We start from the raw sequence: 57123 nt of genomic DNA on the forward strand, positions 1-57123 counted from the left end.
GGACGGAGGAACTCCCACTCCTCATCGGACAGTTCATGTCGACGTATCACCCGACCATGATCCACTACTCAAGATCAATTGAAGACACGACCTAGGGGTGCGAGGAACGGCGCGGGTAACCGAACGGGACCCGCACACGGCACTTCACGCGGGCCCCACCCCCCCCGGCACGGGACCCGCGTGGGCAGCTCAAGACCGGCCCCGCGTCGCGGACCACGCCAGCCCCCGCTCGCTCAGGGGCGCGGGGAACTGCGCGGGCAACCCGCTGCGACCCGCACCCGGCAGCTCACCCACGCCACCCCCCCGCCCGCCGCCACCCCCACCAACTAACCCCCGCCCAACCCCATTTGGGCTAATCGTGTCGGCGGCTCGTGGAGCGTGGTGTGCTATTGACTTGACCATGGACTGTCATAAGCCTGGCATCTGTTCGCCGCAGTGGCGAACTACTGCAAGGGGGGCTCATGAGACGAAGAGCGAGATCGATCCTCGCTGCCGGCGCACTCCTGCTCGGTGGAGTGGCCGTCGCACCCATGGCGCAGGCGGAACCAGGCGCCGCGGCCGACCCGGGCGCGGACGAGGTCAAGGTGTTCCGCGCGGACGTCACGAAGGAGCAGGTACCCCTGCTCCTCGCGGCGGGCCAGGACGGCCACGAGCTGAGTGAACGCGTACCGCAGAAGGGCACGGCCGACGTCGAGGTCTACCTCACCGACAAGCAGGCCGACCAGCTGGAGGACCAGGGCGTCGACCTCGCCGAGCACAAGCTCTCGGCCAAGGCACGCGCACGCGTGGCCGCCGCGGGGGACGGCGTCTTCCGGCCGTACAGCGGCTCCGGCAACCTCAAGGAGGAGATCGTCAGGACGGGACAGCAGAACCCGAACCTGACGAAGGTCGTCTCCATCGGCAAGACCCTCCAGGGGCAGGACATCCTGGCCGTCAAGCTCTCCAAGGGCGCCAAGAAGACCAAGGACGGCGCCAAGCCCTCCGTGCTGTACATGTCCAACCAGCACGCCCGTGAGTGGATCACGCCCGAGATGACCCGGCGCCTGCTCCACCACTACCTGGACAACTACGGCAAGGACCGGCGCATCACCAAGCTCGTGGACTCCACCGAGCTGTGGTTCGTCCTGTCCGCCAACCCGGACGGTTACGACTGGACGTTCGAGGCGGAGGGCGACCGGCAGTGGCGTAAGAACGTGCGGGACGTCAATGGCGACGGGGCCCTGACCGTCGGCGACGGCGTCGACCTCAACCGCAACTTCGCCTACAAGTGGGGATACGACGACGAGGGGTCTTCGCCGTATCCGACCAGTCAGACCTACCGCGGCGCGAGCCCCGGCTCCGAGCCCGAGACCAAGGCGATCGACGCCTTCGAGAGGCGCATCGGCTTCGAGTACGGCATCAACTACCACTCCGCCGCCGAACTGCTCCTCTACGGAGTCGGCTGGCAGGTGGCGACCCCGAGCCCCGACGACGTGCTCTACAAGTCCCTCGCCGGGACCCCCGAGAACTCGGCGATCCCCGGCTACCACCCGCAGGTCTCCTCCGAGCTCTACACGACCAACGGCGAAGCCGACGGACACGCGTCCAACGTCAACGGCACGGCGATGTTCACCCCTGAGATGTCGACCTGCCAGACCGTGTCGAACCTCTACCCGGACGATCCCTGGAACGCCGCGGACTGCGCGTCGGTCTTCACCTTCCCGGACGACGAGAAGCTGATCCAGGACGAGTTCGTCAAGAACATTCCGTTCGCGCTCTCCGTCGCCGAGGCGGCGGCCAAGCCCGACCGGCCGAAGTCCTCGGTCGGCATCGACGCCCCCGACTTCACCCCGGCACCCTTCGCCACCTCGTACTCCCGCGGCGCCGACCAGGAAGTCTCCGTGGTCGCCCGCAGGTCCGTACGCGACAAGGAACTGAGGTACCGCGTCAACAACGGCCGTACCAAGGACCAGGACCTCAGGGCCTGGAAGGGCGGCGAGACCTACGGCGGCGAGGACAACCTCTACTTCGACGAGTACCGCGCGAAGGTCCGGGACGGGGCTCCTGGCGACAAGGTCGAGGTCTGGTTCACCGGCAAGACACGGAGTGGAAAGCCCACCTCCAGCACGCACTTCACGTACACCGTCGCCGAACGGCCGCGCGCCGACACGCTGGTGATCGCCGAAGAGGGGGCGGCCACCACCAAGGCGCAGACCTACGTCGACGCCCTGAAGGCCAACGGCCGCAAGGCCGTCGTCTGGGACGTCAGCACCCAGGGCGCGCCCGACGCGCTCGGGATCCTCGGCCACTTCGGGACCGTCGTCCACCACACCGGCGCCGACCGGCCCGGGTACACCACCCAGCTGCAGCTGCGCGCCTACCTCAACGAGGGCGGCAAGCTCATCGAGGCGGGCGAGCAGGCGGGCGGCCAGGTAGCACTGCCGGGCGCCCTGACCAACGACTTCAGCCAGTACTACCTGGGCGCCTACTCCCGTACGACGACTCCGGACGCCGGCGCCTTCACCGGCTCGGGGAAGCTCGCGGGCGCCGGGGGACCGCTCGGCGACACGCCCGGCAACCCGCTGAACGCGGCGGGCGCCTACAGCGTCACCTCGGACACCCTGCCGGCCGACCGGTACCCGCAGTTCGCCAGCGCGGGCGCCGGGGCCTACCCGGGCACCGTCAACCCGTACGGCCCCTACGAGGGCGCTTCCATGGCGGCCGTCACGCACACCGACTACGCCTGGAACCGGCTCACCCGCACCATCGACCTCACCGGGGTGAGCGCGGCCGACGCGCCCGCCCTGCGCACCCAGCTCCTGTGGGACACCGAGGAGGGCTACGACCACGCGGTGCTTGAGGCGCACACGGCCGGGGCCGACGACTGGACCACGCTCCCCGACAAGGGCGGCGCCACCAGCACCGCCGTACCCGCCGAGTGCGAGGCCGGGTTCTTCATGCAGGGGCACCCCGCCCTCGCGCGTTATCTGACCCGCGGCGCGACCGCGTGCACCCCGTCCGGTACGAGCGGCTCCTGGAACAGCTTCACCGGCGCTTCCGCGGGCTGGCAGCAGGTCGAGTTCGACCTGTCCGCGTACGCCGGGAGGACGGTGGAGGTGTCGATCAGCTACATCACCGACCCGGGCTCCGGCGGACACGGGGTCCTCGCCGACAACGCCTCCGTGGTGACCGGCGGCACGGCCGGTGCGACCGAGGGCTTCGAGACGTCCCTCGGCGCCTGGAAGGTCTCCGGGCCGCCCGCGGGCAGCCCCGCGGTCGTCCAGGACTGGGGCCTGTCCGGCGAGCTCTTCAAGACGTACGGCGCGATCACCACCCGTGACACCGTGCTGCTCGGCTTCGGCCTGGAGCACGTCACCGCGGCGGCCGACCGCACGGCCCTGCTGGGCAAGGCACTGGCCGCGCTGCGCGGCTGACCCGTCCCGCGAGGGCACCGATCCCGGGGGCGATTCCATGAGCCGTCCCCGGCGCGGTTCCCAGGGCGGTTCCTGGGGCGGTCCGTACCCCTACTGGCGGGTACGGACCGCCCTGCCGTGTATGGGGCATCTCGATGTCACTCCGGGAGCCTCGGAGAGGTAGGGTCGTAGGCGGTCGGGGACATCCCATACAACTCGCCGGCGTCAACAGCCGGCGTACCTAACGAGGAGATCGGTTCGTGACGATCCGCGTAGGCATCAACGGCTTTGGCCGCATCGGTCGTAACTACTTCCGCGCGCTGCTGGAGCAGGGTGCAGACATCGAGATCGTGGCTGTCAACGACCTGGGTGACACCGCGACCACCGCGCATCTGCTCAAGTACGACACCATTCTGGGCCGTCTCAAGGCCGAGGTGTCGCACACCGCCGACACGATCACCGTCGACGGCCACACCATCAAGGTGCTGTCGGAGCGCAACCCCGCCGACATCCCGTGGGGCGACCTCGGCGTCGACATCGTCATCGAGTCGACGGGCATCTTCACCAAGAAGGCCGACGCCGAGAAGCACATCGCGGGCGGCGCCAAGAAGGTCCTCATCTCGGCTCCGGCCAAGGACGAGGACATCACCATCGTGATGGGCGTCAACCAGGACAAGTACGACGCGGCCAACCACCACGTCATCTCGAACGCCTCCTGCACCACCAACTGTGTGGCGCCGATGGCCAAGGTCCTCGACGAGAACTTCGGCATCGTCAAGGGTCTGATGACGACGGTCCACGCGTACACGAACGACCAGCGGATCCTGGACTTCCCGCACTCGGACCTGCGCCGCGCCCGCGCCGCCGCCGAGAACATCATCCCGACCACCACGGGTGCCGCCAAGGCCACCGCGCTGGTCCTCCCGCAGCTCAAGGGCAAGCTCGACGGCATCGCGATGCGCGTCCCGGTCCCGACCGGCTCCGCGACCGACCTGGTTGTGACGCTGCAGCGCGAGGTCACCAAGGACGAGGTCAACGCCGCGTTCAAGAAGGCCTCCGACGACGGTGACCTCAAGGGCTACCTGACCTACACCGAGGACCCGATCGTCTCCTCGGACATCGTCGGCGACCCGGCCTCCTGCACCTTCGACTCCTCCCTGACCATGGTCCAGGACGGCACGTCGGTGAAGATCCTCGGCTGGTACGACAACGAGTGGGGCTACTCCAACCGCCTCGTCGACCTCACGGTCTTCGTCGGCGAACAGCTCTAGGTCCAAGAAGCAAGGCACCTCGTGTGAGCACAGGGCCCGGGCAGCGCAGAGCCGCGCACCCCGGGCCCTGTGGCACGTGCTGAGCGATCAGCCCTCTCTCGGACAAAAGAGCTTCCCTAGGAGTCCACTCATGAAGACGATCGACGAACTTCTCTCCGAAGGGGTCGACGGCAAGCGGGTCTTCGTGCGCGCCGACCTGAACGTGCCGCTGGCCGACGGTCTCATCACCGACGACGGCCGCATCCGCGCCGTCCTGCCGACCGTCAAGGCCCTCGCCGAGGCCGGTGCCAAGGTGATCGTCGCCTCGCACCTGGGCCGCCCCAAGGGCACCCCGGACCCCGCCTTCTCGCTGCTGCCCGCCGCCGAGCGGCTCGGTGAGCTCCTCGGCGCGCCCGTCGCGTTCGCCCAGGACACCGTCGGCCCCGCCGCCCACGACGCTGTGAACGGGCTGCAGCCCGGCCAGGTGGCGGTCGTCGAGAACCTGCGCTTCAACGCCGGCGAGACGTCCAAGGACGACACCGAGCGCGGCGAGTTCGCCGACCGGCTGGCGGCCCTGGCCGAGGTCTACGTGGGCGACGGTTTCGGTGCCGTGCACCGCAAGCACGCCTCGGTCTTCGACCTCCCGGCACGGCTGCCGCACTACGCCGGCTACCTCATCGCCACCGAGGTCGGCGTCCTGAAGAAGCTCACGGAGGACGTCCGGCGTCCCTACGTGGTCGCCCTCGGCGGCTCCAAGGTCTCCGACAAGCTCGCCGTCATCGACGAGCTGCTGGGCAAGGCCGACCGGCTCCTCATCGGCGGCGGCATGGCCTTCACCTTCCTCAAGGCCAAGGGGTACGAGATCGGTGCCTCCCTGGTCCAGGACGACCAGCTGCCCACCGTCAAGGAGTACGTCGAGCGCGCCGAGAAGAACGGCGTCGAGCTGGTCGTCCCCGTCGACGTCGTGGTCGCGGCCGGCTTCCCCGACCTGAAGACCAAGGAGCCGTCCGACCCCACCACCGTCGCCGCGGACGCCATCCCGGCCGACCGGATGGGCCTGGACATCGGTCCCGAGACAGGTGCCCTGTACGCCTCGAAGCTCGCCGACGCGGCCACCGTGTTCTGGAACGGTCCGATGGGCGTCTTCGAGCACCCCGACTACGCCGAGGGCACCAAGGCGGTCGCCCAGGCCCTGCTCGACTCCCAGGCCTTCACGGTCGTCGGCGGCGGCGACTCCGCCGCGGCCGTCCGCATCCTGGGCTTCGACGAGAACGCATTCGGCCACATCTCCACCGGTGGCGGCGCCTCCCTCGAATATCTTGAGGGCAAGACGCTCCCCGGTCTCGCCGCACTGGAGGACTGACCCCGTATGACCACTCGCACGCCGCTGATGGCGGGCAACTGGAAGATGAACCTCAACCACCTTGAGGCCATCGCCCATGTCCAGAAGCTCGCCTTCGCCCTGGCCGACAAGGACTACGACGCCTGTGAGGTCGCGGTCCTGCCGCCCTTCACGGACCTGCGCTCGGTACAGACCCTGGTCGACGGCGACAAGCTCAAGATCAAGTACGGCGCCCAGGACATCTCGGCGCACGACTCCGGTGCCTACACCGGCGAGATCTCCGGCTCGATGCTGGCCAAGCTCAAGTGCACGTACGTGGCGATCGGCCACTCCGAGCGCCGCCAGTACCACGCCGAGACCGACGAGATCGTCAACGCCAAGGTGAAGGCCGCGTACAAGCACGGCCTCACCCCGATCCTGTGCGTCGGCGAGGAACTGGACGTCCGCGAGGCGGGCAACCACGTCACGCACACGCTCAGCCAGGTCGAGGGCGGTCTCAAGGACCTCCCCGCCGAGCAGGCCGAGTCGATCGTCATCGCGTACGAGCCCGTCTGGGCCATCGGCACCGGCAAGGTCTGCGGCGCCGACGACGCCCAGGAGGTCTGCGCGGCGATCCGCGGCCAGCTCGCCGAGCTGTACTCGCAGGAAGTGGCCGACGCCGTCCGGATCCAGTACGGCGGCTCGGTGAAGTCCGGGAACGTCGCGGAGATCATGGCGAAGCCCGACATCGACGGTGCGCTGGTCGGTGGCGCGGCGCTGGACGCCGACGACTTCGTCAAGATCGTCCGGTTCCGCGACCAGTAGAGCGTGCTCCGGATGTGAAGCGCCGAGCTGCGAGTATGCGGTAGCGGTGTTACGTCGTACCCTTGCGGGGGCCGGGCGGCTTCGTACCCGAAGCACCGGCCCCCGTCGTCCGTCCAAGAGTCGTCCGTCCAAGTCCGAGGAAGTTGGTCCAGCCGTGGTTATGGGGTTCTCGATCGCCCTGATCGTCTTCAGCCTGTTGCTGATGCTGCTGGTGCTGATGCACAAGGGGAAGGGCGGCGGCCTGTCCGACATGTTCGGCGGCGGCATGCAGTCGTCCGTCGGCGGTTCCTCGGTCGCCGAGCGCAACCTCGACCGCATCACCCTCGTGGTCGGCCTGCTGTGGTTCGCCTCCATCGTGGTGCTGGGCATCCTGATGAAGGTCAACAACTGACCACCGGCCGACGCCGGCACCGCAGCACGAACGCACATTACGCAAGCACATTCCGCACGTAAGGCCCCATGTCCGGTACGCGCCCGCAGGCGCGGCCTATCATGGGGCTTGCGTCTGTGCGCGGGGGTGTAACTCCTATCACTGGACGCGCGTTGGGCCTTACGTAGACTGAGGCGCCCGCAGCGAAGCGTCACGCCGACTCGCTTCGCGGCACCATCACGCAGGGAGTTACGACCGTGGCAAGTGGCAACGCGATCCGAGGAAGCCGGGTCGGGGCGGGGCCGATGGGCGAGGCCGAGCGCGGCGAGTCCGCGCCCCGGCTGCGCATCTCCTTCTGGTGCTCCAACGGGCACGAGACGCAGCCCAGCTTCGCCAGCGACGCGCAGGTCCCCGACACCTGGGACTGCCCCCGCTGTGGCTTTCCCGCCGGACAGGACCGGGACAATCCGCCCGCCCCGCCGCGCACCGAGCCGTACAAGACGCACCTCGCGTACGTACGGGAGCGGCGCAGCGACGCGGACGGCGAGGCGATCCTCGCCGAGGCGCTCGCCAAACTGCGGGGCGAGATCTAGGAGCGACGCGCACCCCAGGAGCGGCGCGAGATCCAGGAGTTGCGAGCCGGCCGGACACCGAAAGGTGTCCGGCCGGTCGTGTCTCGTGCCGGACGCTCTTTTTTCGCGGCGTATTTTCCGTACGCCCGAGGTTGTTCGGCTTCTCCCTCGCCGTGCTGACACCTGCGGGTGAACCGCACGTATCTGTTGTTGAGCCGGACGACGGCGGGACGACAACTCGCGTCACCCTGCTCCATTAGGTTGGGACCGTTAGCGGGGCAAGGCACGCGGCACTGGCAGGAAAGAGGCGGAAGTCCGAGATGAACGCAGAAAGCCGTACGAGGCTCAACCAGACGCCCGAGTGGACCGCTCTGGCGGAGCACCGGGAGGAACTCGCCGAGGCGCACCTGCGCGAGCTGTTCGAGCGGAACCCGGGACGCGGCGCCGCATACACGCTCCAGGTGGGCGATCTGCACGTCGACTACTCCAAGCACCTGGTCACCGACGAGACGCTGCGGCTGCTGCGTGAGCTGGCCGCGGCGACGGACGTGTCCGGTCTGCGGGACGCGATGTTCCGCGGTGAGCGGATCAACACGACCGAGGACCGGGCGGTCCTGCACACCGCGCTGCGCGCTCCGCGTGACGCGGTCGTCGAGGTCGACGGCGAGAACGTCGTACCGAAGGTGCACGCGGTCCTCGACAAGATGTCCGGCTTCTCCGAGCGCGTCCGCTCGGGCGAGTGGACCGGGCACACCGGCAGCCGCATCAAGAACGTGGTCAACATCGGCATCGGCGGCTCCGACCTGGGCCCGGCGATGGCGTACGACGCGCTGCGCGCCTTCACCGACCGGGGTCTGACGGTCCGGTTCGTGTCGAACGTCGACGGGGCCGACCTGCACGAGGCCGTACGGGACCTGGACCCGGCCGAGACCCTCTTCATCATCGCCTCGAAGACCTTCACCACCATCGAGACGATCACCAACGCGACCTCGGCGCGCGACTGGCTGCTGACCGAGCTGAAGGCCGGTCAGGAAGCCGTCGCCAAGCACTTCGTGGCGCTGTCGACGAACGCGGAGAAGGTCGCGGACTTCGGCATCGACACGGCCAACATGTTCGAGTTCTGGGACTGGGTCGGCGGACGCTACTCGTTCGACTCCGCGATCGGCCTGTCCCTGATGATCGCGATCGGCCCGGACCGCTTCCGGGAGCTGCTCGACGGCTTCCACCTGGTCGACGAGCACTTCCGCACCGCGCCCGCCGAGTCCAACGTGCCTTTGCTGCTCGGACTGTTGGGCGTCTGGTACGGCAACTTCTTCGACGCGCAGTCGCACGCGGTGCTGCCGTACTCGCACTACCTCTCCAAGTTCACGGCCTACCTCCAGCAGTTGGACATGGAGTCCAACGGCAAGTCCGTGGACCGCGACGGACACCCCGTCGAGTGGCAGACGGGGCCGGTGGTGTGGGGCACGCCGGGTACCAACGGGCAGCACGCGTACTACCAGTTGATCCACCAGGGCACGAAGGTCATCCCTGCGGACTTCATCGGCTTCGCCGAGCCGGTCGCCGAGCTGAGCGACGGGCTCAAGGCCCAGCACGATCTGCTGATGGCCAACTTCTTCGCGCAGACGCAGGCGCTGGCCTTCGGCAAGACGCCGCAGGAGGTGCGGGCGGAGGGCGTGGCCGAGGAGCTGGTGGCGCACAAGACGTTCGCGGGCAACCACCCGACGACGACGATCCTCGCGCGCGAGCTGACTCCGTCGGTTCTCGGTCAGCTGATCGCGCTGTACGAGCACAAGGTGTTCGTGCAGGGCGCGATCTGGCACATCGACTCCTTCGACCAGTGGGGGGTCGAGCTGGGCAAAGTTCTCGCCAAGCGGGTTGAGCCGGCGCTCACGGAGGGGGCTGACGTTCCTGGCTTGGACGAGTCCACGAAGGCGCTCGTGAGCCGGTACCGGGCGCTGCGCGGGCGCGGCTAGCGCCGGGGGTGGAGGCGGGGCCGGCATTTCACCTGCGGCTCGGTGGGGGCTTGTCGCGCAGTTCCCCGCGCCCCTCAAAAGCGGGGCTGCGCCCCGGCTTTTGCCCTTCAGGGGCGCGGGGAACTGCGCGGCCAACCCCCACCGGCCCGCACTACACGTCCGGCCCAAGCCCCGCAGGGGGGCGCGGGGAACTGCGCGACAAGCCCCCACCGGCCCGCACGATTCGCATCGGTCCGAACCTCCCCGCTCAGGCCACCGCGCTCAGCGTGTCCGCGAGGCGGCGGTGGGCCGCGCGGGACGCCGGCAGCGCGGCGAGCGCGGCGGCGCCCAGGACGGCGGCCGTCGCGAAGAGCGCGAGGAGCGCGGGCGACGGCCCCTGCGCGATCCCGGCGCCGATGCCGCTCGACCTGCCCTGCGCGTCGATCAGCCAGTGCGCGAGCGGCACCCCCAGCGCCGTGCCGACGACGACCGCGGCCAGCGCCGTGCACCCCGTGGCCGTCACCGTGATCGCGGTGATCTGCCGCGGGGTCAGCCCGATCGCCTTCAGCGCCAGCAGATCCCGCTCCCCCTCGCGGACCGTCCCGCCGATCGCGGTGAGCAGTTCGATGAGACCGATCAGGGCCAGCACGGCGATGAGGCCCACGACGACCCCGCGCAGCGGCGAGAGCCCGTCGGCCGGGTTCGGCACGGCGTGCGCGCTGAGACCGCCGTGCGCGGCCTCGGTCAGCTCGGCCCCCACCCGGTGCGGGTCGGCGCCGGGACGCAACTGGAGCTGGTAGAGCGCCGCTTCGAGCCCCGGGTCGTTCTCCCGGAGGGTGTCGAGCGAGGTGGAGATGACCCGGCCGCCGTTCTCCGGCTCGATGCTGCGCCCCACGATGTGCAGGACCTGCGGCTGCGCGCCGACCGTCATCCGCACCCAGTCCCCGACCCGTACGTCCAGCAGGTCGAGCAGCCCCTGACCGGCCACCGCCTCGTCGGGGCCGCGCGCGGGGCGGCCCTCGGCCAGCGCGAACGGATAGGGGTCCTCGCGGGTGCCGAGCCCGCGCAGCGCGATCGTGCCCGTCTGGCCCGGGACCAGCGCGGCCACCTCGACGCCCGGATGGACCGCGGCGACCTCGGGATCGCGGGCCAGCAGGGCCCGTACGTCCGGATCGGTCAGGGAGTCGTCGGCCCGTACGGTGAGCGCCGCCGCGAGGCCGATCCGGTCCGGGCTGTGCTGGAAGCGGTCGATGGTGGTCCAGGCGCTCATGGCCACGACGATCAGCAGCAGCGGCAGCGCGAGCCGGGCCACCGCGGCGAGCGAGCGCGGCCGGCGCGTGAACGCCTTGTGCCAGCCCAGGACCAGCGCCGACGGCAGCCGCAGTCCGAGCGCCCCGCGCGACAGCCCGGACAGCCCGCCGCCGAGTGGTGCCGCGGCCCGCAGCCCCGGCACCGGAGGCACCTGTCCGGCGCGCCAGGCGGCGAGTCCGGTGGTCGCGGCGATGAACAGCACCGCCGCCAGGGGTACGCCGAGGAGCGCGGGCGTGTGCCCCGGCAGGCCCTGCCACACGCCGACCGCGTCCCCGAGACGCCCCGGTGTCCGGCTGCCCAGGGCCTGGATGAGGGCCGCGGCGAGCACGGCCCCGAGGAGCGCGAACGCCACATGCTGGAGCAGGAAGATCCGTACCACCTGGGCCGGGGTGAAACCGATCGCCTTCAGCACCGAGATGTCCCGCAGGTGACCGCGGATCCGGGTGCCGATCGCCCCGTGCACGGCCAGCGCGGCGGCCAGCAGGGCCGCCAGGCCGAACAGGCCGAGGACCTGGCCGAGCAGCCGGTTGCCGCCCTGCGCCTCGGCACGGGCCTGCTGCCAGTGGGAGACGTCGGTGACGGCCTTGGCGCCGAGGAGGGTGACGGCGCGCTGCACGGCGTAGTCCGTGTCGTCGGGGTCGGTCAGCCGCAGTCCGGTCACCTGGCCGCCGCGCCCGTCGGCGCTCCGCACGACGGCGGGGAGCGCCCAGACGAGGCCCGGCCGCTCGCCGGGGCGGTAGCGGGGCTCGGCGCTGTCCGCGATGCCCAGGACGGTCAGGGTCCGGGTGGCGCCGGGCACGGTGAGCGTGTCCCCCGGCTCGGCCCACAGCGTCCGCGCGAGGCCGCTCTCCAGCACCACACCGTCCGGGACACCGGAGTCGAGCCAGCGGCCCGAGGTGAGCAGCGGACGGCCGGTCGCAGGGCGGTCGACGGTGCCGCGCAGCTCGACGGAGGCGCGGGTGCCGCGCGAGGCGAGGGTCGCGGCGGCGGTGGGATACGGGCCCGCGACGGACGCGACACCGTCCAGCTCGGTGAGTCCGGCCGCGTCGGCGGAGGGGCCGGTGTGGATCCACACGTGCGCGCCCTGCGACTGGGTGAAGACCCGCTGCCAGGGGTTGGTCGCGTAGCCGAACAGCGCCGTGGCCAGCAGCAGCGAGGCGACGATCCCGGCGGTGGCGAGCACGATGAACAGTGCCTCGCCGCGATGCGAGCGCAGATCGGCGTGCGCCCAGCGCAGAGTGGCCCGCACGCCGCTCAGTCCCTCAGTTCCAGCACGCCGGATATCCCGGTGCCGCGGGCGGGCGCGGTGTCGAGGACCGCGTCGTCGGCGATCCGGCCGTCGAAGAAGCTGATCACCCGGTCCGCGGCGCTCGCGAGCCGCGCGTCATGCGTGACCAGCACGATCGTCTGGCCCCGCTGGTGGAACCGCGACAGCAGCCGGGTCACCTCGCGGGTGCCCTTGCTGTCGAGGCTGCCCGCGGGCTCGTCGGCCAGCAGCAGCCGCGGATGGTTGACCAGGGCGCGGGCCAGCGCGACCCGCTGCTGCTCGCCGCCGGACAGCTCGCCCGGCATGCTGCGCTCCTTGCCCGCGAGGCCCAGCTCGTCGAGGAGCAGCGCACGCTCGGCGCGCGCCTGCCGAGGGGAGAGGCCGGCGAGCAGGGCGGGCAGCTCGACGTTGTCGGCGACCGACAGGTTCGAGACCAGGTTGAAGAACTGGAAGACGATGCCGATCCGGCGCCGGCGCTCGACCGCCCAGCGCGCCTCGCTGTACGCGTCCGTGCACTCGCCGTCCAGCCAGAGGCTGCCGGAGCCCGGCCGCTGCAGCCCGCCGAGCAGATGCAGCAGCGTCGACTTCCCGGCGCCCGAGGGGCCCGTGACGGCCACGAACTCGCCCTGCCGTACGGAGAGGTCCACGCCCCGTACGGCGTGCGCGGGCGCGCCCTCGCCGTAGTGGGTCTTGACCAGGCCCTCGGCCCGCAGGAGCGGGGTGTCCCCGGCGCGCGGCGAAGGAACGGCGTCACGGGGAGTGGCGTCACGGGCAGCGGCGCCACGGCGAGAGGCGCCACGGGGAGAGGCGCCACGGGGAGAGGCGCCACGGGGAGAGGCGCCACGGGGAGAGGCGCGGTTCATTCCAGCTCCTCCAGTTCCTCCTGGCAGCGTTCCAGCCAGTCGAGGTCGGCCTGCAGATGCAGCATGGCGCCCTCGATGAGCAGCTGGGAGATGCGGTTGTCCCGGCTCTCGGCCGCGGCGAGCTTCGACAGATTGCGCATGGTGTTCAGGTACTCGCGCCGTTGTTTGTTGATCAGGGCGATCTGGTCGGCCAGTCCGGTCCGCGGTGCCAGGGCGAGTTTCATGAAGAACTCGTCCCGTACGCGCGGCTCGTCCGCCGTCTCCTCGTACCAGGCGCGCAGTGCTTCGCGTCCGGCGTCGGTGAGGTGGTAGATCTTCTTGTTGGGCCGGCTCGACTGCTCGACTTCCTCGCCCTCGATCAGTCCCGACTTCTCAAGGCGGCCGAGGGTCACATAGATCTGGCCGACGTTCGGCTGAGGGTACGCGGAGCCCAGCAGTTGCTCAAGGTCCTGCTTGAGCTCGTAGCCGTGGGCCGGGCCGCGCGCCAGCAGGGCCAGGAGGGGCAGCCGCACTCGTGCTCTCCCCTTCCTCCGCCGTAGGTCCTTGTGAGGTGCCGCGGGCCCGCGCGTCAGGGGCCGATGTGCCGCGGGCCCTAGTATCGCCCATACCTAACGGGTATACATGGCCTCTGACTCCGGGCGAAGGTGCCCGGCAGCCGGGTGCACCAGGGAGGAACCTATGCGGTGGATACATGCCGCCGGTAGGGGGCTCCTGGTCGCGGTGGTGGTTCTGACCGGTTACGTCGCCTCGGGCGCCCAGGCCGACGGGGCGCGCGGCGGCGGTCGGGGCCCGCTCACACTGGCCACCGCCGGGGATCTCACCGGCTATCTGGGGCCGCTGCTCGACGGCTGGAACCGCGCCCACCCCGGCGAGCGGGTCACCCTCGTCGAACTCCCGGACTCCGCCGACGAGACCCACGCGCAGATGGCCACCGACCTGCGCGGCGGCGGCCGGGGCCGTTTCGACGTCCTGAACATCGATGTCGCCTGGACCTCGGAGTTCGCCGCCGCGGGCTGGATCTCCCCGCTGCCCGCGGGGCGTTTCCCGCTCGACGGCTTCCTGCCGCCGGTCGTGGACACCGCGACCTACGACGGACGGCTGTACGCCGTCCCCTACGTCACCAACGCGGGACTGCTCCTCTACCGCAAGGACCTCCTCGGCAAGGAGGGCGTCGCTCCGCCGCGCACCTGGGCCGAGCTGGAGAAACAGGCGAAAGGCATCGCTCCGAAGTACGGACTCGACGGCTACGCCGGCCAGTTCCTGCCCTACGAGGGGCTCACGGTGAACGCGGCCGAGGCGGTCTACTCGGCGGGCGGCACCATCCTCGGGGACGAGGGCGAACGCGTCACCGTCAACTCGGCGGCGGCGCGCGAGGGCATCGGTTTCCTGGCCCGCGGCGTACGCGACGGCTGGATCCCGGAGAAGGCGCTGACGTACAAGGAGGAGGAGTCCAAGAAGGCCTTCCAGGACGGCCGCCTCCTCTTCCTGCGCAACTGGCCGTACGCCTACGTCGGCGCCTCCGCCGAGGGCTCGCCGGTCGCCGGGAAGATCGGCGCGGTGCCGCTGCCCGGACCCGACGGACCGGGCGCGAGCGTGCTCGGCGGCTCGAACCTCGCGGTCGGCGCCCACGCCCGGCACCCCGACTCCGCCGCCCGGCTCATCGCCTACCTCACGAGCGAGCGGACCCAGCGTCAGGTGCTCACCGAGGGAGCGCTGCCGCCCGTGCGGGCCGCGCTGTACGAGGACCCGGAGCTGATCCGGCGGTTCCCCTATCTGCCGACGCTCCGCGCGAGCGTCCTCGCGGCGGCGCCGCGCCCCAAGAGTCCGCGCTACGACCAGGTCAGCCTGGCCGTGCAGGCCGTGGTGCACGACGCGATGACCGGGCATCAGACGCCCGAGGCCGCGGTGCGGCGGCTGGCGCGCGAGTTGGCGGACATCTCGCGGCGAGGCTGAGCCCCCAGGGCCCGCTCACTCCCGCTTCGGTCAGATCATAGTTTCATGTTAGGTAACGCGCCCGTCTCATCTGCCATTTCGCGTGCGGAAATGCAGGGACATAAGTACCCAAGCTTTGATGCGGCCCCGGTCTGCTCGTTGACACTCACACGACATGCCTACTTAACATGCATGTATAACCGGAGCACGCACAGACGGGTCAACGGGTGACGATCGACATGCACCGCTGGTGGCGCGACGCAGTGATCTACCAGGTCTACGTCCGCAGTTTCCTCGACAGCACCGGGGACGGCATCGGCGATCTCGCCGGGGTACGCGCCGGACTGCCGTACCTGAAGAAGCTCGGGGTCGACGGGATCTGGCTGAGCCCCTTCTACCCCTCGCCGCAACAGGACCACGGCTACGACGTGGCCGACTACTGCGACGTCGACCCGCTCTTCGGCGACCTCGGCGAGTTCGACCTGCTGATGACGGACGCCCGGCGGCTCGGCATCAAGGTGCTCCTCGACATAGTCCCCAACCACTGCTCCAGCGAGCACCCCTGGTTCCGGCAGGCCCTCGCCGAGGCACCGGGCGGCGAGGCCCGCGCCCGCTTCCACTTCGCCGACGGCCGCGGCCCCGGCGGGGCGGAGCCGCCCAACAACTGGCACGCCATGTTCGGCGGCCCCGCCTGGAGCCGGGTCATCGAGCGGGACGGCACGCCCGGCCAGTGGTACCTGCACATGTTCACGCCCGAACAGCCCGACCTGAACTGGCGCAACCCCGAGGTCGGCACCCACTTCGACCACGTACTGCGCTTCTGGCTCGACCGGGGCGTGGACGGCTTCCGCGTCGACGTCGCCGCCGGCCTCTACAAGCACCCCGACCTGCCCGACTCGCCCGACCCCATGGCCGACGCCCGCACCCGGGACTCGGTCAACCCGCTCGCCTGGAACCAGCCCGAGGTGCACGGTGTCTGGCGGCACTGGCGTTCGGTGTGCGAGGAGTACACCGTCCGCGACGGCCGGGAGCGGCTGCTCGTCGGCGAGGTCTCCGTGCCCTCCGCCCGTGAACACGCCCACTACGTACGCCACGACGAGCTGCACCAGGCCTTCTTCTTCGACCTGCTCAGCGCGTCCTGGAACGCCGACGCCTTCCGCAAGGTCATCTCGGAGGCCATGCAGGACATCGCGGGCACCGGCTCGACGGTCACCTGGGTCCTCAACAACCACGACCAGGTCCGCACGGTCACCCGCTACGGCGAACTGGGTGCCGGGGGCAGCGGTCTGGGCGCCGCCCGCGCCCGCGCCGCCGCGCTGCTGATGCTGGCGCTGCCCGGCGCCGCGTACATCTACCAGGGGGAGGAGCTGGGGCTGCCCGAGGTGGTCGATCTGCCGGACGACGTGCTCACCGACCCGATCTACCGCCGTACCGGCAGCCGGGCCCGGGTCCGTGACGGCTGCCGGGTGCCGCTGCCGTGGTCGGGGCACGCCTCGCCGTTCGGCTTCACCACCGGCACCGAGAGCGCCAAACCGTGGCTGCCGCAGCCCGCCTACTTCGCGGAGTACGCCACCGACCGCGCCCTCGCCGACACCCGCTCCTTCTGGCACCTCTATCGCGACGGACTCCAACTGCGGGCCGGAATGCCCCAGTTGGGTGAAGGACCGCTGCGCTGGCTGGACACCCCGCCCGGCGTCCTCGGCTTCGTCCGCGGCGACGGCCTGGTGTGCGCCGTCAACTTCGGTACGGCGCCGACGCCCGCGCCGGTCGCCGGCACCCCCCTGCTGTCCAGCGGCCCCTGCGCGCCCGGCGTCCTGCCCGGCTCGACGGCCGCCTGGTGGATCAGCGACTGCACCAACCCCTGAACCGGACACACCTGCTGACCATCCGTCACATACCGTTCTCACGAAGGAACATCAACGATGATGCGACGACGTACCACCCTGCTCGCGAGCTGCACAGCCCTCGTCCTGTCCCTCGGTGCCACCGCGTGCGGAGGCGGCGATCCTGTCTCGGCGGGCGGCGGCGACAAGCCGCTCAGCGGCCAGACGATCAACGTGGCCGGTGTCTGGTCCGGCAGCGAGCAGAAGAACTTCCAGAAGGTCCTGGACGCGTTCACCGAGAAGACCGGCGCCAAGACCCAGTTCACCTCCACCGGCGACAACGTCTCCACGGTCGTCGGCAGCAAGATCGAGGGCGGCAACGCGCCCGACGTGGTGATGGTCCCGCAGGTCGGCGTCCTCCAGCAGTTCGCCGAGGAGGGCTGGCTCAAGCCGCTCTCCAGGACGGCCCAGAATTCCGTCGACGCCAACTACGCGGACGTCTGGAAGAACTACGGCAGCGTCGACGGAAGCCTGTACGGCCTCTACTTCAAGGCCGCCCACAAGTCGACGGTCTGGTACAGCCCGGACGCCCTCGACGAGGCGGGCGTCGAGGCGCCGAAGGCGTACGACGCGATGCTGGAGGCCGGGCGGACCGTCTCCGAGTCGGGCCTCGCGGCCTTCTCCGTCGCCGGACAGGACGGCTGGACCCTCACCGACTGGTTCGAGAACGTCTACCTCTCGCAGGCGGGCCCCGAGAAGTACGACGCCCTCGCCGCCCACGAGATCAAGTGGACCGACCCGACCGTGGTCGACGCCCTCACCACCCTCGGCAAGCTCTTCAAGGACAAGGAGCTGATAGCCGGCGGCCAGAAGGGCGCCCTGAACACCGACTTCCCCGGCTCGGTCGAGAAGGTCTTCGGACCCGAACCCGCCGCGGGCATGGTGTACGAGGGAGACTTCGTGGCCGGTGTCGCCAAGGACCAGTTCGGCAGGAAGATCGGCGAGGACGCGGACTTCTTCCCCTTCCCCGCCGTCGGCGACGGCAAGGCGCCCGTGGTCAGTGGCGGCGACGCGGCGGTCGTCCTGAAGGACGGCAGGAGCCCGAAGGCCGCCATGGCGTTCCTGGAGTACCTCGCGACCCCCGAGGCGTCCGCGGTCTGGGCCGAGGTCGGCGGTTTCCTCTCCCCGAACAAGAAGCTCGACCTCGCCTCCTACGGCGACGACATCACCCGCGAGACCGCCAAGTCCCTGGTCGACGCCGGTGATTCGGTCCGCTTCGACATGTCGGACCAGGCCCCGGCCGCGTTCGGCGGTACCAAGGGCGCGGGCGAGTGGAAGCTCCTCCAGGACTTCCTGCGCGACCCGTCCGACCCGAAGGCGACCGCCGCCGCGCTGGAGAAGGCCGCCGCCAAGGCGTACCAGGACTGATCGCCATGACCGCCACAGACCTGAGAGACCTGAAGGACCCGAAAGGCCCGAAGAGCCCGAAAGGGGCGGGTCCACCGTCCGCCGCGCGGGCCGACCGCGACCGCAGACGGCGCGCCCGGCGCCGGGCCCGGGTCGTCGCCGTCGTCTTCGTCCTCCCCGCGCTGCTCCTGCTCGGCGCGCTCGTCGTCTACCCCGTGCTGTTCTCCATGGGCCGCAGCTTCTTCGACGCCTCCGGCGACCGGTTCGTCGGCGGCGACAACTACTCCGAGATGTTCCACGACCCCGCCACGGTCAAGGCCGTCCGGAACACCGCCATCTGGGTCGTCATCGCGCCCACCCTGCTCACCGGACTCGGCCTCGTCCTCGCCGTGCTGGTCGAGAAGGTGCGCTGGGCGACGGCGTTCAAGCTCCTGCTCTTCATGCCGATGGCCGTCTCCTTCCTCGCGGCGGGCATCATCTTCCGGCTCGCGTACGACGAGGACCCCGAGAAGGGCGTCCTGAACGCGGCCGTCGTCTCCGTGCACGACGTGTTCAAGGGCGAGTCGTCCTACCCGACCGCCCGCGCCCGCGAGGGCCAGGGCCTGACCAAGGGCGCCGACGGCTCGTACGGTACGACCGCCGGTGTGTCCCCGGGGGAGACCGTCGGGCTCGGTCTGGTCGGCGTGCGCGCCGACGACCTGCCCGGGGACGCGCGGCCCGCGTACCCGGCGGCGGCACGAAAGGCGGCGGCCGACGAACTGCGCGGTGTCGTCTACCTGGACTTCACCCGCGGCGGGGGAGGGAAGCAGGGCGAGGTCGACACGGCCGAGAGCGGGCTGCCGGGGATGGGCGTCGAGGCGGTGCGCGACGGGAGGACCGTCGCGAGCGCCACCACCGCGGCCGACGGTTCCTTCCGCTTCGAGGGCCTCGACCCGGGCTCGTACACCGTGCGGCTGCCCGGCGCGAACTTCGCCCCGCCGTACGAGGGGATCTCCTGGCTGGGACCCGCGCTCGTCACGCCCGCCATCATCGGCGCGTACCTGTGGATCTGGACCGGCTTCGCCATGGTGCTGATCGGGGCCGGGCTCGCCGCGCTGCCGCGTGACGCGCTGGAGGCGGCCCGGATGGACGGCGCGAACGAGTGGCAGATCTTCCGCAGGATCACCGTGCCGCTGCTCGCGCCCGTCCTCACCGTGGTCTTCGTGACCCTGGTGATCAACGTGATGAAGGTCTTCGACCTCGTCTACATCATCGCGCCGGGGCCCGTGCAGGAGGACGCCACCGTGCTCGCCACCCAGATGTGGCTGGTGTCCTTCGGAGGCGGCAACAACCAGGGGCTCGGCAGTGCGCTGGGTGTACTGCTCCTGCTCCTGGTGATCCCCGCCATGGTCTTCAACGTCCGCCGCTTCCGAGGGAGTCAACGATGAACGCGCTCAGGCGGGGGCTCGGCAACAGCCTGGTCCAGGCGTTCCTGGTGGTGATCGGCCTGGTCTGGCTCACCCCGCTCGCCGGCCTTTTCCTGTCGTCGCTGCGGTCCGCCCAGGAGACGGCGACGGGCGGCTGGTGGACCGTGCTGACCAGTCCCCGGCAGCTGTCCTTCGACAACTACTCGGCGCTGCTGGGCAACGCGGGGATGACGCGGGCGTTCTGGAACACCGTGCTGATCTCGGTGCCGGCCACGTTCCTCGTCGTCGTCATCGCCGCGCTCGCGGGGTACGCGTTCGCGTGGCTGGACTTCCCCGGTCGGGACACCGTCTTCCTGGTCGTGGTCGCGCTGCTGGTGGTGCCCGTGCAGATCGGGCTGCTCCCCGTGGCCAAACTCTTCGGGCAGCTGGGGCTGTTCGGCACGATTCCCGGGGTCATCCTTTTCCACGTGTCGTACGGGCTGCCGTTCGCGATCTTCCTTCTTCGGAACTATTTCGCGGAGATGCCGAAGGAGATGCTGGAGGCCGCGCGGATGGACGGTGGCGGGGAGTGGCGGATCTTCACTCGGCTCGTGCTGCCGGTGGGGCGGCCGGCGCTGGCCAGTCTTGCCATCTTCCAGTTCCTCTGGGTCTGGAACGACATGCTGGTCGCGCTGCTCTTCGCGGATAGTTCCGCGCAGCCGTTGACGGTTGAACTGCAGTCGCAGATACGGCAGTTCGGGAGCAATATCGATGTGCTCGCGCCGGGGGCGTTTCTTTCGCTGGTGGTGCCGGTGGTTGTCTTCTTCGCTTTCCAGCGGCACTTCGTGCAGGGGGTTATGGCGGGGTCGGTGAAGTAACGGGCTTTTCGCGCCCCCGCCGCCCCTACCCGTTCCCGTCCACGCATGGGGGCTGCGCCCCCTCGCCCCCCTTTGCGCAGTTCCCCGCGCCCCTGAAAACCCCCTGCGTCGGTGACGGGAACGGGAAGGGGGCGGCGGGGGCGAAAGAAAGCCCCTGCCGCCCCCTTCCCCGTCCGTCAGGGTGAAGCCGGCGGATACAGCGCGCGCGGCAGCTGGGTCGCCGCCGCCGCGTCCAGCAGCCACAGCGTGCGGGCCCGGCCCTGCGCGCCCGCCGCCGGCGCCTGGATCTCACCCGCGCCCGAGAGCGCGATCGCCGCCGCCTCCGCCTTGTCCTCGCCCGCGGCGAGCAGCCACACCTCCCGCGCGGCCCGGATCGCGGGCAGCGTGAGCGTGACCCGGACGGGCGGCGGCTTCGGTGCGCCTCGCACACCCACCACCGTCCGCTCCGTCTCACGGACGGCGGGCAGTTCCGGGAACAGCGACGCCACGTGCGTGTCCGGCCCGACGCCCAGCATCAGCACGTCGAAGGACGGGACAGGAGCGTGGTTCTCCGGCCCGGCGGCCGACGCGAGTTCGGCCGCGTAGGCCTCCGCCGCCGCGTCCACGTCCGCGCCCCAGGGACCGTCCGACGCGGGCATGGCGTGCACGCGCTTCGGGTCGAGCGGCACCGAGTCGAGCAGCGCCTCCCGGGCCTGGGTGACGTTCCGCTCGGGGTCGCCCTCGGGCAGGAACCGCTCGTCGCCCCACCACAGGTCGAGCCGGCTCCAGTCGACGGCGTCCCGGGCGGGCGCCGCCGCGAGCGCGGCCAGCAGGCCGTTGCCGTTGCGGCCACCGGTCAGCACCACCGAGGCGTGACCGCGCGAGGCCTGCGCGTCCACGACCTTCGTGATGAGCCGGGCCGCGGCGGCCTGGGCCATCAGCTCCTTGTCGCGGTGGACGACCAGCTGGGGAGTGCTCACTGCGGGTCCGCCTTCTTGACCGGGGGCATCTGGGCGGGGGTGGGGCGCCCCGGATCCCCCTCGCCTGCCGAGGAGGCCGGTGCGGAGGCCGGTATCGATGCCGGCTTCGTGGCCGGTTCCGGGGTGTCGTGCACCGGGCGCACCGGGAGTTCCCCCGGCGTCCAGGTGGCCGCCTCGGGCCGCTGTGAGGCCGACTGGATGCCTCCCAGCCGGTCCACCCCGAACCGCAGCGCGGACGCGTACGTGTCGTCCGGGTCGAGCCGGCGCAGCTCCTCCGCGAGCAGCTCGGACGTCTCGCGCCGCTTGAGCGCCACCGCGCGGTCCGGCTGGCCGGGCAGGGCCAGGGTGGCCATGGAGCCGTCCGACCGGTGCAGGGTGATGGGGCCACCGGTCGTCTCCAGGCGGACCTGGGTCAGACCGGGCCCCGCGGACACGGCTCGGCGCACGTGCACGTGGAGGCGGTCGGCCAGCCACATGGCCAGCAGCTCGACGCTCGGGTTCGCCTCCTCGCCCGCCACCTCGACGGAGACGACCTCGCAGTCGATCTGGTCGAGGGCGGCGGCCAGCATGGAACGCCACGGGGTGATCCGGGCCCATGCCAGGTCGGTGTCGCCCGGCTCGTAGCTCTCGGCGCGGCTCCGCAGCTCCTCGACGGGCTTCTCCGCCGCGTAGCTGTCGGTGACCCGGCGCTGGCCCAGGGCGCCCAGCGGATCGCCCGCCGGATCGCGGGGCGCGTCCACCGACCACCAGACGACGACCGGCGCGTCGGGGAGCAGCAGGGGCAGGACGACGGACTGGGCGTGGTCCGAGACCTCGCCGTACAGCCGCAGGATCACCGTCTCGCCGGTGCCCGCGTCCGCGCCGACCCGTACCTCGGCGTCCAGGCGCGACTTGGTGCGGTCGCGGGGCGAGCGCGAGACGCGCTTGATGACGACGAGGGTGCGCGAGGGATGTTCGAGCGAGGCGTCGTCGGCGGCCTTCAGGGCGTCGTAGGCGTTCTCCTCGTCGGTGACGATGACGAGGGTGAGCACCATGCCGACGGCCGGTGTGCCGATAGCCCGGCGGCCCTTCACGAGCGCCTTGTTGATCTTGCTGGCCGTGGTGTCCGTGAGATCTATCTTCATGGCCGACGCCAGCTCCGTCCGTCTCGCTTGAGCATTTCGTCGGCCTCGACGGGCCCCCATGTGCCCGACTGGTACTGCGCGGGCTTGCCGTGCTTGTCCCAGTACTCCTCGATCGGGTCGAGGATCTTCCAGGACAGCTCGACCTCCTCGGTGCGCGGGAAGAGGTTCGAGTCGCCGAGGAGGACGTCGAGGATCAGCCTCTCGTACGCCTCGGGGCTCGACTCCGTGAACGACTCGCCGTACGCGAAGTCCATCGAGACGTCCCGGATCTCCATGGAGGTGCCGGGCACCTTGGAGCCGAAGCGGACCGTGATGCCCTCGTCGGGCTGGACGCGGATGACGATCGCGTTCTGGCCCAGCTCCTCCGTCGCCGTGTGGTCGAAGGGGGAGTGCGGGGCGCGCTGGAAGACGACGGCGATCTCGGTGACTCGCCGGCCCAGGCGCTTGCCGGCGCGCAGATAGAAGGGGACGCCCGCCCAGCGGCGGTTGTCCACCTCCACCTTGATCGCCGCGTACGTGTCGGTCTTCGACTGGGGGTCGATACCGTCTTCCTGGAGGTAGCCGACGGCCTTCTCGCCGCCCTGCCAGCCCTCGGCGTACTGACCGCGGACGGTGTTCGCGCCGAGGTCGGCGGGCAGCCTGACCGCGCCGAGCACCTTGGTCTTCTCGGCGGCGAGCGCGTCCGCGTCGAAGGAGGCGGGCTCCTCCATGGCCGTGAGGGCCATCAGCTGGAGCAGGTGGTTCTGGATGACGTCACGGGCGGCGCCGATGCCGTCGTAGTAGCCGGCCCGGCCGCCGATGCCGATGTCCTCGGCCATCGTGATCTGTACGTGGTCGACGTACGACCGGTTCCAGATCGGCTCGAACATCTGGTTGGCGAAGCGCAGCGCCAGAATGTTCTGGACCGTCTCCTTGCCCAGGTAGTGGTCGATGCGGAAGACCTGGTCCGGGGCGAAGACCTCTTCGACGGTGGTGTTGAGGTCCTCGGCCGACCTGAGGTCGTGGCCGAAGGGCTTCTCGATGACCGCGCGCCGCCAGGAGCCGCCCGTCTGGTCGGCGAGACCGTGCTTCTTCAGCTGCTGGATGACCACCGGGAACGCGCCCGGCGGCACGGACAGGTAGAAGGCGAAGTTGCCGCCCGTGCCCTGCGCCTTGTCCAGCTCACCGATCGTCTCGCGCAGTCGCTCGAACGCGTCGTCGTCGTCGAAGGTGCCCTGGACGAAGCGCATCCCCTGGATGAGCTGCTGCCAGACCTCCTCACGGAACGGCGTACGGGCGTGTTCCTTGACGGAGTCGTGGACCTCCTGGGCGAAGTCCTCGTTCGCCCACTCGCGGCGCGCGAAGCCGACGAGGGAGAAGCCCGGCGGCAGCAGGCCGCGGTTGGCAAGGTCATAAACGGCAGGCATAAGCTTTTTACGGGACAAATCGCCCGTGACCCCGAAGATGACGAGGCCCGACGGCCCCGCGATACGCGGGAGCCGTCGGTCCGCCGGGTCACGCAGCGGATTGCTGCTTGACAAGATTTCAGCCCTCCGAGGGGGCGAGGCGCTGGAGCTCCGCCTCGGTCGACTTGAGCAGGTCGGTCCAGGCGCCCTCGAACTTCTCGACGCCCTCGTCCTCCAGAAGCTGGACCACTTCGTCGTACGAGATCCCGAGCTTCTCGACCGCGTCGAGTTCGGCACGGGCCTGCTCGTACGTACCGGCGACGGTGTTGCCGGTGATCTTCCCGTGGTCCTCGGCGGCGAACAGGGTCGCCTCCGGCATGGTGTTCACCGTGTTCGGCGCGACCAGGTCGTCGACGTACAGGGTGTCCTTGTAGGCCGGGTCCTTGACGCCGGTCGAGGCCCACAGCGGACGCTGCTTGTTGGCCTGCGCCTTGTCCAGGGCACTCCAGCGGTCCGAGGTGAAGACCTCCTCGTACGCCTGGTAGGCGAGCCGCGCGTTGGCGAGGCCCGCCTTGCCGCGGGCGGCCTTGGCCTCGTCGGTGCCCAGCGCGTCGAGCCGCTTGTCGATCTCGGTGTCCACCCGGGACACGAAGAAGGACGCCACCGAGTGGATCTTGGAGAGGTCCAGGCCGGCGGCCTTGGCCTTCTCCAGGCCCGAGACGTACGCGTCCATGACCTCGCGGTAGCGCTCAAGCGAGAAGATCAGCGTGACGTTGACGCTGATGCCCCGCGCGATCGTCTCGGTGATCGCGGGCAGGCCCGCCTTGGTCGCCGGGATCTTGATGAGCGTGTTCGGCCGGTCGACGAGCCAGGCGAGCTGCTTGGCCTCGGCGACGGTCGACTTGGTGTTGTGCGCCAGGCGCGGGTCGACCTCGATCGAGACCCGGCCGTCCTGGCCCTGCGTCGCGTCGAAGACCGGACGCAGGATGTCGGCGGCGTCACGGACGTCCGCCGTCGTGATCATGCGGATGGCCTCTTCGACCGTGACCTTGCGGGCGGCGAGGTCGGACAGCTGCTGGTCGTAGCCGTCGCCCTGCGAGATCGCCTTCTGGAAGATCGACGGGTTGGTGGTGACGCCCACGACGTGCTGCTGGTCGATCAGTTCGGCGAGGTTGCCGGACGTGATCCGCTTGCGCGACAGGTCGTCCAGCCAGATCGCGACGCCTTCCTCGGAGAGGCGCTTGAGTGCGTCTGTCATGGAAAATGCATCTCCTACGTGTCGTATGTCAGCGGCAGCTGTTCACAGCTGTCTGCGTCAGCGCTTGGCTGCGGCGAGCGATTCCTTGGCGACGTTCGCGACGTTCTCGGCAGTGAAGCCGAACTCCTGGAAGAGGACCTTGCCGTCGGCCGAAGCACCGAAGTGCTCCAGGGAAACGATGCGGCCCGCGTCCCCGACGAAGCGGTGCCAGGTCAGACCGATACCGGCCTCGACCGCGACCCGCGCCTTCACGGACGGAGGAAGCACCGAGTCCCGGTACCCCTGGTCCTGCTCGTCGAACCACTCCACGCACGGCACGGACACGACCCGGGTCGGGGTCCCCGCCGCCTGGAGCTGCTCACGCGCCTCGACGGCCACGTGCACCTCGGAACCGGTGGCGATCAGGATGACCTCGGGCTCCGCGCTCCGCCCTTCGGGCCCTTCGGCCTCGAAGAGCACGTAGGCGCCCTTCGCCGCGTCCTCGTTGGCGTCGTACGTCGGTACGCCCTGCCGGGTCAGCGCGAGCCCGTGCGGGTTGCCCTTGCCGAAGACCTTCGTGTAGCGGCGCAGGATCTCGCGCCACGCGATCGCGGTCTCGTTGGCGTCGGCCGGGCGCACGACGTTCAGGCCCGGGATGGCGCGCAGCGAGGCCAGGTGCTCGACCGGCTGGTGGGTCGGGCCGTCCTCGCCGAGTCCGATGGAGTCGTGCGTCCACACGTACGTCACCGGCAGGTGCATCAGCGCGGACAGACGGACGGCGTTGCGCATGTAGTCGGAGAACACCAGGAAGGTGCCGCCGTAGATACGGGTGTTGCCGTGCAGCGCGATGCCGTTCATCTCCGCGGCCATGGAGTGCTCGCGGATACCGAAGTGGATCGTGCGGCCGTACGGGTCCGCCTCCGGCAGCGGGTTGTCCGCCGGGAGGAACGACGACGTCTTGTCGATGGTCGTGTTGTTCGAGCCCGCGAGGTCGGCCGAGCCGCCCCACAGCTCGGGGACGACCGCGCCGAGGGCCTGGAGGACCTTGCCGGACGCGGCACGCGTGGCGACGCCCTTGCCGGTCTCGAAGACCGGAAGCTTCTCTTCCCAGCCGGCCGGCAGCTCGCCCGCGGCGATGCGGTCGAACTCTGCGGCGCGCTCCGGGTTGGCGGTCCGCCACGCGGCGAAGCCCTTCTCCCACTCGGCCTTGGCCTCACGGCCGCGGTCGAGCGCCTTGCGCGCGTGCGCCAGCACCTCGTCGGCGACCTCGAAGGACTTCTCCGGGTCGAAGCCGAGAACGCGCTTGGTGGCCGCGACCTCGTCGTCGCCGAGCGCCGAGCCGTGCGCGGCCTCGGTGTTCTGCGCGTTCGGGGCGGGCCAGGCGATGATCGAGCGCATCGCGATGAACGACGGCTTGTCCGTGACGGCCTTCGCGGCCTCGATCGCCGCGTACAGGGCGGCCGGGTCGAGGTCGCCGTTCTCCTGCGGCTCCACCCGCTGGACGTGCCAGCCGTAGGCCTCGTACCGCTTGGGGGTGTCCTCGGAGACGGCCGTCTCGGTGTCGCCCTCGATCGAGATGTGGTTGTCGTCCCACAGCAGGACCAGGTTGCCGAGCTTCTGGTGGCCCGCCATCGAGGACGCCTCGCCGGAGATGCCCTCCTGGAGGCAGCCGTCACCGGCGATCGCGAAGACGAAGTGGTCGAACGGGGAGGTGCCGGGGGCCGCCTCCGGGTCGAACAGACCACGCTCGTAGCGGGCGGCCATCGCCATGCCCACCGCGTTGGCGACACCCTGGCCGAGCGGCCCGGTCGTCGTCTCCACGCCGGTGGTGTGCCCGTACTCGGGGTGTCCCGGGGTCTTCGAACCCCACGTCCTGAACGATTTCAGGTCGTCCAGCTCCAGACCGAAGCCGGCCAGGTACAGCTGGGTGTAGAGAGTCAGGGACGAATGGCCGGCGGACAGCACGAAGCGGTCGCGGCCGGTCCAGTCGGCGTCCGCCGGGTCATGCCGCATCACCTTCTGGAAGAGGGTGTACGCGGCGGGTGCCAGACTCATCGCCGTACCCGGATGGCCGTTGCCGACCTTCTGTACGGCGTCGGCGGCCAGGATGCGGGCGGTGTCGACCGCCCGCTGGTCCAATTCGGTCCACTCGATGTCTGTTGTGGTCGGCTTGGTGCTCACCCTGGGTCAGGGCTCCTCTCCACATGTTGCACATGTTGAATGCCGGTGCACGTGGCGCCCACCGGCTCGCTGTCGAGCCTACCCCCGTGGCAACGCGCATTCTTTCGAGTCATTCCAGACTGCCGGGACTTGCCCTCTTCCGCCTCCCGACCGGCGGGTTCCGTATTCGGCAAGTGAATACGGAGCCGGTCATCCGACTGCTCAATCAGAAGGTGATCAGTCCTTCGCGGGACCCTTTCAACACGACCTGACCCCCGCGAAGGCCGGGGTCTGGGCAACGTCTACAGTGGCGTGGTACGCGCGAGCCTTTACCGGGAGTTCACACCCGGGGCTCGCTGGGATGTCTCTGTCAGGGGTGTGCGTGACGGCCGTTGAATCCCGTCCTGCGGGAGTGCTCGGGACGAGTCAGGGCACGAACCACCGGCCGTTCGGGGCCCGGGTCAAGGCGTTCGTCGCTCTCACGAAGCCGCGGATCATCGAACTGCTGCTGATCACCACCGTGCCGGTGATGTTCCTGGCGCAGCAGGGGGTGCCCGACCTGAAGCTGGTGCTCCTCACCTGCCTCGGCGGCTACCTCTCCGCCGGTGGCGCCAACGCGCTGAACATGTACATCGACCGTGACATCGACGCGCTCATGGAACGTACGTCGCAGCGCCCGCTCGTCACCGGCATGGTGAGCCCCCGCGAGTGCCTCGCCTTCGGCATCACGCTCGCCGTGGTCTCCACGCTGCTGTTCGGTCTGACCGTCAACTGGCTGTCCGCCTGGCTGTCGCTGGGAGCCCTCCTCTTCTACGTCGTCGTCTACACGATGATCCTCAAACGGCGTACGTCGCAGAACATCGTGTGGGGTGGGATCGCCGGCTGTCTGCCCGTTCTCATCGGCTGGTCGTCCGTCACCAACTCCATGTCGTGGGCCCCCGTCATCCTCTTCCTCGTCATGTTCTTCTGGACGCCGCCGCACTACTGGCCGCTGTCCATGAAGGTGCGGGAGGACTACGCGCGCGTGGGTGTGCCGATGCTGCCCGTCGTCGCTTCCAACACGGTCGTCGCGCGGCAGATCGTCCTCTACAGCTGGGCCATGGTCGGTGTCTCCCTGCTGCTCACTCCGCTCGGGTACACGGGGTGGTTCTACACGGTTGTCGCCGTTGTGACGGGTGGGTTCTGGCTCTACGAGGCGCATGGGTTGCAGTCGCGGGCCAAGGGGGGGGCCGTGGGGGCGAAGCTCAAGGAGATGCGGCTGTTCCACTGGTCGATCACCTATGTGTCGCTGCTGTTCGTGGCGGTTGCGGTGGACCCCTTCTTGCGGTGACGCTCCGCGTGGTTGTCGGGGTGGCCGGGGTGCGTTGTCGGGTGCCGGTCCGTCATGGCCGGTCGCGCAGTTCCCCGCGCCCCTAAAAGATTGCGCCGTTCCCCGCGCCCCTAAGGGCAAAAGATTGCGCCGTTCCCCGCGCCCCTGAAGGGGACCCGGGGGCGTGGTTCGTGGGCAAGGCCACTTGGCCTTGGCGTCGCCCGGTGATCTACCCGTCGGTAGCATCCTCGTATGGCAGACATCCAGCAGGTTGACGAGGGCGCGGGCACGGAGCGGGACGTCAAGGGCGAGCGTCGAGTGGCCAAGCTCGTCAAGCAGATTTCCTCCTTCGCCGAGGCCCATGGTGGGGCCGAGGGGCAGATCGCGTATCTCGGGCAGAAGGGTGCCCGGATCGTGCTCGTGGGGGAGGACGGTGAGTGGGGCGATCTCATGGCCCCGGCCTACGCCCTCGCCGAGGAAGCCGTGAAGCAGTCCGGCATCACCGTCCACGAGGACTTCGACGGCGACTTCGCGAACAAGGTCAGGACAGGCCCGTACGAGTGGACCCGTATGGCGGGCATCCAGGTGGGCGGCCCCAGCAACGGTTGACAGCGCCCCAAAGGGGGGCGCTTTCAAGGGGCGCGGGGAACTGCGCGGCCGGCCACGATGCACCCGCACCCGACGACGCACCTCCCCCGTTAAGCCCTGCAACCAGGCGGAGCCACACGTGGGGTAGGTCCGGATGATCGAAACGCCGTCGCTGGTGGACCAGTACTGCCACGGCGTACTGCGGACGGAGCTGGGCCTCGGCACTTTCGAGGCCCACCTGGCCCGCGGCGAGGGCCTGCCCGCCGCCGGCACCACGTTCTTCGACACCCAGACCGGCTTCGCCGTACGCCGCTGGTGCCCTCCTCTGCTGGGGCTCGAACCCCACTGCCGGCCCGCCCTCTACCTGGCACGCCGCCGCGAACTCGGCGTCCTGGAGGCGGGGCGCAAGCTGCTGCGGGGGAGCGGCATCACGACGTACCTGGTCGACACCGGGCTGCCGGGTGATCTGACCGGTCCCGGCGAGATGGCCTCCACGGGGGCCGCCGAAGCCCACGAGATCGTCCGTCTCGAACTCCTCGCCGAGCAGGTCGCCGACACCTCCGGCACCGTGGAGTCGTTTCTCGCCAACCTCGCCGAGTCGGTGCACGGGGCCGCCGCGACCGCCGTGGCCTTCACCTCGGTGGCGGGCGTACGCCACGGGCTGGCGCTCGCGCCCGAACCGCCAGGACCCGGCGAGGTGCGGGGCGCCGCGGGCCGTTGGCTGGCGGGCCGCCGGGTGGGCGGCGCGCTGAGCGATCCGGTCCTGCTCAGACACCTGCTGTGGATCGCCGTCGCCTCCGGCCGGCCGCTCCAGTTGCACGCGGGGCTCGGCGAGCCCGGCCTGCGCATCGACCGCACCGACCCCGTCCTGCTCACCGACTTCGCCCGCGCCACGGCCGGGCTCGGCACCGACCTGGTACTGCTGCACGGCTACCCGTACCACCGCCACGCGGCGCATCTCGCCGGAGTGTTCCCGCACGTGTACGCCGATCTGGGCGCCGCGCTCGTGCGTACCGGCGCGCGGGCGGCGGCCGTGCTCTCCGAGATCCTGGAGCTCGCCCCCTTCGGCAAGCTCCTCTTCTCCAGCGGGGCCCATGGACTGCCCGAACTCCATGTGGTCGGCGCACGTCTCTTCCGTGAGGCGCTCGCGCGGGTGCTGGGCGCCTGGGTGGCCGAGGGTGCCTGGTCGCCGGCCGACGCGCAGCGGGTCGCGGGACTGATCGCGGCGGGCAACGCGAAGCGGGTGTACGGAGTGCGGTGAGGTGCACAGACTGGGCGCATGACTCGCAGCGACGCGACCGACCGGCTCCTCGACCGCTTCCTCACCGAACTGCGTGGCCTCGACCCCCTGGCCGTGTGGGCACACGGCTCGCTCGGCTCGGTGGGCGGCGCCGACTACCAGGAGGGCCGCAGCGACCTGGACCTGATCGTGCTCCTGGACGGCCCGATCACCGCGAGCACGGTCTGGCGGGTGGCCCGGCTGCACGCCCGTCTGCGCGGCGAACCGCTCGTCGCCAAGCTGCACTGCAGTTATCTGACGCCCGGCACCGCCGCCGACTCGGAGCGGCGGCACCTCACCTGGGCGCACGAGCGACTCTTCAGACGGCCGGTCACACCGGTGACCCGGCGCGAGCTGCACGCCTTCGGACTGGTCCTGTCCGGCGAGCGGCCCGACACCCTGCTGCCGCCGGTGACGGACGGTGAACTCGCCGCGTTCGTGGTCCGGGACCAGCGGGACTTCTGGCGCCGCGAGGTGGACCGCGTCGGCAACTGGACCCAGGACGCCTGGGTGGACGTCGGCATGACCACCCACGCGCGCGCCGCGGTCACACTGAAGGACGGCCGGCTGATCACCAAGCGCGAGGCCCTTGACCTGATGCCCGGCCTCGGCGCGCCCGTCGAGGTGGTCGAGGACATCCGCAGGCGGCGCTACCCGGGGCCGGGCACACCGCTCCGGGAGATTCGGGAGACTCGGGAGGTCCAGGAGTGGTCGGCCCGCAGGGGGCGGCTGACCAGGGACTACCTCGGCCCGGCGATCGACCGCCTCGTGGCCGCGTACACGTGACCTGTTCCTGTTCTTGTTCCCGAGCGCCGCACCCGAGGTGGGTCAGGTGCGGCTGAGCGCCGATTCCGTCGACTGGCCCGGCAGGTCCGCCACGGTCTCCGGGCGTTCCCGCAGCGCCAGCAGGACGCGGAGTGTGGCGATCCACACCAGGCAGGAGCCGAACATGTGGAGGCCGACCAGTACCTCCGGCAGATCGGTGAAGTACTGCACGTACCCGATGGCACCCTGGGCGAGGAGCACCAGGAAGAGGTCGCGGGTGCGGTGCAGGGGGCCCCGGGGCGCGTCGACGGCCTTCAGGACGAACCACAGCGCGAAGGCCAGCGTCACCACGATCCACGCCAGGACGGCGTGCAGTTTGGTGACGTTCTCCCAGTTCAGCGGGATGCGGTGCACCTCGCTCGAATCGCCGGCGTGCGGACCGGCGCCGGTCACGACCGTGCCCACCGCGATCAGCAGGACGGTGACGGTGACCAGGATCCACCCCATCTGCCGCACCGGCTTGCCGACCAGTGGACGGGGCGGGTCGTCGCCCTCACGGGTGCGCTGCCACATCACCGTGGCGACGGCGATCAGCGCGGTGGAGAGGAGGAAGTGCGCGGCGACCGTGTACGGGTTCAGGCCGACGAGGACGACGACTCCGCCGAGGACCGCGTTGCTCATGACGACCCAGAACTGCGTCCAGCCGAGCCGGGTGAGGCTGCGGCGGTACGGCTTCTGCGAGCGCGCGGCGATGATCGCCCAGCCGACCGCGGCGCACAGCACGTACGTCAGCATGCGGTTGCCGAACTCGATGACGCCGTGGACGCCCATCGCGCTCGTCGTGGTGAGCGAGTCGTCGGTGCACTTGGGCCAGGTCGGGCAGCCGAGGCCCGAGCCGGTCAGCCGGACGGCACCACCGGTCACCACGATCAGTACCGCCATGACGAGAGCGGCGAGAGCGGCGCGCCGGACCGTCCGGGGGGACGGGGTCCAGCGCCCGGCGATGAAGGCGAGCGGGTTGCGCACGGCTTGAGCGGCATCCGCTCGGGTCACGTTCGGCACGGGCTCCATCGTAGGGGGCCGCTTGTGCACGCGTTCACGAGCCCCCTCGCTGAGGCCGCGTGTCCGCGTGCCGTCACTCCCAGCGAAAGAACCGTCCGGCCGCCGCCAGGCCCGCGACCGCCCACACAACCAGGATCCCGAGATCGCCCCAGGGCATCCCGGCCCCGTGCTGGAGCACGTCCCGCAGCCCTTCCGAGAGCGCCGAGATCGGCAGCAGGCCGAGGACGTCCTGCGCCCCCTGCGGGAACTTGTCCAGCGGGACGATCACGCCGCCGCCGACGAGCAGCAGCAGGAAGACCAGGTTCGCGGCGGCCAGCGTGGCCTCCGCCTTCAGCGTCCCGGCCATCAGCAGGCCGAGCCCCGAGAACGCCGCCGTGCCCAGGACCAGCAGGAGCAGCACGGCGAAGGGGTTGCCGTGCGGAGACCAGCCCAGCACGAGGGCGATCGCCGTCACGAGGATCACCTGGAGGACTTCCGTGACCAGCACGGACAGGGTCTTGGCTGTCATCAGGCCCCAGCGGGGCAGCGGGGAGACGGCGAGCCGCTTCAGCACGCCGTACCGCCGCTCGAAGCCCGTGGCGATCGCCTGGCCGGTGAACGCCGTCGACATCACCGCCAGCGCGAGGATGCCCGGCGCGAGGAAGTCGACGGCCTTTCCGTCGCCCGTGTCGACGATGTCCACCGCGCTGAACAGCACGAGCAGCAGCGTCGGGATGATCACCGTCAGCAGCAGCTGCTCGCCGTTGCGCAGCAGCATCTTCGTTTCGAGCGCCGCCTGTGCCGCGATCATGCGGGGCAGCGGCGCCGCTCCCGGCCTCGGCGCGTAGGCGCCCGCGGCCGTCGATCGGGCGCCCGTTCCCGGTCCCGTCGTTTCCGCGCTCATCCGCGCAGCTCCTTACCGGTGAGCTCCAAGAAGACGTCCTCCAGGGTGTGCCGCTCCACGGAGATCTTCTCCGGCATCACCCCGTGCTGGGCGCACCAGCTCGTGACGGTCGCGAGCAGCTGCGGGTCGATCTTGCCCCCCACCCGGTACGAACCCGGCGTCAGCTCGGCCGCCGTGGAGTCCGCCGGGAGGGCCTTGAGGAGGGAGGCCACGTCCAGGCCGGGGCGCCCGCCGAACCGCAGGGTGTTCTCGGCGCCGCCGCGGCACAGCTCCTCGGGGGAGCCCTGTGCGACGACCCGGCCGGCGTCGATGATCGCCACGTCGTCAGCGAGCTGCTCGGCCTCGTCCATGTGGTGGGTGGTCAGGATCACCGAGACCCCGTCGGCGCGCAGATCGCGGACGAGTTCCCAGGTGGCGCGGCGTGCCTGCGGGTCGAGGCCCGCGGTCGGCTCGTCCAGGAAGACCAGCTCGGGGCGTCCGACGACGGCCATGGCGAGCGCGAGGCGCTGCTGCTGGCCGCCGGACAGCCGCCGGTACGTGGTCCGGCCGCAGCTGCCGAGGCCCAGCCGTTCGATCAGCGCGTCCACGTCCAGCGGATGCGCGTGCAGCCTGGCCATGTGCCTGAGCATCTCGTCGGCGCGGGCGCCGGAGTAGACGCCGCCGGACTGGAGCATCACACCGATCCGGGGGCGCAGGGCCGAGGCCTCGCGCACCGGGTCGAGGCCCAGCACCCGGACCGTTCCGGAGTCGGGGCGCCGGTATCCCTCGCAGCTCTCGACGGTGGTGGTCTTGCCCGCGCCGTTGGGTCCGAGTACGGCCGTGATGCCCGCCCGGGCCACCAGATCCAGGCCGTCCACGGCGGTCTTCCCGCCGTAACGCTTCACCAGACCGCCGACCTGGACGACGGGGTCACTTCGCATGGGCGGCCTCACTTCGCATGGTCGCCAAGTCTAGGGACGGCCGGGCGGGCGCATGAGGGCGGGGCGCGTCACGAGCGGCGCGGGACAGCGCGCGGGACGGCGCGTGAGAGGGGCACGTCGCTCGTGATCCACTCCTCGCGCGAACGGTGCGTCGCGAGCCACCGCTCCGCGTAGGCGACCGCGTCCACCAGCGGGAACAGCCGTACGTCGGCCGCGCCCACCCGGCCCCGTACGACAGGACGGTCCCGCTCGAAGTCGGCGCCCAGGGTGCCGAACTCGTCCGAGCTGATCGCGACCTCGGTGACGGTCTCCCAGCGGGGCCCCTCCGGGGTGAGGACCGGCCGTCCCACTCCGACGCGGGGTGCGGGTATGCGGTACTCGGCCAGGTGGAAGCCGGTGCAGGTGTCGTAGCCCGCGCCCAGCAGCAGGATCCGCGCGCCCCTCTCCTCAAGGCGCGCCAGCGGGCTGCGCTCGCCCAGCCGGCAGTCCGGCGCGTGGTCCTCGACGATCACCGCCGCGGCCGGGCCGACGGCCGCGAAGGAGGTCTGCGGATGCGCGCTGCGCCGGGCACCCGGCCAGGAGCGCACGGTCTCCGGGACCACGCCCACCCCGCGCGAGGGCGTCAGGAGCGGGTCGTACGCGGGCATCGTGGCGCGGATCGTCGGCCACCACTCCTCGGGTACGGGAGGGCTGCTCCACAGGGCCGGGTCGGAGAGCTGGCCGGACTGGGTGGGGACCACGAGCGTGCCGTCGGGACCGAGTGCGTCGAGCAGCCCCTGGACGACGGCGACCGCGCCGCCGTTGACCCATCCGAGGGAACGCAGCGACGCGTGTACGAGGAGCGTCTCGCCGGGGCGTACGCCCAGTGCGCGCAGGTCCGCGGCGAGGGTGGCGCGCGTGACGAGAGGGCCGGTGGGAGGGGGTGTGGGCATGGTTCGGGAGTCTTGCCGACGCCCCCGGGCCGTGCCACCGAATTGATCGATCAAAGATCGTTCCCGCAGGTCAGATTAGGTTTACCTAAGTGATGCACCGCACCCCATCGGGCGCGGACACGGCTTGGCACTCTCTGAGGAATTACGCAACAATGGTGTTGTGAAATACGTCGGCGAGGCCCAGGAGACCCCCACGGGGGTCCCTCAGGAGGAACTCGCGACCGGGCTGCGCTCGGACCACTCCACGCGCAACCGGGTCGTGCGATCCATCCTGGACCACGGCCCGTCGACCGTGGCCGATCTCGCCGGGCGGCTGGGCCTGACCCAGGCGGCCGTCCGCCGGCACCTCGACGCCCTCGTCTCCGACGACGTCGTGGAACCCCGCGAACAGCGGGTCTACGGCGCTCGTACGCGCGGACGGCCCGCCAAGGTGTTCGCCCTGACCGACTGCGGCCGGGACGCCTTCGACCAGTCCTACGACAAGCTCGCCGCGGAGGCCCTGCGCTGGATCGCCGAGCGCGAGGGCGGGGAGGGGGCGCTCGTCGCCTTCGCCCGCGCCCGGATGGCCGCCCAGGCCGGCGCGTACCGCGAGGCCGTAGAGTCCGCCGCCCCCGAGAAGCGCGCCGAAGCCCTGGCCAAGGCCCTGAGCGCGGACGGGTACGCTGCTACGGCGCGCAGCGCACCGGTCGGTGAGCAGCTCTGCCAGCACCACTGCCCGGTCGCCCATGTCGCCGAGCAGTTCCCGCAGCTGTGCGAGGCGGAGACCGAGTTCTTCTCCCAGCTGCTGGGTACTCACGTGCAGCGGCTGGCGACCATCGCCCACGGCGACGGCGTCTGCACGACCTTCATCCCCAAGATTTCCCACGCCCCGAAGATTTCCAAGGCTCCACCAGTCTCCACGCCTGCCAAGGCCACTGATAACGCATCCGCACGTACCGCCGGGAGGAACCCCGCATGACGCTCCCCATCGAGGAGACCGCCCACCCCGAGCTTGAGGGTCTGGGCAACTACGAATACGGCTGGGCCGACTCCGACGTGGCTGGTGCCTCTGCCAAGCGCGGTATCAACGAACACGTCGTCCGGGACATCTCCGCGAAGAAGAACGAGCCGGAGTGGATGACCAATCTCCGTCTCAAGGGCCTGCGCCTGTTCGGCAAGAAGCCCATGCCGAACTGGGGCTCGGACCTCTCGGGGATCGACTTCGACAACATCAAGTACTTCGTGCGCTCCACGGAGAAGCAGGCGCAGTCGTGGGAGGACCTCCCCGAGGACATCAAGAACACGTACGACAAGCTCGGCATCCCCGAGGCGGAGAAGCAGCGCCTCGTCGCCGGTGTCGCGGCCCAGTACGAGTCCGAGGTCGTCTACCACCAGATCAACGAGGAGCTGGAGGCGCAGGGTGTCATCTTCATGGACACCGACACCGCGCTGAAGGAGCACCCGGAGCTCTTCAAGGAGTACTTCGGCACCGTCATCCCGGTCGGCGACAACAAGTTCGCGTCGCTGAACTCCGCGGTGTGGTCCGGCGGCTCGTTCATCTACGTGCCGAAGGGCGTGCACGTCGAGATCCCGCTCCAGGCCTACTTCCGTATCAACACGGAGAACATGGGCCAGTTCGAGCGGACCCTGATCATCGTTGACGAGGGTGCCTACGTGCACTACGTCGAGGGCTGCACCGCCCCGATCTACAAGTCGGACTCGCTGCACTCCGCGGTCGTCGAGATCATCGTCAAGAAGGGTGGCCGCTGCCGTTACACGACCATCCAGAACTGGTCGAACAACGTCTACAACCTGGTCACCAAGCGCGCCGTGGCGTACGAGGGCGCGACCATGGAGTGGATCGACGGCAACATCGGCTCCAAGGTCACCATGAAGTACCCGGCCGTCTACCTGATGGGCGAGCACGCCAAGGGCGAGACCCTCTCCATCGCCTTCGCGGGCGAGGGCCAGCACCAGGACGCCGGCTCCAAGATGGTCCACATGGCGCCGAACACGTCCTCGAACATCGTGTCGAAGTCCGTGGCACGCGGCGGCGGCCGTACGTCCTACCGCGGTCTCGTCGAGATCGGCGAGGGCGCCCACGGCTCCAAGTCGAACGTGCTGTGCGACGCGCTGCTCGTCGACACCATCTCCCGCTCGGACACGTACCCCTACGTGGACGTCCGTGAGGACGACGTGTCCATGGGCCACGAGGCGACCGTCTCCAAGGTCTCCGACGACCAGCTCTTCTACCTGATGAGCCGTGGCCTCTCCGAGTTCGAGGCGATGGCCATGATCGTGCGCGGCTTCGTGGAGCCCATCGCGAAGGAGCTGCCCATGGAGTACGCCCTGGAGCTCAACCGGCTGATCGAACTGCAGATGGAAGGCGCGGTCGGTTAGGACCCGCCCCCGAAGCAGTCGCCAGATTTCTGACGTAGACGTAGGAAGAGAGCAGACCCACAGCCATGGCTGAGGCTCAGAACATCCCGGTGGGCAGTACCACCGCCGGCCAGATCGCGGTCGCCGCCGAGTCGACCGTCGCCACGCGCATGAGCGCGCCCCCGTCCTTCGACGTGGCGGACTTCCCCGTCCCCCACGGCCGCGAGGAGGAGTGGCGGTTCACGCCGCTGGAGCGGCTGCGCGGGCTGCACGACGGCACCGCGGTGGCCACCGGCGACGGCGTCAAGGTCGACATCGAGGCGCCCGAGGGCGTCACGGTCGAGACCGTCGGCCGTGACGACGAGCGGCTCGGCCGGGCGACCCCGGTCGACCGCGTCGCCGCCCAGGCCTACTCGGCGTTCGAGAAGGCCGGTGTGGTCACCGTCCCCAAGGAGACGGTCCTCACCGAGCCGATCCGCATCGCCGTGCACGGCGCGGGCGGTGTCGCCTACGGCCACCAGGTCATCGAGCTGGGAGCCTTCGCCGAGGCCGTCGTCGTCATCGACCACACCGGTGACGCCGTCCTGGCCGCCAACGTCGACTACGTCCTGGGCGACGGCGCCAAGCTCACCGTCGTCTCCGTCCAGGACTGGGACGACACGGCCGTCCACGTCGGCCAGCACAACGCGCTGATCGGCCGTGACGCCACCTTCAAGTCCTTCGTGGTCACCTTCGGCGGCGACCTCGTACGCCTCCACCCGCGGGTCGCCTACGCGGGACCCGGCGGCGAGGCCGAGCTGTTCGGCCTGTACTTCACGGACGCCGGCCAGCACCAGGAGCACCGCCTCCTGGTCGACCACAACACCCCGCACTGCAAGTCGAACGTCGCCTACAAGGGCGCGCTCCAGGGCGACGGCGCCCACGCGGTGTGGATCGGCGACGTCCTCATCGAGGCCACCGCCGAGGGCACGGACACCTACGAGATGAACCGCAACCTGGTTCTCACCGACGGTGCCCGGGTCGACTCCGTACCGAACCTGGAGATCGAGACCGGCGAGATCGTCGGCGCCGGACACGCCTCGGCGACCGGCCGCTTCGACGACGAGCAGCTCTTCTACCTGATGGCCCGAGGCATCCCGGCCGACGATGCCCGCCGTCTGGTGGTCCGCGGCTTCTTCGCCGAGCTGGTCCAGCAGATCCGCGTCCCCGACATCCAGGAACGCCTTCTCGCCAGGATCGACGAGGAGCTGGAGGCGTCCGTCTGATGACTGCCGCCGACCGTGCTCAATTCCTTCGGGCCTGTGGGCTGAGCGAGCTGGAGGAGGACACCCCCAAACGGGTGGAACTCGACGGCACGCCGGTCTCGGTCGTCCGTACCGAGGGCGAGGTGTTCGCGATCAACGACATCTGCTCGCACGCGAACGTCTCGCTCTCCGAGGGCGAGGTGGAGGACTGTCAGATCGAGTGCTGGCTGCACGGCTCCGCGTTCGACCTCAGAACCGGCAAGCCGTCCGGTCTTCCCGCGACGCGCCCCGTCCCCGTATACCCCGTAAAGATCGAAGGGGGCAGCGTCTTCGTCGACGTATGCGCCCCCCTCACCCAGGAGTCCTGAGGAACCCATGGCAACGCTTGAAATCCACGACCTGCACGTCACCGTCGAGGCCGACAACGCCACGAAGGAGATCCTCAAGGGCGTCGACCTCACCGTGAAGCAGGGCGAGACCCACGCCATCATGGGCCCGAACGGCTCCGGCAAGTCGACTCTCGCCTACTCGCTCGCGGGACACCCGAAGTACACGATCACCGGCGGCACCGTCACCCTCGACGGCGAGGACGTCCTGGAGATGTCCGTCGACGAGCGCGCCCGCGCGGGCCTGTTCCTGGCGATGCAGTACCCGGTCGAGGTGCCCGGTGTCTCCGTCTCCAACTTCCTGCGCACCTCCGCCACCGCGATCCGCGGCGAGGCCCCCAAGCTCCGCCTGTGGGTCAAGGAGGTCAAGGAGGCCATGCAGCGGCTGAACATGGACCCGGCCTTCGCCGAGCGCAACGTGAACGAGGGCTTCTCCGGCGGCGAGAAGAAGCGCCACGAGATCCTTCAGCTGGAGCTGCTCAAGCCGAAGATCGCGATCCTCGACGAGACCGACTCCGGTCTGGACGTCGACGCCCTGCGCGTCGTCTCCGAGGGCGTCAACCGCGTCCGTGAGAGCGGCGAGGTCGGCACCCTGCTGATCACGCACTACACGCGCATCCTGCGCTACATCAAGCCCGACCACGTGCACGTGTTCGCGAACGGCCGCATCGCCGAGTCCGGCGGCGCCGAGCTCGCCGACCAGCTTGAGGCCGAGGGCTACGACAAGTACGTGAAGGGTGGCGCATCCGCGTGACGCAGCTGTCGGGCCTCCTCGACACCGAGGCGATCCGCAAGGACTTCCCCATCCTGGACCGCCGGGTCCACGACGGTAAGAAGCTCGTGTACCTGGACAACGCGGCGACCTCGCAGAAGCCGCGCCAGGTGCTGGACGCGCTCAGTGGCTACTACGAGAACTACAACGCCAACGTCCACCGCGGTGTGCACGTGCTCGCGGAGGAGGCCACGGCGCTGTACGAGGGCGCGCGCGACAAGGTCGCCGCGTTCATCAACGCGCCGAGCCGCAACGAGGTGATCTTCACCAAGAACGCCTCCGAGTCGCTCAACCTCGTGGCCAACATGCTCGGCTGGGCGGACGAGCCCTACCGGGTCGACCACGAGACCGAGATCGTCATCACGGAGATGGAGCACCACTCCAACATCGTGCCGTGGCAGCTGCTCGCGCAGCGCACGGGCGCGAAGCTGAAGTGGTTCGGCCTGACCGACGACGGCCGGCTCGACCTGTCCAACATCGACGAGATCATCACGGAGAAGACGAAGATCGTCTCCTTCGTGCTGGTGTCGAACATCCTGGGCACGGTCAACCCGGTCGAGGCGATAGTGCGCCGTGCGCAGGAGGTCGGCGCGCTGGTCTGCATCGACGCCTCCCAGGCCGCCCCGCACATGCCGCTGGACGTCCAGGCCCTGCAGGCCGACTTCGTGGCCTTCACCGGCCACAAGATGTGCGGCCCGACCGGCATCGGCGTCCTCTGGGGCCGCCAGGAGCTGCTGGAGGACCTGCCCCCGTTCCTGGGCGGCGGCGAGATGATCGAGACGGTGTCGATGCACTCGTCGACGTACGCTCCCGCCCCGCACAAGTTCGAGGCGGGCACCCCGCCGATCGCCCAGGCGGTCGGTCTCGGTGCGGCCATCGACTATCTGAGCGCGATCGGCATGGACAGGATCCTCGCCCATGAGCACGCGCTCACCGAGTACGCGGTGAAGCGGTTCGCCGAGGTCCCGGGCCTGCGCATCATCGGCCCGACGACCGCCGAGGACCGCGGCGCGGCGATCTCGTTCACGCTGGGTGACATCCACCCGCACGACGTGGGCCAGGTTCTCGACGAACAGGGCATCGCGGTCCGGGTCGGACACCACTGCGCACGGCCGGTCTGCCTGCGGTACGGAATTCCTGCGACCACACGAGCGTCGTTCTATCTGTACTCCACGCCGACCGAGATCGACGCACTGGTCGACGGCCTGGAGCACGTACGGAACTTCTTCGGCTGAGGAGCTGGCTGAGTCGTGAGGCTTGATTCGATGTACCAGGAAGTCATCCTGGACCACTACAAGCACCCCCACGGGCGCGGTCTCCGGGACGGCGACGCCGAGGTGCACCACGTCAACCCGACGTGCGGCGACGAGATCACCCTGCGCGTGAAGTACGACGGCACGACGATCAGTGACGTCTCGTACGAGGGCCAGGGCTGCTCCATCAGCCAGGCCTCCGCCTCCGTGCTGAACGAGCTGCTCGTGGGCCGGGAACTGGCCGAGGCGCAGAAGATCCAGGAGACCTTCCTGGAGCTGATGCAGTCCAAGGGTCGTATCGAGCCGGACGACGCGATGGAGGAGGTCCTGGAGGACGCGGTCGCGTTCGCCGGGGTCTCCAAGTACCCCGCCCGCGTGAAGTGCGCACTGCTGAGCTGGATGGCCTGGAAGGACGCGACGGCCCAGGCCCTGGGCGAGGCCGGCGCCGAGAGGAAGACGGCATGAGCGAGACCATCGAGATGAAACCGGCCTCCGAGGAAGAAGTCCGCGAGGCGCTGTACGACGTCGTCGACCCCGAGCTGGGCATCGACGTCGTCAACCTCGGACTGATCTACGGGATCCACATCGACGACGCGAACATCGCGACGATCGACATGACCCTGACGTCGGCGGCGTGTCCGCTCACCGACGTCATCGAGGACCAGGCCAAGTCCGCCACGGACGGCATCGTGAACGAGCTCCGCATCAACTGGGTGTGGATGCCGCCGTGGGGCCCGGACAAGATCACGGACGACGGCCGTGACCAGCTCCGGGCGCTCGGCTTCAACGTCTGAGCACCCCTGGATCCCGTCTGTACGTGTGCGGCCCCCGGCGATTGCGCCGGGGGCCGCGTGCGTGGTGAGCCGGGTCTTGTGCGGCTCAGCCCAGACCCTTGACCAGGCGGAACGCCGAGTCGGCCCGGTAGAGACGGCTGTTGTCGTACGGGTCCAGACGGAGCCGGAAGTCGCGGTGGCGCAGGAAGTGGCCGCGGTGGTTGACCGACTCCAGCATGACGGCGTCGGAGAACGCCGACGGGCGCGGACAGAACGTGGCGTCCTTCTCGAAGAGCTCGGAGCCGTCGCGGCGGTCGGCGCGCAGCCGGAAGTGGGCGTGCCGCAGATAGCGGCCGTTCCCCAGCGAGAAGGAGACGCAGTCGGCGTCGGCGAGGCCCGGGACGAGCTTGAAGGAGGCCTCCTGCCGGGTCCGGGAGGAGGTGCGCGAGTCCACCCGGTCGAGCCGCACGGAGTCGTGATCGAGACGCCAGTAGTGGTCGGGGTAGTTCACCGCCTGGACGGACTTCCGCGCGGACGAGGGCTTGGACTCCGGTGGCCTGTCGCCGGACGCGGGCTTCGACTTCGACGCCGACGGCTTCGGTACGGGGTCGGCACCGCCCTGCTGCCCGGCGGGTGACGTGGAGCTGTCCGGGGTGCTGCCGGCGGGCGAGGGGGCGGCCAGCCCGCTCTTCCCACTGGGAGCGGTGGCGGCGACGGGCGGAGCGGCGACCAGCGGCTCGTCCTTGGCGGAGGTGTTCTCCGTCCGGTCCTCCGGTGCGGTCCCCCTGTCCTCGTCCAGCACGGTCACCGCGGTCACCGTGGCGGCGAGGACCGCCAGCAGCAGCGCTCCGGCCAGCCAGAGCCTGCGGGTCCCGGGTATGGGGGCCTGGTCCAGGGTCTCGCCGGTCTCCCACACCTTCGGGAGGTGGGGGGACGGGTCGGGAGCGGACTCGGTGTTTCTTTCGGGCATGCGCTGTTCCCCCCGGCGTCGCCGATGGCGGACGCGGTTCGGTCATCGGTCGTGGCACATGAGGAGGCGGAGGTCGCGGGCACACGGGACGGCCACGGCCGGGCGATCCGTGTGCGCGACGAGGGGAACATTAGTGGAACTTGTGCGGGTCGAGTAAGCGTTCCTGAGAGCGGTTTCTGCCCGAACCGGCGGCGCCGGTGGACGAGTTGGCACCGGACCTCGGACTCGGCGGCCGGGAAGGGCGGTTCACGGCTCAAGGATTCGAGATCAGGGCCCTGAAGGGGAGGTCTCGGCGCCCGAGGGGGGAAGCCCGGGGCGCCGATGGGGGAGCTTCCGGTGGGGCCGGAGGTTTTCCTCTCAGGGCACGGGTCCTAACGCCTTCCGAAGGCGGACAGGAGTGTGGCGATCCGTTCGCGGCTTCCGTCGTTCTGGACCGGAGCCGCCGTGAGGACGTCGAGGTGCTGGTAGCCGGGAAGGACGACGGGGTTCTTGTCCGCCGGGACGCGGTCCGCCAGGATGCCGTCGCCCGCGACGAAGGTGATCGCCGGGTTGGCGGTCGGGCCTTCGGGGTGCGCCATGTGCCGGGCGATCCGCGGGTCGTCCACCAGGGAGAGGTCCGTGACCAGTTTCGTCGGGAAGTAGTCCTCGGTGAAGTCCAGTGGCTGTTCGGAGAGGCTGCGGGCCAGCTCCCCGATGTCCGAGACCTCCTTGGCGGCCGTGGTGAACGGCGTGCCGTCGGCCGAGCGGTGCACCGGGTCGTCCGGCGCGCCCACCCGGTCGAAGTCGCGCCAGGTGTAGAGGGGGCCGCCCGGCTCGTCGGGGATCGCCTTCAGCTCCGTACCGAACAGGGCGGGGGAGCCCTGGACGTCGTTCGAGACGGGGAAGTCCTTGTCGGCGAGACGGCCGCCGTCGAAGAGGCCCACGCTGGTCTGGATGAAGGACAGCGGGGCCGAGTTGTCGTCCATGAAGGCGCCGAGGACGGCTTCGTTGGTGAGCCGGAAGTCGCGGATCGTCGGCCTGCCGCTCAGGAACACGGCCGCGTTCTTCGAGAACATCGTGCGCGTCGTCGTCTCGATGTTGTCGTTCGCGGGCAGGTCGCTCTGCAGCGTGGAACGGGCGGCGGGCGCGGTGCGCGCGGCGAGGCCGCTGATGGCGAGGACGTTCATGATCTCCGGGTTGATCACCGCGGGCAGCGCCAGGAAGCGGGGCAGGACCCCGGAGCGCAGACCGGCCTGTACGACGGTGTAGCCGAGGCCCGTCTCCGGGACCGTGCCCTTGGGCAGCACGCCGCCGTTGAGCGTGTCCGAACCGCCGTTCAGGTCGTCGAGGTCGACGGCGATCGTCGTGTCCAGGGCGAAGTAGCCCGCGCACTGGTTGTAGCCCGCGTCCGCCGTCGTCGCGCTGTTCCCGTCGAAGTCCCAGGTGGAGAAGACGCCGGTGAGCACCCCGCCCAGCGAGTGCCCGCCGCACAGCACCTTCTCCTTGCGCAGCCTCCGGTCGGGCAGTTCGGCGCTCAGCAGGTCGTACTGGTCCCGGACGGTCTGCTCCAGACCGACCTCGGCGAGCCAGCCGGCCTGGTCGCTGGCTAGGAAACCGTCGAAAGCGTGCCCGTCGATCTTCTGGCCCTCGTAGTAGTAGCCGACCGCCCGGCGCACGCTGCCCGTCGCGACCCCGGCGTTGTCCTCCAGGCAGTTGGAGCGCCGGTCCAGGGCCCAGAACTCGATGTGCTCGCCCCTGTCGGCCGCCGCCCGCACCGTGTTGCGGGCCACGCTGTCGAAGGCGCCCGCGCCCTCCAGGATGCCCGGCTGCGCGACCAGGATCCGGTCGGCGCCGGCCGACTCCGACGGCCCGTCCGAGGAGCGGTAGCGCAGGTACGACAGCCGGTCGCAGCGGGCCGGGTGGCTCCCCGCGGAGGCGGGCAGCGGGATCCGCAGGGAGACCTGGGTCTCGGTGATGCCCGCGACCGGGGAAGCGGAGGACACCGGTGTCTCGGTGCGGGCCGTGCCGGCGGCGGCCGGGGTTCCGTCGGCGGGTGCTCCGCCTGCCGAGGGGGCCGCGGTCAGCGCGGCCACGGCGAGCGCGCCCGCGACCAGGGGGCGCGGCCATCGGGCACGGCGAGGGGGGACTCCTGTGCTCATGATTCTCTCCAGCGGAGGGGGAAGGGGAGGCGGCTCGGCGCCAGTGGTCCGGAGTGCCGCACGGTACCTACGGGTAACTTCCGTGCGCCATAAGGGAAATGAGCGAACGAGGGGTGCGTGCCGCGCACATTTCCACAGGCGCCCCACGGACCGGCCCGGTTCTGTGTACGGGCGTACGTATCGATGCGTACACTCGTACGCATGGGATATGTGCTGCTCGCCGGAGCCATCGCCGCGGAGGTGGCCGCCACGACCGCCATGAAGTACAGCGACGGTTTCAGCAGGCTCTGGCCCTCACTGCTGACGGCCCTCGGCTACGTCGTCGCCTTCCTGCTGCTGGCGCAGACGCTCAAGACGGTGTCCGTCGGCACGGCGTACGCGATCTGGGCCGGGCTCGGCACGGCGGCCATCGTGCTGATCGGGGCGGTCTTCCTCGGGGAGGGGATGAGCTTCGCCAAGTTCGCCGGTATCGCGCTGATCATCGGCGGGGTCGTGGTGCTGAACCTGGGCGGGGCGCACTGATGGCCGAGGGCGGCGCGTACGCGGGCCGCTCGGGCGGTGACCGCTGATGGCCAGGCGGTACGACCCCGAGCGGCGGCAGCGGATCATCGACGCGGCGATCCGGGTCGTGGCGGCCAAGGGCATCGCGGGGCTGAGCCACCGCTCGGTCGCGGCCGAGGCGGACGTGCCGCTCGGCTCGACGACGTACCACTTCAAGACCCTCGACGAGCTGCTGGTCGCCGCGCTGCGCCAGGCGAACGAGGGCTTCGCGAAAACGGTCGCCGCCCGCGAGGCCCTGCGGGACGTCGGCACCGACCTCGCCGCCGAGCTGGCCGGACTCGTCGGCGAATGGCTCGCGGACGACCGTACGGAGGTGGAGGTGGAGTACGAGCTCTACCTCGCCGCTCTGCGCCGGCCCGCCCTTCGGCCCGTCGCCGACGAGTGCGGCCGGGACTTCGCCGACCTCCTCGCCCGCCGGACCGATCCGGTGACCGCGCGGGCGCTGGTCGCGTTGATCGACGGCATCTGTCTGCACGTGCTGCTGACGGGGGCGCCGTACGACGAGGAGTACGCGCGGGAGGTGCTGGCGCGGGTGGCCGGTACCTGAGACGGCGAGGGCGCTGGTTGGCTCGGGCGGGGTTCGCCAAGTTAGGTTTCTGTCATGACCGACACGACTGCTACACGCACCACCACCGGCGCCGTCGCCGCCGGACTCGCCACGATCGCCACCGACGGCACCGTCCTCGACACGTGGTTCCCGGCCCCCGCGCTGGCCGCCGAACCCGGCCCCTCGGGCTCCGAGCGGCTGCCCGTCGAACGCGCCGTGGAACTGCTCGGCGAAGGTGCCGTGAAAGCGGTCGGCCCGGACGCCCGCCGGGGCGTCGAGGTGGTCGCGGTCCGCACGGTCATCGCCTCGCTCGACGAGAAGCCGGTCGACGCGCACGACGCGTATCTGCGTCTGCACCTGCTCTCGCACCGGCTGGTGCAGCCGCACGGGCAGAGCCTGGACGGCCTGTTCGCCCACCTCGCCAATGTCGCCTGGACCTCGCTCGGGCCGGTGGCCGTGGACGACGTGGAGAAGGTACGGCTGAACGCCCGCGCCGAGGGTCTGCACCTGGCCGTGACGTCCATCGACAAGTTCCCGCGCATGACGGACTACGTGGCGCCCAAGGGTGTCCGTATCGCCGACGCCGACCGGGTCCGTCTCGGCGCGCACCTCGCCGAGGGCACCACGGTCATGCACGAGGGCTTCGTGAACTTCAACGCCGGCACGCTCGGCACGTCGATGGTCGAGGGCCGCATCTCCGCCGGTGTCGTGGTCGGTGACGGCTCGGACATCGGTGGTGGCGCGTCCACCATGGGGACGCTGTCGGGCGGCGGCAACGTCCGCATCACCATCGGGGAGCGGTGCCTCATCGGGGCGGAGGCGGGGGTCGGTATCGCCCTCGGCGACGAGTGCGTGGTGGAGGCCGGGCTGTACGTCACCGCCGGTACGCGGGTGACGATGCCCGACGGGCAGATCGTCAAGGCCCGTGAGCTGTCCGGGGCCTCGAACATCCTGTTCCGGCGGAACTCGGTCACCGGGAAGGTCGAGGCTCGGCCGAACAACGCGGTGTGGGGTGGGCTGAACGAGGTTCTGCACAGTCACAACTGAGCTGTGCCGTTGTTGTTTTGACGCGAACGCCTTTCCGCTGTCGCTGAGCGGGAGGGCGTTCGTCGTGTGCGGGTGCGGGTCCGGTGGGGGCTTGTCGCCCAGTTCCCCGCGCCCCTGAAACGGGGCTGCGCGCGTCGGTGAGGAAATTTGTTCGTCGAGGCATAGCGGGGGTTCGGTCGAGGCGTCAGTACGGGTGGGAGCGGGGGAGACGCCCGCGGGGAAGAGACGGTGACGATGGATGCCCAGGGGCACGAGGCGTTCAAGGAGTTCGTGGAGAACAGGTCGACGGCGCTGCTCAAGACCGCCGTGCTGCTCAGCGGCGGCGACCGCCACGCGGCCGAGGACCTGCTGCAGAACGCGCTGATCAAGGCTGCCGGACGATGGCACCGGATCGACGAACCGGAGGCGTACGTACGTCAGATCCTGTACCGGCAGCAGGTGAGCCGGTGGCGGCTGAAGTGGCGTCGCCGGGAGCTGACCGTCGCCGAGCCGCCCGAGACGACGGGCGGAGCGACGGGCGGGACGGCGGGCGGGGCGGACGCCGCCTCCGCGACCGAGCTGCGGATCCTGATGCGCGGAGCGCTGGCGCGGCTCACCGCACGGCAGCGGACCGTGCTCGTCCTGCGGTACTTCGAGGACCTGCCGGAGGCCGACGTGGCCCGGATCCTCGGCTGCTCGGTCGGAACCGTGCGGTCCACGACACACCGCTCGCTCGCCAGACTGCGGGCGCTCGCGCCGGAGCTGACCGCACTCGGTCCGGCCGACGCCGAACAGAGCCCTTCCCGCGACTTCTCGCCCGTGGAGGTTCGTCCGTGAACATGGATCAGCTCGTACGCGACGCCCTGCACGAGCAGGCATCGGAGGCCACGGCCCCGCCGCCCGACTTCGGCATCCGTGTCCTCGCCGTCCGGCGCCGCCGCCGCACCCGCAGGCTGGCCGGCGCCGCGGTGGCCACGGCGGTCGCGGTCGCCGTCGGAGTGGGGGTGCCGGTCCTGAACGGCCAGGACGAGCCGCGGCTCGCCAGCCAGATGAACCGGAGCGACATCATCGCCCACCCGGACCAGACACCGCCGCGCGACCTCATCGCGGCGGGCGACACCGCGATGGCCGCCTACTACACGACCCGCACGGTCAAGGAGACCCCGGACCGGGGTGCCTACGTGCGCACCTACAGCCTCCTCGACCAGGAGAGCGGCAAATACGTGAAGACCACCAAGTGGTCCTTCCTCGACGTCGCCCCCGGCATGCGCACCGCCGCCGTCCTGGAGAAGGACCTGCCCACCAGGCGGATCGGGCTGCTCGACCTGCTGACCGGCGAGGTCGAGCGCTGGATCACCGTGGACCGTGCCGTCGCGAGCGTCGAGTTCTCGCCCGACGGGACCAAGCTCGTCGCGACGACGTACAGCAAGAACCCCGACCTGCGGTTCCGGGCGGACTACGACAGTGACGGGGACGGCAAGAAGAACGACTGGGAGGCGCGGTTCGGCCAGTCGGACCGGACCGGCTTCTACATTCTCGACGTCGACTCGGGGGACGGCTCCTGGAGCAGGGTCACGGGCCACGAAAAGGACCTCAACGTCCGCCAGGACTTCGCCTTCAGCGAGGACGGCAAGCTGGTCTACTCGGGACTCACCTCGGAACCCCAGATGCAGTACTACGACTTCAAGGGCAAGGAGGTCGACAAGCCCGCGAACGAGAAGTACCTGCACTGGTTCGTCCAGGCCGGACTGTCGCCGAACGGCAAGCTCGCCGCGGGCGACTTCGCGGGCGGTGCCAGGACCACCGCCTCCGCGATCAACGATCCCCTCACCGGCAAGCGGCTCTTCAAGATCCCCGGTCAGCAACTGCTCGCCTGGGCCGACAACAAACGGCTCATCGCCTGGGACATCACGCCCGGCACGAACGAGTTCCACAACCGGCTCGTCCTCGTCACGATCGGCAACAAGAAGACCGTTCCGCTGAGCGGTTTCCGCCAGGGGAACGACGGCGCGGACGGGCGCTGGGAGCCGATCTTCGCCGAACGCTGATCACCGATCACTGCCCATTGGTTACTGATCGCTGATCGACGCGGCCGTCAGTCTTTCGTATGCGGTCAGTAGCCCGTCGGTCGCTTCCTGGCCGGCGGGCTGCAGCGGTGCCCGCACCGGGCCGGCCGGCAGGCCCAGGGCGCCCAGCAGCGCCTTCGTCGTCACCGTGCCGGGAAGCCCGGACGCCATCACCAACTCGATCAGCGGGATGCCGAGTTGCTGCAGGTGGGCCGCCTCGTCCGTCTCGCCCCTGTCGAACGCGTCGATGACCGACCGGAAGTGACGTGGCGTCACATTGGCCACCGTGCTGATGTATCCGGCGCCGCCGATCGCGTAGAGGGCGAGTACGTATTCGTCGCAGCCCGTGTAGTACGCCAACTCCGTTGCGGCCAGCACCTTCTGCGTGCCCAGCAGGTCGTAGGCGCAGTCCTTCACCGCCACGATCCGCGGGTGCTCCGCGAGCCGCAGCAGCGTCTCCGGTTCGATACGGGTCCCGGTGCGGCCCGGGATGTCGTACAGCGCGAGCGGTAGTCCGCAGGCGTCCGCGATCGCCCGGAAGTGTGCCTCGACGGCGTCCTGCGGAGGCCTGCTGTAGTAGGGCGTGACGGCCAGCAGGCCGTCCGCGCCCGCCTTCTCGGCCGCCAGCGCGAGTTCGACCGAGTGGCGGGTGTCTGCGGTCCCGATGCCCGCGACGACCGAGGCGCGGTTCCCGACGGCCTCGGTCACCGCCCGCACCAGCGCGGACCTCTCGGTGTCCGTCAGGGTCGGCGACTCCCCGGTGGTCCCGGACAGCATCAGTCCGTCGCAGCCCTCGGAGACCAATCGCGCGGCCAGCCGCTGGGCGCCGTCCAGGTCGAGCAGTCCCTCTTCGGTGAAGGGCGTGACCATCGCGCACAGGGCGCGGCCGAAGGGGCGGGGGCGGGGGCGGATGTGAGGGCGGCGGTGTGGGGGTGAGGTGGTGGTCATGGGAGTAGTGTCGGCCCGCCGACATGGAAGCTCCACTTAATTCTTCTACGGCCTACCGGTAAGTTCAGCTACTGGATGGGTTGCCGCTCCGGGAAGGGGTAGTGATGGCCCAGCCGGGTACCCGGGCGTTCCCCCCGGACGAAAGGAGGCGGAACGCCATGACCGGGACCACGGACCGGCGGCCGGACGAGCAGCACTCGGTGGGTGAACTCGTCGGGCAGGCCACAGAACAGCTTTCCGAACTCGTACGACAGGAAGTGCGGCTCGCCAAACAGGAGTTGACCGAGAAGGGGCGGCGCGCGGGGCGCGGCGGTGGGCTGCTCGGCGCGGCCGGTGCCGTCGCCTACGTGGGGCTGATGGCCCTTTCGGCGACCGGCGCCGCCGCACTCTCGCTGGTGCTGCCCGTGTGGGCGGCGGCCCTCATCGTCACCGCTGTGCTCTTCGTGGTGGCGGCCGTGCTGGCGAAGACCGGCCGTGCGCAACTCGGCCGCGCGACCCCTCCGACGCCCGAGGAGACACTCGACAGCGTTCGGGCCGACGTCGACGAGATCAAGGAAAGGGCGCACCGATGAAGGACACGAATGATCCGGTCGAGATCGGCGGGGCCTCGGACAAGCCCGCCGCAGGGGCCGAGGGGCCGGACGAACTGAGGCGCCAGATCGAGGAGACCCGTAGTCAGCTCGGCGACACCGTGGAAGAGCTGGCGGCGAAGGCCGATGTGAAGGGCCGGGCGAAGGCCCGGGGTGCCGAGCTGAAGGACAAGGCGTCCGAGGCCGGTCACACCGTCCAGGGCAAGGCGGTCCAGGCCGGTCACGTCGTACAGGAGAAGGCCACCGAGGCGGGGCACGTGGTGCAGGGCAAGGCCACCGAGGCCGGGCACGTGGTGCAGGAGAAGGCGACCCGGGCCGGCCACGCGGTCCAGGAACGCGTACCTCAGCCGGTGCGCGACGCCGCGACCACCGTCGTCCGGGCCGGACTGCGGAACCCCAAGCCCGTCCTGATCGGGGCCGGAGTGGTGGTCGCGGCCGGGCTGCTGCGGCGGCGTCACAACGGCCACCGCTGAGCGGGCGGGCGCGCGGGCGCGGACGGATCACAGCGGGCGGCGGAGCCGGAACACTCGGCTCCGCCGCTCGTCGCGTCGAACGGGCCTGAGTCGAACGGAGGGGACCCGGACGGAGGGGATCCGGACGGCAGGGACCCGGACGGGCTTGACCTGAAGCTTGGTCGAGGTCGGAGGGTGGGTGTCGCAGGCGTCGAGCAGCGATCACCGGAGGTAGTCATGACCCGTCGTACCGATGTGCGCCCCGAACCGGCCCGTCCCGATGTCGGAGCCCCGTTCTTCAGCACCTGGCGGGTGGGAACCCCCGAGCGGCAGCGGGCGACGGTCGAGTCGATCGCCGCGACCTGGGAGAAGCGGCCGTGGCCGGCCGAGGGGCTGCTCGGGTACTACGTGCACACGGGGAACGACGGCAGCACCCTGCTGCACCAGTCGCAGTGGCGGAGCGAGCAGGACTACGAGGCCTTCGTGAAGGTCCACCGGCAGGAGCGGGTGGACGAGATCGACGTGGCCGTGCCCGGCATCGAACGGGTCGGACTCGACCGGTACCGGCACCGGCGCAGTGCTGTCCGGCCCGCGGAGACGCGGGTGCCCGGTTGCGTCGTGATCGTCGAGATCGAGTTCGAAGGGGCGGATCCCGAGCGGCAACGGGCCTGGGTGGACGCCGTGTTCGAGGCTCTGGAGAGCGAGCCGAACCCGCATCCCGGCGGGATCTCCGCCCACTTCCACCTGAGCACCGACGGCACGAAGGTCCTCAACTACGCCGAGTGGGAGAGCGCGGAGGCCCACATGGAGGCGATGGCCGGGCGCGGCGGCGGGGTGGGGTCACGCACGCCGCAGTGGGAGCGCGTGCAGACGTACCCCGGACTGAAGCGGTCCACGGTCGGCCGTTTCACCTATGCCCTTGGGCTCGTGCCCGGGTGAGCTCCGTGTGATCGCTCCGTCCGGAGCGCGGATCTCGACCTGCGGGTGCGGTGGGTCCGCGGGTCCGGTGGGGGTCGGCCGCGCAGTTCCCCGCACCCCTGACGGGCGCTCCCCTGGCCGTAGGTGTCTCGGAAATCCTGCTCGGATGCGGCCTCGATGTCGGATTTCCGGGATACCGGGGCCGTGGCTGGCCCCGCTTCGCCGGTGCGGCCGAAAGTGGGCGCGGTAACAGCCGACCGCGGCGTGTGGCGCCGCGAGGGGGAGAGTTCCGTGAACGTCACAACTACCGCGAGCGTCCCGCAGGGCCGGCGGGCGGCCACGCTCGCCATGGCCTGTGTGGGCGTGTTCGTCGCCTATCTGCCGGTGACCACCGTCTCGGTGAGCCTGCCGGCCATCCAGCGGGCGATGGACGCGTCGACCGCCCAACTGGCCTGGGTGTCCGACGCGTTCGTCCTGCCCATGGCCGCCCTCATCCTCACCGCCGGAGTCGTCGGAGACGTCCACGGCCGCAAGAAGGTCTTCCAGGCGGGCCTGGCGTTCTGTGCCGTGGGCGCGGCCGTCGCCCTGTCCGCCCAGTCGATCGAGGTCCTCTGGATCGGCCAGGCCTTCGCGGGTATCGGGGCCGCCGCGCTGCTGCCCACGACCCTTGCGCTGATCAGCCATGTCGTCCCCGACCATCGGGAACGCGGCAAGTTCATCGGCCTGTGGGCGATGTCCCTGCTGTCGGCCCTGGCCCTCGGCCCGATCATCGCCGGGCTCGTCCTCGAACACTTCGCCTGGCGGTGGATCTACCTGCTGGCGGTCCCCGCCTCGCTCGTCGCCATGGTCTGCGCGGCCCGGCTGCTGAGCGACTCCCGCGCCGCCGGCTCGCGCAGACTGGACTGGCCCGGCCAGCTCACCGCCGCCCTGGCGATCACCGCACTCGTCTACGGGGTCATCGAGGGCGGCGCCGAGTCCTTCACGGACACCAAGGTGCTGGTGGCCCTGTTCACGGCCGTCGTCGCCGGTGTCGCCTTCGTGCTGGTGGAGCGGCGCAGCGACAGCCCGATGCTGGACCTGAAGCTGTTCCGCAGCGCGGCCTTCAGCGCCACCACCCTGGTCGCCATGATCAGCTTCCTCGGCCTGATCGGGTTCTTCTTCGCCCTCAGCCTCTACTTCGGCATGGTCCAGCAGCTCAGCACCCTGGAGGCGGGCACCCGGCTGGTGACGGTCAGCCTCATGGCCATCCTGGTGGGAGCGCCGGTCGGCCGCCTGATGCACCGGGTGTCGGCACGCCTCCTGATCACCGGCGGCCTGCTCGTCAGCGCGGGCGCCCTGCTGTCCCTGACCACGATCGACGCCGACACCTCGTACGTCTCGCTGGTCTGGCGGCTGGCGCTGCTGGGCCTCGGCATGGGCCTGGTCATCACGCCCATGACCGCCACCGCGGTCGCCTCCGTACCGCATCACCTGGCGGGTATGGCCGCCGCCGGGAACAACGCCTTCCGGCAGGTCGGCGGCGCCCTCGGCCCCGCAGTCCTGGGCGCCCTGCTCACCAGCCGGGCCACCGACTCCCTGCCCGGCCACCTCGCCGAGGCCGGCCTGACGGGCGCCCAGCGGCAGAGTGTCGTCTCGGCCGTGGACGAGGGCGGACTGGGCGCGGTCGCGGGGATGGACCTGGGCCCGGCCCAGGGGCGCGCCCTGGGGGCGCTGTCCGAGGCCTTCCTCGACGGCCTCCACCTGAGTCTGGTCGTCTCCGCGCTGCTCACACTGCTCGCCGCGGCGGTCGCGGCCGTCCTGTTGCGCGGCCCCCGGCGGACGACGACGCCCGTGACGGGCTCCGGCTCCGGGGCCGGCTCGGGCACCGAAACCGGCTCGGGCGCCGAAACCGGAACCCGATCGCCGGTGGGGATGAACCCGCGGCCGTGATCCCGCGTCTTACCGGGTGCCCTCCGTGGGGACGGGAAGGGCGCCGGTACGAGGCCCGGACCCAGGAACACACTCCTGGGTCCGGGCCTCACTGCTGCCTCCTCGGGTTCCGGATACGATGATCGTCCGAAGCCCCGTGGTAGGAAGTCCGCTGTCCGCCGCCCGTACCGGCCCTCATCGAGAAGAGCGGGAGCGCGCCCGTGGAGTCCCGCACGACCGACCCCCTCGACCCGCTCGACCTGAAACTGCTGCAGGCGCTCCAACTGGACGGCCGTGCGCCGTTCAGCCGGCTCGCGGAGGTGCTCGGCGTCTCCGACCAGACCGTCGCGCGGCGTTACCGGAGGCTGCGCGCCACGGCGGGTCTGCGCGTGCTCGGCATGACCGACGAGAGCCGGCTCGGCAGGCAGAGCTGGGTCGTCCGGCTGCGCTGCACGCCCGACGCGGCGGAACAACTGGCCGCCGCACTGGCCCGGCGCCCCGACACCTCGTACATCGGGCTGTTCTCCGGGGGCACCGAGTTGATGTGCGCGATGAAGCCGCGGTCCAGTCAGGAACGGGACGAGCTGCTCTTCGACCGGCTGCCGCGCACTCCGCGCGTGATCTCGGTCAGCGCGCACTGCCTGCTGCACTCCTACTACGGCGGCCCGCTCGGCTGGCTCAACAAACTGCGGGCCCTCGATCCCGACGAGGAGGCCGCCCTGACCCCGCCGCCCGTCGGGACGCCCACCGATCCCGTCACCCTGGACGCGCAGGACGAGGCGCTGCTCGCCGTGCTCCGGCGCGACGGAAGGACCCCGCTCACCGAGCTCCAGAGCATCACCGGGCAGTCGGAGGCGGCCGTCAAACGGCGCCTGGACCGGTTGCGTACCTGCGGGGTCCTCTACTTCGACGTACAGAACGACCGCCGGTCGCTGGGGCACTCCATCGACGCGATGCTCTGGCTCACGGTGGCCCCCTCCGCCCTCGCCGAGGTCGGACGCGCGCTGGCCGGGCATCCCGAGGTCGGCTTCGCCGCGGCCGTCACCGGCCAGGCCAACATCGTCGCCGCGGTCCTCTGCCGCGACACCGGCGCCCTGTACACGTATCTGAGCGAGCGGATCGGGGTCCTCGACGGCGTCCAGGGCGTGGAGACCGTGCTCACCCTGCGCCAGATCAAACAGCTCACCTACGAACCCGGCCGCTGACAGCGCGCCGTCCCGCCTCCGGACACGACCGAGCCCGGCCCCCCTGACATCGGGGCCGGGCTCGGCGGCGTAAGGCCGTAGCCGTTCAGGACGGGACCCGGACGGCTACGGGCGGAACCGCAGCACCTGCGGGTCGTGGTCGCTGATCTGGTCGGAGAACTCCGAGTTGATGTGCACGCTGTCGTAGGCGAAGCCGCCCTTGCGGATCGACGGACTGATCAGGATCTGGTCGAGGACCTGGCTGTTGCCCTGGTAGTCGTAGCTGTAACGCTCGCTGCTCGGCAGGGACTTGACGGCCGACCAGAGGGCGCCGTCGGCCTCCAGGAGCTTCGTCGTCGTCGAGAACTCGAAGTCGTTGATGTCGCCGAGCGTGATGACGTCCGCGTTCCGCTGCTTCGCCAGGATGTCCTTGACGAAGGCGTTCACCGCGGTCGCCTGGAGGTGGCGCTGCGTCTCCGAGCTGCGCGCCGGCGGCTGGACCTGCGCGTGCAGCGACTGGTCGCCGCCCTTCGACGCGAAGTGGTTCGCGATCACGAAGACGCTCTCGCCCCGGAAGACGAACTCGCCCGCGAGCGGCTTGCGGCTGTTCGTCCAGGCCGCGTTCGCCGGGTCGACACGGCCGGGAGAGGCCGTCAGCCGCGCCTTGCCGCGCACCTTCGTGACCCCGACGGCGGTCGTGGCGTCGCCGCCCGCGCGGTCGACGAAGGAGACCCGCGCCGGGTTGTAGAGGAACGCCTGGCGGATGTTGCCGCCCGGCTCACCGCCGTCCGCGAGGTCCACCGGGTCGATGGACCGCCACTCGTAGGCCGGTCCGCCGGCGGCGACGATCGCGTCGGTCAGCTTCTTCATCGTCAGGTCGGCGGCGACCGTACCGTCGTTCGTCGCGCCGTTGTTGTCCTGGATCTCCTCCAGGGACACGATGTCGGGCGACTGCAGGTGCTCCACGATCGCGGCCGCGTGATCGGCGAACGTACCGTCCGTCGGGTCCAGGTTCTCGACGTTGTACGTGGCGACCGCCAGCTCCGTGCGCGACTGCTTGCGGGTCGTCTCGCGCTCCAGGCCGCCGGCCTCGACCGTGCCGATGGTGCGCGCGGTCAGCGTGTAGCCGCCGAACTGGTTGTAGTCGAGCGGGCCCTCGGTGGTGCCCTTCAGGGTGTCCCCGACGTTCGCCGTCGGGAACGGCTGGGTGGCGGTGGGGATCAGCGACTGGATCTGCAGCCGGCCGGTGTTCTGCGACGAGTACGAGCCGTAGACGGTGCCGCCGCGGCGGTTCGGGTTCTCGTGCGGTTCGACCGTCACCCAGAGTTCGGAGTACGGGTCGGTCGCCGTGACCACGCGCGACGAGCCGATCGCGACGTTCATGCCCTCCAGGGACTCGTAGAAGTCGAGGGCGTACTTCTTCGGCCGCAGGGTGAGACCGTTGACCGAGCCACCCGCCGCGGGGTCGCCCTCGGGCGCGTACGCGGCGGGTACGGAACGGCTGTCGACGACCGTGGCCGCGGGCAGCGCGTTGCCGCCCGACACGACCGTGACCGTCGGACGGGTGATCTCGGTGACCGACTGGTTGCCGGTCGAGGCACCGCCCGGAACGAACTCCGTGACCAGGCCCGAGACGGTGACCGAGTCGCCGACGGCGACCTTCGGCGTGGAGCTGGTGAAGACGAAGACGCCCTCACTGGTGGCCGGGTCGGCGTCCGCGGACGGGCCCTGGATCCAGAAGCCGCGGGACGAACCATAGGTCCGTACGCCCGTGACGATTCCGGCCACATCCGTGACCTGCTGACCGGCGAGGGGGGACGTCCGGGTGGAACCCTGGATGTCGTGGACGGCCACGGCGTCCGCGTGGGCGGGCGA

Annotated in this window: 50 protein-coding genes (1 of these 50 only partly in view); 34 read left to right on the plus strand and 16 right to left on the minus strand. The window is 70.4% G+C overall.

Features of this window, described 5'->3' with window-relative positions:
• Window positions 1-461: 461 nt before the first annotated feature.
• The 7 genes from ACH4DZ_RS39300 (at window position 462) to pgi (ending at window position 9706) form a co-directional block, all read left to right on the plus strand.
• Complete coding sequence (locus ACH4DZ_RS39300) at window positions 462-3413, plus strand: M14 family zinc carboxypeptidase (RefSeq protein WP_398293682.1); 2952 nt, start codon at window positions 462-464, stop codon at window positions 3411-3413.
• Window positions 3414-3652: 239 nt separating this feature from the next.
• Window positions 3653-4663 (plus strand): type I glyceraldehyde-3-phosphate dehydrogenase, encoded by a 1011-nt coding sequence (gene gap / locus ACH4DZ_RS39305; RefSeq protein ID WP_398293684.1) that lies wholly within the window; start codon window positions 3653-3655, stop codon window positions 4661-4663.
• Window positions 4664-4793: 130 nt separating this feature from the next.
• Complete coding sequence (locus ACH4DZ_RS39310) at window positions 4794-6005, plus strand: phosphoglycerate kinase (RefSeq protein WP_398293686.1); 1212 nt, start codon at window positions 4794-4796, stop codon at window positions 6003-6005.
• A gap of 6 nt (window positions 6006-6011) precedes the next feature.
• Window positions 6012-6788, plus strand: a complete 777-nt coding sequence (tpiA, locus tag ACH4DZ_RS39315; protein ID WP_398293688.1) for a triose-phosphate isomerase — start codon at window positions 6012-6014, stop codon at window positions 6786-6788.
• Between the two features lie 160 nt (window positions 6789-6948).
• On the plus strand, window positions 6949-7179 hold the full coding sequence (gene secG, locus ACH4DZ_RS39320) for a preprotein translocase subunit SecG (RefSeq protein WP_384809574.1): 231 nt from the start codon (window positions 6949-6951) through the stop codon (window positions 7177-7179).
• 236 nt (window positions 7180-7415) lie between these two features.
• On the plus strand, window positions 7416-7751 hold the full coding sequence (locus ACH4DZ_RS39325; protein WP_010352468.1) for an RNA polymerase-binding protein RbpA: 336 nt from the start codon (window positions 7416-7418) through the stop codon (window positions 7749-7751).
• A gap of 299 nt (window positions 7752-8050) precedes the next feature.
• Window positions 8051-9706, plus strand: a complete 1656-nt coding sequence (gene pgi / locus ACH4DZ_RS39330) for a glucose-6-phosphate isomerase (protein WP_398293690.1) — start codon at window positions 8051-8053, stop codon at window positions 9704-9706.
• 247 nt (window positions 9707-9953) lie between these two features.
• On the opposite strand, the gene ACH4DZ_RS39335 is transcribed toward pgi, so the two are convergent.
• The 3 genes from ACH4DZ_RS39335 to ACH4DZ_RS39345 are packed head-to-tail and all read right to left on the minus strand — an operon-like array spanning window position 9954 to window position 13638.
• On the minus strand, window positions 9954-12245 hold the full coding sequence (locus ACH4DZ_RS39335; RefSeq protein WP_398293692.1) for an FtsX-like permease family protein: 2292 nt from the start codon (window positions 12243-12245) through the stop codon (window positions 9954-9956).
• 5 nt (window positions 12246-12250) lie between these two features.
• Entirely contained in the window at window positions 12251-13126 is an 876-nt protein-coding gene (locus tag ACH4DZ_RS39340; RefSeq protein ID WP_398293694.1) for an ABC transporter ATP-binding protein, read from the minus strand.
• Window positions 13123-13638 (minus strand): PadR family transcriptional regulator, encoded by a 516-nt coding sequence (locus ACH4DZ_RS39345; protein ID WP_189770208.1) that lies wholly within the window; start codon window positions 13636-13638, stop codon window positions 13123-13125. Before ACH4DZ_RS39345 ends, ACH4DZ_RS39340 begins: the two co-directional genes overlap by 4 nt.
• Before the next feature lie 166 nt (window positions 13639-13804).
• Between ACH4DZ_RS39345 and ACH4DZ_RS39350 the strand changes: the two genes are divergently transcribed.
• From ACH4DZ_RS39350 to ACH4DZ_RS39370, 5 genes are all read left to right on the plus strand, one after another.
• Window positions 13805-15079, plus strand: coding sequence for an ABC transporter substrate-binding protein (locus ACH4DZ_RS39350; RefSeq protein WP_398293696.1), 1275 nt, complete (start codon window positions 13805-13807; stop codon window positions 15077-15079).
• Window positions 15080-15297: 218 nt separating this feature from the next.
• Window positions 15298-16923 carry a glycoside hydrolase family 13 protein gene (locus tag ACH4DZ_RS39355; protein WP_398293990.1) on the plus strand — a complete coding sequence of 542 codons (1626 nt, stop codon included), beginning with the start codon at window positions 15298-15300 and terminating at the stop codon, window positions 16921-16923.
• Between the two features lie 57 nt (window positions 16924-16980).
• Window positions 16981-18309 carry an ABC transporter substrate-binding protein gene (locus ACH4DZ_RS39360; RefSeq protein WP_398293698.1) on the plus strand — a complete coding sequence of 443 codons (1329 nt, stop codon included), beginning with the start codon at window positions 16981-16983 and terminating at the stop codon, window positions 18307-18309.
• 5 nt (window positions 18310-18314) lie between these two features.
• Window positions 18315-19715: an ABC transporter permease subunit gene (locus tag ACH4DZ_RS39365; RefSeq protein ID WP_398293700.1), complete on the plus strand. Its 1401-nt coding sequence runs from the start codon at window positions 18315-18317 to the stop codon at window positions 19713-19715.
• Entirely contained in the window at window positions 19712-20551 is an 840-nt protein-coding gene (locus ACH4DZ_RS39370) for a carbohydrate ABC transporter permease (RefSeq protein ID WP_398293702.1), read from the plus strand. Before ACH4DZ_RS39365 ends, ACH4DZ_RS39370 begins: the two co-directional genes overlap by 4 nt.
• A gap of 176 nt (window positions 20552-20727) precedes the next feature.
• On the opposite strand, the gene pgl is transcribed toward ACH4DZ_RS39370, so the two are convergent.
• From pgl to tkt, 5 genes are read right to left on the minus strand one after another with little or no spacing between them, the layout of a single operon-like run.
• Complete coding sequence (pgl, locus tag ACH4DZ_RS39375; RefSeq protein ID WP_398293704.1) at window positions 20728-21510, minus strand: 6-phosphogluconolactonase; 783 nt, start codon at window positions 21508-21510, stop codon at window positions 20728-20730.
• Window positions 21507-22634: a glucose-6-phosphate dehydrogenase assembly protein OpcA gene (gene opcA / locus ACH4DZ_RS39380; protein WP_398293706.1), complete on the minus strand. Its 1128-nt coding sequence runs from the start codon at window positions 22632-22634 to the stop codon at window positions 21507-21509. Before opcA ends, pgl begins: the two co-directional genes overlap by 4 nt.
• Entirely contained in the window at window positions 22631-24154 is a 1524-nt protein-coding gene (zwf, locus tag ACH4DZ_RS39385) for a glucose-6-phosphate dehydrogenase (RefSeq protein WP_398293708.1), read from the minus strand. The genes opcA and zwf overlap by 4 nt, the downstream gene beginning before the upstream one ends.
• A gap of 4 nt (window positions 24155-24158) precedes the next feature.
• Window positions 24159-25277 (minus strand): transaldolase, encoded by a 1119-nt coding sequence (gene tal, locus ACH4DZ_RS39390; RefSeq protein WP_398293710.1) that lies wholly within the window; start codon window positions 25275-25277, stop codon window positions 24159-24161.
• 57 nt (window positions 25278-25334) lie between these two features.
• Window positions 25335-27437 carry a transketolase gene (gene tkt, locus ACH4DZ_RS39395; protein ID WP_398293712.1) on the minus strand — a complete coding sequence of 701 codons (2103 nt, stop codon included), beginning with the start codon at window positions 27435-27437 and terminating at the stop codon, window positions 25335-25337.
• Between the two features lie 355 nt (window positions 27438-27792).
• On the opposite strand from tkt, the gene ACH4DZ_RS39400 reads away from it, so the two are divergent.
• The 4 genes from ACH4DZ_RS39400 (at window position 27793) to ACH4DZ_RS39415 (ending at window position 31378) form a co-directional block, all read left to right on the plus strand.
• Entirely contained in the window at window positions 27793-28746 is a 954-nt protein-coding gene (locus ACH4DZ_RS39400) for a heme o synthase (protein ID WP_398293992.1), read from the plus strand.
• Between the two features lie 231 nt (window positions 28747-28977).
• Window positions 28978-29334 (plus strand): hypothetical protein, encoded by a 357-nt coding sequence (locus tag ACH4DZ_RS39405; RefSeq protein WP_398293714.1) that lies wholly within the window; start codon window positions 28978-28980, stop codon window positions 29332-29334.
• Between the two features lie 133 nt (window positions 29335-29467).
• A complete protein-coding gene (locus ACH4DZ_RS39410; RefSeq protein ID WP_398293716.1) occupies window positions 29468-30574 on the plus strand; it encodes an amidohydrolase family protein in 1107 nt (368 codons plus the stop codon).
• Between the two features lie 18 nt (window positions 30575-30592).
• Window positions 30593-31378, plus strand: a complete 786-nt coding sequence (locus tag ACH4DZ_RS39415; protein ID WP_398293718.1) for a nucleotidyltransferase — start codon at window positions 30593-30595, stop codon at window positions 31376-31378.
• A gap of 42 nt (window positions 31379-31420) precedes the next feature.
• Here ACH4DZ_RS39415 and ACH4DZ_RS39420 read toward each other — a convergent pair whose 3' ends face one another.
• The 4 genes from ACH4DZ_RS39420 to ACH4DZ_RS39435 all read right to left on the minus strand — a co-directional run bounded on the left by ACH4DZ_RS39420 (window position 31421) and on the right by ACH4DZ_RS39435 (window position 35154).
• The gene (locus tag ACH4DZ_RS39420) at window positions 31421-32428 is read right to left on the minus strand and encodes a heme A synthase (protein WP_398293720.1); all 1008 of its coding nucleotides are present in this window, start codon (window positions 32426-32428) and stop codon (window positions 31421-31423) included.
• A 64-nt stretch (window positions 32429-32492) separates the two neighbouring features.
• Complete coding sequence (locus ACH4DZ_RS39425) at window positions 32493-33302, minus strand: ABC transporter permease (RefSeq protein WP_398293722.1); 810 nt, start codon at window positions 33300-33302, stop codon at window positions 32493-32495.
• Window positions 33299-34222 (minus strand): ABC transporter ATP-binding protein, encoded by a 924-nt coding sequence (locus ACH4DZ_RS39430; RefSeq protein WP_398293724.1) that lies wholly within the window; start codon window positions 34220-34222, stop codon window positions 33299-33301. The genes ACH4DZ_RS39425 and ACH4DZ_RS39430 overlap by 4 nt, the downstream gene beginning before the upstream one ends.
• Window positions 34223-34290: 68 nt before the next feature.
• The gene (locus tag ACH4DZ_RS39435) at window positions 34291-35154 is read right to left on the minus strand and encodes an aminoglycoside N(3)-acetyltransferase (RefSeq protein ID WP_398293726.1); all 864 of its coding nucleotides are present in this window, start codon (window positions 35152-35154) and stop codon (window positions 34291-34293) included.
• 160 nt (window positions 35155-35314) lie between these two features.
• Between ACH4DZ_RS39435 and ACH4DZ_RS39440 the strand changes: the two genes are divergently transcribed.
• From ACH4DZ_RS39440 to ACH4DZ_RS39475, 8 genes are all read left to right on the plus strand, one after another.
• The gene (locus ACH4DZ_RS39440) at window positions 35315-36112 is read left to right on the plus strand and encodes a helix-turn-helix transcriptional regulator (protein ID WP_398293728.1); all 798 of its coding nucleotides are present in this window, start codon (window positions 35315-35317) and stop codon (window positions 36110-36112) included.
• A complete protein-coding gene (sufB, locus tag ACH4DZ_RS39445) occupies window positions 36109-37533 on the plus strand; it encodes a Fe-S cluster assembly protein SufB (protein ID WP_107017660.1) in 1425 nt (474 codons plus the stop codon). The genes ACH4DZ_RS39440 and sufB overlap by 4 nt, the downstream gene beginning before the upstream one ends.
• Window positions 37534-37598: 65 nt before the next feature.
• Window positions 37599-38777: a Fe-S cluster assembly protein SufD gene (gene sufD, locus ACH4DZ_RS39450; protein WP_398293730.1), complete on the plus strand. Its 1179-nt coding sequence runs from the start codon at window positions 37599-37601 to the stop codon at window positions 38775-38777.
• The gene (locus ACH4DZ_RS39455) at window positions 38777-39124 is read left to right on the plus strand and encodes a non-heme iron oxygenase ferredoxin subunit (RefSeq protein WP_398293732.1); all 348 of its coding nucleotides are present in this window, start codon (window positions 38777-38779) and stop codon (window positions 39122-39124) included. The genes sufD and ACH4DZ_RS39455 overlap by 1 nt, the downstream gene beginning before the upstream one ends.
• Window positions 39125-39131: 7 nt before the next feature.
• On the plus strand, window positions 39132-39896 hold the full coding sequence (gene sufC, locus ACH4DZ_RS39460; RefSeq protein WP_107017663.1) for a Fe-S cluster assembly ATPase SufC: 765 nt from the start codon (window positions 39132-39134) through the stop codon (window positions 39894-39896).
• Window positions 39893-41149 carry a cysteine desulfurase gene (locus ACH4DZ_RS39465; protein WP_398293734.1) on the plus strand — a complete coding sequence of 419 codons (1257 nt, stop codon included), beginning with the start codon at window positions 39893-39895 and terminating at the stop codon, window positions 41147-41149. Before sufC ends, ACH4DZ_RS39465 begins: the two co-directional genes overlap by 4 nt.
• 15 nt (window positions 41150-41164) lie before the next feature.
• Window positions 41165-41632 carry a Fe-S cluster assembly sulfur transfer protein SufU gene (gene sufU / locus ACH4DZ_RS39470; RefSeq protein ID WP_398293736.1) on the plus strand — a complete coding sequence of 156 codons (468 nt, stop codon included), beginning with the start codon at window positions 41165-41167 and terminating at the stop codon, window positions 41630-41632.
• Window positions 41629-41961: a metal-sulfur cluster assembly factor gene (locus ACH4DZ_RS39475; RefSeq protein WP_107017666.1), complete on the plus strand. Its 333-nt coding sequence runs from the start codon at window positions 41629-41631 to the stop codon at window positions 41959-41961. Before sufU ends, ACH4DZ_RS39475 begins: the two co-directional genes overlap by 4 nt.
• Window positions 41962-42046: 85 nt before the next feature.
• On the opposite strand, the gene ACH4DZ_RS39480 is transcribed toward ACH4DZ_RS39475, so the two are convergent.
• The gene (locus tag ACH4DZ_RS39480; RefSeq protein WP_398293738.1) at window positions 42047-42910 is read right to left on the minus strand and encodes an AbfB domain-containing protein; all 864 of its coding nucleotides are present in this window, start codon (window positions 42908-42910) and stop codon (window positions 42047-42049) included.
• Between the two features lie 371 nt (window positions 42911-43281).
• On the minus strand, window positions 43282-45048 hold the full coding sequence (locus ACH4DZ_RS39485) for a hypothetical protein (RefSeq protein WP_398293740.1): 1767 nt from the start codon (window positions 45046-45048) through the stop codon (window positions 43282-43284).
• A gap of 201 nt (window positions 45049-45249) precedes the next feature.
• On the opposite strand from ACH4DZ_RS39485, the gene ACH4DZ_RS39490 reads away from it, so the two are divergent.
• The 5 genes from ACH4DZ_RS39490 to ACH4DZ_RS39510 all read left to right on the plus strand — a co-directional run bounded on the left by ACH4DZ_RS39490 (window position 45250) and on the right by ACH4DZ_RS39510 (window position 49230).
• Window positions 45250-45570 carry a DMT family transporter gene (locus ACH4DZ_RS39490; RefSeq protein WP_398293741.1) on the plus strand — a complete coding sequence of 107 codons (321 nt, stop codon included), beginning with the start codon at window positions 45250-45252 and terminating at the stop codon, window positions 45568-45570.
• 46 nt (window positions 45571-45616) lie between these two features.
• The gene (locus ACH4DZ_RS39495; protein ID WP_398293743.1) at window positions 45617-46156 is read left to right on the plus strand and encodes a TetR/AcrR family transcriptional regulator; all 540 of its coding nucleotides are present in this window, start codon (window positions 45617-45619) and stop codon (window positions 46154-46156) included.
• Between the two features lie 54 nt (window positions 46157-46210).
• Window positions 46211-47203 (plus strand): 2,3,4,5-tetrahydropyridine-2,6-dicarboxylate N-succinyltransferase, encoded by a 993-nt coding sequence (gene dapD / locus ACH4DZ_RS39500; RefSeq protein ID WP_398293745.1) that lies wholly within the window; start codon window positions 46211-46213, stop codon window positions 47201-47203.
• 234 nt (window positions 47204-47437) lie between these two features.
• On the plus strand, window positions 47438-48019 hold the full coding sequence (locus ACH4DZ_RS39505; protein ID WP_398293994.1) for a SigE family RNA polymerase sigma factor: 582 nt from the start codon (window positions 47438-47440) through the stop codon (window positions 48017-48019).
• On the plus strand, window positions 48016-49230 hold the full coding sequence (locus tag ACH4DZ_RS39510; protein ID WP_398293747.1) for a WD40 repeat domain-containing protein: 1215 nt from the start codon (window positions 48016-48018) through the stop codon (window positions 49228-49230). The genes ACH4DZ_RS39505 and ACH4DZ_RS39510 overlap by 4 nt, the downstream gene beginning before the upstream one ends.
• 21 nt (window positions 49231-49251) lie before the next feature.
• On the opposite strand, the gene dapA is transcribed toward ACH4DZ_RS39510, so the two are convergent.
• On the minus strand, window positions 49252-50196 hold the full coding sequence (gene dapA / locus ACH4DZ_RS39515) for a 4-hydroxy-tetrahydrodipicolinate synthase (protein ID WP_398293749.1): 945 nt from the start codon (window positions 50194-50196) through the stop codon (window positions 49252-49254).
• Window positions 50197-50354: 158 nt separating this feature from the next.
• Here dapA and ACH4DZ_RS39520 point away from each other — a divergent pair, with 158 nt between their 5' ends.
• The 5 genes from ACH4DZ_RS39520 to ACH4DZ_RS39540 all read left to right on the plus strand — a co-directional run bounded on the left by ACH4DZ_RS39520 (window position 50355) and on the right by ACH4DZ_RS39540 (window position 55269).
• A complete protein-coding gene (locus ACH4DZ_RS39520; RefSeq protein WP_398293751.1) occupies window positions 50355-50768 on the plus strand; it encodes a phage holin family protein in 414 nt (137 codons plus the stop codon).
• Window positions 50765-51259 carry a DUF3618 domain-containing protein gene (locus ACH4DZ_RS39525; protein ID WP_398293753.1) on the plus strand — a complete coding sequence of 165 codons (495 nt, stop codon included), beginning with the start codon at window positions 50765-50767 and terminating at the stop codon, window positions 51257-51259. Before ACH4DZ_RS39520 ends, ACH4DZ_RS39525 begins: the two co-directional genes overlap by 4 nt.
• Before the next feature lie 216 nt (window positions 51260-51475).
• A complete protein-coding gene (locus ACH4DZ_RS39530) occupies window positions 51476-52177 on the plus strand; it encodes an antibiotic biosynthesis monooxygenase (protein WP_398293755.1) in 702 nt (233 codons plus the stop codon).
• 270 nt (window positions 52178-52447) lie between these two features.
• Window positions 52448-54085 (plus strand): DHA2 family efflux MFS transporter permease subunit, encoded by a 1638-nt coding sequence (locus ACH4DZ_RS39535; protein WP_398293757.1) that lies wholly within the window; start codon window positions 52448-52450, stop codon window positions 54083-54085.
• A 200-nt stretch (window positions 54086-54285) separates the two neighbouring features.
• Entirely contained in the window at window positions 54286-55269 is a 984-nt protein-coding gene (locus ACH4DZ_RS39540) for an Lrp/AsnC family transcriptional regulator (protein WP_398293759.1), read from the plus strand.
• 105 nt (window positions 55270-55374) lie between these two features.
• On the opposite strand, the gene ACH4DZ_RS39545 is transcribed toward ACH4DZ_RS39540, so the two are convergent.
• Window positions 55375-57123 carry the 3' portion of an endonuclease/exonuclease/phosphatase family protein gene (locus ACH4DZ_RS39545; protein WP_398293761.1) on the minus strand. It continues 81 nt past the right edge of the window, so only the last 1749 of its 1830 coding nucleotides appear in the window; its start codon lies beyond the right edge, outside the window — the gene reads right to left on this strand; its stop codon occupies window positions 55375-55377.

The sequence above is a fragment of the Streptomyces sp. NPDC017991 genome (assembly GCF_044328075.1).
In the GTDB taxonomy this organism is placed as follows: domain Bacteria; phylum Actinomycetota; class Actinomycetes; order Streptomycetales; family Streptomycetaceae; genus Streptomyces.

Bases quoted from the DNA above. Each gene is read 5' to 3' on its own strand.
- ACH4DZ_RS39300 (WP_398293682.1), top strand. From the start codon at position 462: ATGAGACGAAGAGCGAGATCGATCCTCGCTGCCGGCGCACTCCTGCTC.
- ACH4DZ_RS39310 (WP_398293686.1), top strand. From the start codon at position 4,794: ATGAAGACGATCGACGAACTTCTCTCCGAAGGGGTCGACGGCAAGCGG.
- tpiA (WP_398293688.1), top strand. From the start codon at position 6,012: ATGACCACTCGCACGCCGCTGATGGCGGGCAACTGGAAGATGAACCTC.
- secG (WP_384809574.1), top strand. From the start codon at position 6,949: ATGGGGTTCTCGATCGCCCTGATCGTCTTCAGCCTGTTGCTGATGCTG.
- pgi (WP_398293690.1), top strand. From the start codon at position 8,051: ATGAACGCAGAAAGCCGTACGAGGCTCAACCAGACGCCCGAGTGGACC.
- ACH4DZ_RS39340 (WP_398293694.1), bottom strand. From the start codon at position 13,126: ATGAACCGCGCCTCTCCCCGTGGCGCCTCTCCCCGTGGCGCCTCTCCC.
- ACH4DZ_RS39350 (WP_398293696.1), top strand. From the start codon at position 13,805: ATGCGGTGGATACATGCCGCCGGTAGGGGGCTCCTGGTCGCGGTGGTG.
- ACH4DZ_RS39355 (WP_398293990.1), top strand. From the start codon at position 15,298: ATGCACCGCTGGTGGCGCGACGCAGTGATCTACCAGGTCTACGTCCGC.
- ACH4DZ_RS39360 (WP_398293698.1), top strand. From the start codon at position 16,981: ATGATGCGACGACGTACCACCCTGCTCGCGAGCTGCACAGCCCTCGTC.
- ACH4DZ_RS39365 (WP_398293700.1), top strand. From the start codon at position 18,315: ATGACCGCCACAGACCTGAGAGACCTGAAGGACCCGAAAGGCCCGAAG.
- ACH4DZ_RS39370 (WP_398293702.1), top strand. From the start codon at position 19,712: ATGAACGCGCTCAGGCGGGGGCTCGGCAACAGCCTGGTCCAGGCGTTC.
- opcA (WP_398293706.1), bottom strand. From the start codon at position 22,634: ATGAAGATAGATCTCACGGACACCACGGCCAGCAAGATCAACAAGGCG.
- tal (WP_398293710.1), bottom strand. From the start codon at position 25,277: ATGACAGACGCACTCAAGCGCCTCTCCGAGGAAGGCGTCGCGATCTGG.
- ACH4DZ_RS39405 (WP_398293714.1), top strand. From the start codon at position 28,978: ATGGCAGACATCCAGCAGGTTGACGAGGGCGCGGGCACGGAGCGGGAC.
- ACH4DZ_RS39410 (WP_398293716.1), top strand. From the start codon at position 29,468: ATGATCGAAACGCCGTCGCTGGTGGACCAGTACTGCCACGGCGTACTG.
- ACH4DZ_RS39415 (WP_398293718.1), top strand. From the start codon at position 30,593: ATGACTCGCAGCGACGCGACCGACCGGCTCCTCGACCGCTTCCTCACC.
- ACH4DZ_RS39420 (WP_398293720.1), bottom strand. From the start codon at position 32,428: ATGGAGCCCGTGCCGAACGTGACCCGAGCGGATGCCGCTCAAGCCGTG.
- ACH4DZ_RS39425 (WP_398293722.1), bottom strand. From the start codon at position 33,302: ATGAGCGCGGAAACGACGGGACCGGGAACGGGCGCCCGATCGACGGCC.
- ACH4DZ_RS39430 (WP_398293724.1), bottom strand. From the start codon at position 34,222: ATGCGAAGTGACCCCGTCGTCCAGGTCGGCGGTCTGGTGAAGCGTTAC.
- ACH4DZ_RS39435 (WP_398293726.1), bottom strand. From the start codon at position 35,154: ATGCCCACACCCCCTCCCACCGGCCCTCTCGTCACGCGCGCCACCCTC.
- sufB (WP_107017660.1), top strand. From the start codon at position 36,109: ATGACGCTCCCCATCGAGGAGACCGCCCACCCCGAGCTTGAGGGTCTG.
- sufD (WP_398293730.1), top strand. From the start codon at position 37,599: ATGGCTGAGGCTCAGAACATCCCGGTGGGCAGTACCACCGCCGGCCAG.
- ACH4DZ_RS39455 (WP_398293732.1), top strand. From the start codon at position 38,777: ATGACTGCCGCCGACCGTGCTCAATTCCTTCGGGCCTGTGGGCTGAGC.
- sufC (WP_107017663.1), top strand. From the start codon at position 39,132: ATGGCAACGCTTGAAATCCACGACCTGCACGTCACCGTCGAGGCCGAC.
- ACH4DZ_RS39475 (WP_107017666.1), top strand. From the start codon at position 41,629: ATGAGCGAGACCATCGAGATGAAACCGGCCTCCGAGGAAGAAGTCCGC.
- ACH4DZ_RS39480 (WP_398293738.1), bottom strand. From the start codon at position 42,910: ATGCCCGAAAGAAACACCGAGTCCGCTCCCGACCCGTCCCCCCACCTC.
- ACH4DZ_RS39485 (WP_398293740.1), bottom strand. From the start codon at position 45,048: ATGAGCACAGGAGTCCCCCCTCGCCGTGCCCGATGGCCGCGCCCCCTG.
- ACH4DZ_RS39490 (WP_398293741.1), top strand. From the start codon at position 45,250: ATGGGATATGTGCTGCTCGCCGGAGCCATCGCCGCGGAGGTGGCCGCC.
- ACH4DZ_RS39495 (WP_398293743.1), top strand. From the start codon at position 45,617: ATGGCCAGGCGGTACGACCCCGAGCGGCGGCAGCGGATCATCGACGCG.
- dapD (WP_398293745.1), top strand. From the start codon at position 46,211: ATGACCGACACGACTGCTACACGCACCACCACCGGCGCCGTCGCCGCC.
- ACH4DZ_RS39505 (WP_398293994.1), top strand. From the start codon at position 47,438: ATGGATGCCCAGGGGCACGAGGCGTTCAAGGAGTTCGTGGAGAACAGG.
- dapA (WP_398293749.1), bottom strand. From the start codon at position 50,196: ATGACCACCACCTCACCCCCACACCGCCGCCCTCACATCCGCCCCCGC.
- ACH4DZ_RS39520 (WP_398293751.1), top strand. From the start codon at position 50,355: ATGACCGGGACCACGGACCGGCGGCCGGACGAGCAGCACTCGGTGGGT.
- ACH4DZ_RS39525 (WP_398293753.1), top strand. From the start codon at position 50,765: ATGAAGGACACGAATGATCCGGTCGAGATCGGCGGGGCCTCGGACAAG.
- ACH4DZ_RS39530 (WP_398293755.1), top strand. From the start codon at position 51,476: ATGACCCGTCGTACCGATGTGCGCCCCGAACCGGCCCGTCCCGATGTC.